Here is a 53,106-nt window from a genome sequence, read left to right as displayed (position 1 = left end):
CTGTTCCTTCACCCGGCTTTTCTGTTCCTTCACCCGGCTTTTCTGTTCCTTCACCCGGCTTTCCTGTTCCTTCACCCGGCTTTTCTGTTCCTTCACCTGGTTTTTCTGTTCCTTCACCTGGTTTTTCCGGACCTTTTTCTGTATCTTTTTTATTTGTAATTTGAAGCCTTACAACTTCAATTTTTTCATTAGAAATCGTAAATTTCATTTCCTTATAGGATAAAGTATATCCTTCTGGCGCTTGGATTTCTTTTAAAGTGTAATCTCCTGGTTCTAACTTCTTAGAAGTCGCTTTACCGCTCTTGTTTGTTGTTAATGTGTCGATTTTTGTTCCGTCTTTCCAAATTTCAAACACTGCGCCCGCTAATATTTTATTTGTATTATTGGCGTCTACCTTTGTAATTTCTAATTGACCTGTAATTTCTTCTTTCACTTTTTCATTCATAACTTCTTGTTTTACTACTTCGTTCGCTACAACTTTTACTTCTACTGTCACTTCTAGCGCCTTATAACCTTCCGGTGCTTTCGTTTCTTCTAACGTGTACTTTCCTGGCTCTAAGTTTTCGAATTTCACAACGCCGTCTTTATTCGTTGTTTTCGCTTCTCCAACTACTTGACCAGCTTCGTTCTTTAATTTAAATTCCGCACCTGCTAGAACTTTTCCACTCTCCGAATCCTTTTTGATTACTTGTAAGCTTCCTAGTTCTTTTGCGTTTTTTACTTGTACTTCTACTACTTTGTCTGCTTCCACAACGACTTCAATTTCTTCTTTTAACAACTTATATCCTTGTGGTGCTTTCGTTTCTTCTAACGTGTACTTTCCTGGCTCTAATTTCTGAGAAATTACTTTACCTGTTTTATCTGTTCGTAACGTATCTACTTTTTTACCATCTTTATACACTTCGAATTCTGCATCTGATAATACTTTCGTTTTATCTTCCGCATCTACTTTTACAATTTCGAATTGACCAAGACTCTTACTGTTCGTTACTTTTACATCAACAACTTTTTCACCGTCAACTGTTACATGAATTATTTGTTTTGTTAACTCATAACCTTCTGGTGCTTTTGTTTCTTCTAACGTATATTCACCTGGCACAAGTCCGTCTACTTTAACCGTTCCAGACTTATCTGTTGTAATTCCTTCTTTTACAACATTTCCTTTCGCATCGTTCAATGTAAATTCTGCGCCTGCTAAGCGTTTCGTTTGATCTTTATCATCCATTTTAATAATTTGTAGAGAACCTAAGATTTTTTCGTTTTCTGCCTCTACTTTTACTACTTCTTTCTCGTTTTGAATTGTTACTTTCCATTCTTTATTTGAAAGCTTGTAGCCCGCTGGTGCTTTCATTTCTTTCACTGTGTATTCACCTAGCGGTAATTTCGGTGACATCACTTTTCCACTCTCATCTGTTTTTAGTTCTGCTACCTTTTTACCATCTTTATACACTTCGAATTCTGCATCTGATAATACTTTCGTTTTATCTTCCGCATCTACTTTCACGATTTCGAATTGACCCGTTACTTTTTCGGGGATCTTTTTATTCACCACATCTACAGTCACTACTTTATTAGCCTCTACATCAACAGAAACTGAACTAGATGATAATTCATATCCTTTCGGTGCTTCTACTTCTTTTAATGTATAGCTTCCAACTGGAAGTTGTTTCGATAAGGCTTCACCTTTATCATCTGTAACAATTGTTTCCACAACTTTCCCATCTTTATCGATAACATCAAATTTTGCCCCTGGTAGAAGTTGACCAGATTCACTATCTTTTTTCAATAATTTAAATTGGCCATTCTCTACTTTTCTCGTATTCTTCATAACAAGTTCAATTACGTTTGTATTATCAATTGTTACTTTGACTGGTGTATCAACTTTTATATATCCTTCTGGTGCATTTATTTCTTTTACAAAATAGTCACCAAGTGGTAAATCTTTAACTTCCGCAATACCCTTTTCGTTTGTTGTAACAGTAGCCACAACGTTATTATCTTTGTCTATAACATCAAATTTTGCGTCTTTTAAAACAATATTTTCATCTTTTTCATCAACTTTTTTAATTTGTAAATGTCCTTTTTCAGCTGCTGGTTTATTCCACTTTGGCCAGTTAAATTTAAAGTTATGAACCTCAAAACCATCTCTTTGGTGTAATCCTCCAACATAGGCTTGTCCATTAATAGAACCACCTTTTGTTTCTACAACTGCATTAGGTGCAAACACACTACCTACTACACCATAACCTTTAGTTGTTATCTTTGTAGCATTAGGAAATACCCAAATTACCTTACTAGCTAACTCAGTAAAAGATGAATTAGGATCGTATGCTTGAGATGTATTAATTAAATCCGTCGCCATCCCAGTATTTCTTGTATCATACAAAATTGCACCGCCACCAAAACTCACTTCTTCTGCATCTGAATAAATAACAATAAAGTCTTTATTCTCTACATTCGGAAGAAAAACGTCTTTTACATCAAATGTTTTCTTTCCAGTTTGGCCTGAAGAGACATAAATATTAGGGTTATTTAAATCTTCACCGATGCCAAAGCTCATATTAGGTTTTGGCTTATCAGTCTGTAGTTTACTTGCATCCCCGATTACACCATCAACGTCTTTTCTAAATTCTTTAAACTTAGCATCAATCTCCGCTTGCTCTTTATAAGAGATACGGTCATATGATGTTTTCATTGCGCCATCTGGGTCACCGTCTTTTGTCATCGCCACTATTCCATCTTGAATAATTACTTGTCCTGCTCCCGCTTTCGTAAATTGACCGCCTAGTAATAATGATGGATATCCTTCATCTACCCAAGTTGCTCCAGCTAAGTTATTTGCTCCAGTTGCAGCCGCTACGACTGTATAACTTGATGCGTTCATATTTTTCTGAACAGCCATCGCACCTTCAATATCCGCACTCGTTGCACTATGATCTCCAAAAATGATGGCGTTGTAATAAGATACATCACCTAAACCTTTTAATTCTGTTGTAGCTGCCTCTGCTTTAAATGGTAAGTGGATTAAAAAATTCATACATATTAGTAATACAACTATTAAACTACTACTTAACTTTTTAATTTTTTGATTAAATGATTTCCTCAAGAAATTCATTCCCCCTTTTAAACTTCCTAAAACCACAAAAACAAGTACATATCATATGTACCAAACCTTACTCACATTAACTTAAAATAATCCATTTAAATAAAACAAAAAAACACTACAACTACTTAATAAGATTGCTACAATTCATTTTTGAAATAATACGTGAACTAAACTGTCATGCGGAAATACTTTTACGTATGGGAGCCCAATAAAATTAATCTGAAGAATATTTCATGTGGTGTAACTATTTTGGCAACATCATTCACTTTACATTAGTTTTCTAAAGGATTCAAGTGAATTGTATAGATTTCATACACAATTCATATTTTAAAACGTTTCCATTCCTTTTAATAAGCTCAACAAAAAAACGTAGCCAAAAAGCTACGTTTTTCTTTCATCGTTTCGGTGTATTTTTATGATTCTTCAAAAACGGAAGCGGGAATTGCTTACGGAAATGCTCTTTAATCATATACTCTACACCGTTTTCGCTATTTGAACGTGTAATCCAATCTGCTGCTTGCTTTAATTCTACAGGCGAGTTCCCCATCGCTACCCCAAGTCCCACGTTTTCAATAACCTCTAAATCTTCCATACTATCTCCAATCGCAACCATTTCATTTAGCGAAATATTTAAATGCTCTCCAAGCAATTGTAATCCACGTAACTTTGATACATTTTGCGGCAAAATTTCTATTCGTTTTGAATCACATTCAACATACTCTACATCTTGGAATGCTTTTCTTAATGTGTTCAGTCCTCTTTCTTTTTCACCTTTACTTTGGAAAAGAACATCAATTTTTGGCGCCGCTACGGGATGGTCCCGAAGCGCATCACCTAACGAATCTACAAATTGAACTGGATAAAATAACGGATCTGCGCTTGATAATACAGTGCGCGCAATTAAGTTTGGTGTATTTCTCTCACGATTTCCTATCGAAAACCGTTCATGAGAAATACGTACGTTACAATCAAAGTGCTCTAACACTTGCACAATGTTAAAAGTCTTCTCTTCAGACAATCTTCTTTGAACGTACGGCTTATCTAACGTTGCTGAAACGAAAGCACCACCATGTGTCACTAATATAGAATCTAATTTTAACGCCTTTGCTACTTTATGAGCGGATTGAAAATTACGACTCGTAAATAACGTAACGTATACATCTTTTCTTTTCACAAATTCAATTGTTTCTCTTAATCCTTTTGCAATTTTTCCATTGTTGTATAGTAGTGTCCCATCTATATTAAGAGCTAGTAAGCGATAAATCATGTCGCACTCCCCCTCTTCGCTGTTGTACTCTATCCATAATTTATGAAATAAACCCGATAAATAGAACGAGTTAGAATTACTACTGAAAATTTGGTTTACTATATACATATACACTTAGTAAAGGAGATAGTACAATGCAGGCACCTCCTTCCTTTTATGAAGGCGATACGTTAGAAGTCGCAAAAAAATTACTCGGGCAAAAACTTGTTCATATTGTAGACGGAATAAAGCGAAGCGGAATCATTGTAGAAGTAGAAGCATATAAAGGCCCAGATGATAAGGCCGCACATAGTTACGGAGGCAGACGGACAGATCGCACAGAAGTTATGTTTGGTGCACCAGGGCATGCTTACGTATATTTAATTTACGGTATGTATCATTGCTTTAACGTTATTACAGCGCCAGTGGGCACCCCGCAAGGTGTTCTCATTCGAGCTCTTGAGCCGGTAGATGGAATAGAAGAAATAAAACTAGCGCGCTACAATACGACAGAAATTACAAAAGCGCAGTACAAAAATTTAACGAACGGTCCTGGCAAACTATGCCGTGCACTTGGCATCACTTTAAAAGAACGCGGTGTATCGTTACAAAGTGATACGTTACATATTGAATTAGTTCCAAAAGAAGAACACATATCATCACAATATAAAATAACAGCAGGACCTCGTATTAATATCGACTATGCAGAAGAAGCTGTACATTATCCGTGGCGTTTTTATTATGAGGGGCATCCGTTTGTTTCAAAGAAATAAACGATATCGACTTACCGACAAATAAAAGAAGACTGTTCCAAAATGGAACAGTCTTCTCCTTTTACTCCGCACCTTCCGCAGTTGCAATATTATCCTCTAAATTTTCTCTTGATAATTCAGCCGCCATAAAATCTGCTGTTTCTGGAAGTGCTAAATGCATATGAGCTTTTTGACAAATTTGGATCGTGCAGTTTTCTACAACATAGTCGAAAACATGTCCGCCTCCGCTTCTTTCATCATCAATGTAATGTAAGTGGAATCCAGCTACTCCAATACCTTGTGCGTAATCTGGTGTCCAAAATCCAGCAAGCGTACCTTCTGTATTCTCAAACGAAAAGATTGGTTGCGATTTCGTCACTTCAACGAGTGGTGTATACGGTTTTTCTTGTCTTGGAACAGTTCTCGTTCTTACTTCACGGAACGTACCGTCCATTCGAATAGCGTAAAATAAGTTTTTACTTGGCATTAATTCATGTAATAACGCTTCAACTTCTTCACGATTCATCGGACGCTCTACCGTATAACTCATTTCTTTTTCAAAAAACGTTACAGTTGCAAATGGCGTTGTTTCTTCTGGCTCTACTTTTTCCGCTGAACCGTCTGAACGTAAATGATAAAATCCATTATCAAATGCAATCATTTCACCGTCTAATTGATCAAATGTGCCGATGCCGAAATCACCATGTTTTTTCAAATCTTCAAAGCTAATCACACCATCATATATACCATCTAATAGCGCAAGCATTGTAGATGTTTGATATACTTCATTACTCATTTTCGTTTTTTTTGCATCAATATCAATTAATTGCGCAACAGTCATCTCAAATCTGCCTCCATTAGTTTAATTGGTTTGGTAATAATTTTTCGCTTAATTTAATGTTGTCACGATAGTCAATTGGAATATCAATAATGACAGGACCATCTGCTGCTAATGCTTCTTTTAATACCCCTTCTAATTCATCAGGCGTGTTAACACGAAGACCTAACGCTCCGAAACTTTCCGCATATTTCACAAGATCAACATCACCAAACTCTGTAGCTGATGTTCTACCGTATTTCATCATTTGTTGGAATGCAACCATATCATATGTGCCGTCTCTCCAAACAAGATGGACGATTGGAGAATTTAAACGTACCGCCGTTTCTAACTCCATCGCTGAGAATAAGAAACCACCGTCACCTGATACGGAAACTACTTTTTTACCTGGTTCTACTAAAGTAGCTGCGATTGCCCAAGGAAGTGCAACACCTAACGTTTGCATACCGTTACTAAATAATAATCTACGTGGTTCATAAGAACGGAAACATCTCGCCATCCAAATAGAATGGGAACCGATGTCACATGTAACAGTTGTATCGTCACTAATTAAAGAACGAAGTGTACGAATCACTTGAAGTGGATGCGTAACACCTTCTGCAGGACGATTTGGAACTTCTGCTTGTTCTGATAATTTCGCACGTAATCGTTCTAATACCGCTTCTGATTTCGTACTTAATACTAGTTTCGGTAATTTCTCCGCGATGCTATTTACTGTTAAGGCAATATTCACCAATTAATTCACGCTCTGGTTGGTAATCATGGTCGATATCTGCTTGATGGTCGTCAAGATGAATAATCGTTCTGTCGCCAAGTTTATTCCAGAACTTTGGATCATACTCGATTGGATCATAACCGATAGAAATAACAAGGTCTGCTTCTTCTAGTAAAATATCACCTGGTTGGTTACGGAATAATCCAACGCGGCCGAAGAAATGATCTTCTAACTCACGTGAAATGGCACCAGCCGCTTGATATGTTTCAACGACAGGAAGTTCTGTATCCGCGATTAATTCACGAACGGCTTTCGTCACTTCATTTGTGCTCGCTCTCATACCGAGTAAAATAACTGGTAATTTCGCTGATTTTATTTTTTCTACTACATATGTAATATCATTTGTGGGAGCGATTCCAAGCTGTGGCTTAGAAAGCGCACCGATAGACTCTACAGTCGTTTCCGCAGTCATAACGTCTTGCGGAAGACTTACTAAAGTAGCTCCCGGATTTGTGGAAGTCGCACTTCGAAATGCATTACTAAGTGCTTCTGGCACATTATCAGGATGCTCTACTTCTACGCTATATTTTGTGATTGGTTCGAATAGTGCAGCATTATCCATAGATTGATGCGTGCGTTTTAATCGATCCGTACGCGGTACTGCACCAGCTAAAGCAACAACGGGATCACTCTCCGCATTCGCAGTAACAAGACCTGTCGCTAAATTTGATGTCCCTGGTCCTGAAGTTACAAGACATACGCCCGGTTTCCCTGTTAATCTACCAATAGCAGCTGCCATAAATGCTGCATTTTGTTCATGACGACAAACAATTAACTCTGGTCCTCTTTCTTGCAATACATCAAATACAGAGTCAATCTTTGCTCCTGGAATACCGAAAACATGTGTAACACCTTGTTTAATTAAACAATCAACAACAAGATCTGCTCCTTTTGTTTTTGTCTTCACGTCGTTTGCTTTTACACCTGTACTCAAACTAATCATTCCTTTGTTTCATAATTTGTGTAATAAAGATTTTAATTTCACCTAGTTAATTAATGTGGTGAAGTATCATTTATCATTATATTACAAATGCATTATTTTTCCAACAATATGAATTCGACATTATTTTGACAAAATTCAAAGAATACGCTTACAACCTTTTGTTTATCTTAAAATAACATTTTTATATCTCTTCTAAAAATGCGCAAAAATATTTCCATCCGTTTACATTATTAAAAATTTTATAGTACCTTGCAAAGAATAATAGCAAATGATATATTTGTAAATAATGGAATAACCATTATTTGGAATCCTTTTTATAATTTATATATACCCTTCAAAAGGTAGATATAGATTGTGCTGTTTAGAAAGAAGATAAGATTCTCAACTGTAATTCATCATTCTATAAAGGAAAGTGATTGTTATGAACAAAAATGAATTTTTGGAACAACTTAGTTCCTCTCTGCAGAATATGCCTAATTTAGAAAAGGAGGATATTATCTCGGAGTACGAAACTCATTTTATTAGTGGTAAACAAGATGGAATATCTGAAGAGGAAATTTCTAAAAAACTAGGAAACCCTAAAACTATCGCTAAAGAACTTAACGTTTCATATACAATAAGCAACGCTGACAATAGGCGCAGCCTAAAAAATATTATGACAGCACTGTTTTCTGTTATGAGCTTAAGTCTTTTAAACTTTATATTTATCATTATCGCCTTTTTCGTATTACTCTTTCTATTACCGCTTCTTCTAGCACTTATAATTGCTACACCGTTATTAATTATTTCACCTATATTATTAATAGGGTTAGGATTCTTTAAAGGGTTTCACCAAATCAGTTATTCCGATGTTTACAATGTATTCATAGCTTTTTGCATCGGCTTACTAATATCAGTCATATGTTATCAAATAATAAAACATCTATACGTAGCTTTAGTTAAGTATTTGAAATGGAATGTAGCTATTTTGCAACGACACTAATGCAAAAGGAGATTAAGATGAAAAATTATATTTTATACCCATTCATGTTACTTACAATGTTATTTCTATCAGCTTGTTCAAACAGTGTACAGCCTAAGGAAAAAAATGATGTACAATCTATCAAAGATGTTGCTATTAAAGTTCCAGAAAATATATTTAGTTCCTCAAAGAAAAATGAAACTATTAGTGAAGACGAAATGAAACAAAATATAAAAAATTATTTAAATTATAGCGGAGAGTTAGACGAAAATATCGTGGCATTCTCATCAGCCATGTCTGATGAGAATGCCACGAAATCTGACCAAGAGAAATTAAAACAACTAGTAGATTTAGCACAACAAAACGACGCGAACTTCCATAATTTTATTAGCAACAATACGATCCCCGATGATTACAAAAAGCCTTCAAAAGAAATATATGAATTTATTTCATCATCTACAGCACTTTCAGTAGAACTAGAGCAAGAGTTAGACAAACTCTCTCAAGATGGTAACTTATTCAAAACTGATTTCTCTTTTACAAAGCGCTTTGAGAAAGTTAATGGTAGGAAGCAAAAAGAAATTGAAGAGTTTTTGAAGGAAAAAAACATTAAAACTGAGTATTTCAGTAAGTGATAATACATTCCTCTTTAAAACATTCACCAACATATGGAAATTTTAAAGAGACTTTATTATGTGTAAGGATGCACTTCATCCGTTTCCCATAAAAAAAGGCCTCCTTAAAGGAGGCCCAAGCAAAAACAACAAACGCAAAATAACAACAAATAATGGACGATAAAATCACTATATTGACAAAGTATAGGATTTTTATCAATTGGAGTAACTCAACCCTAAATTACTCTTTTAACAATGCAATACTAATAACTTATTACAGCAATTTTTTACCGTGTCTTAAAATAATTGACTGTCTTTCAAATAATTCTATTTATATTGATTGTTATTAATTAGTATATACTTGAATACGACTATACACCCTAATAAAAGGCAATATATTAAGCTGTTAGTCCTCGCGAGTTTATTTTGCCTTTAATGTAACTATACTATATTCTTCCATTTATATCACCGAACATTCCTCTCGTATTCACGCATTTTTCTTGCGTGAATACCGCATTACATCGGCGTATCCGCTAACACCCACTCTAACTTTCCTTTATATTCTAGTCCGACTTTAATAAGCGGACTAGGCTCAACAAATAATCGGATACCATTCGATTCATCATTCCAAAATACTTCAGTCGGTTCGTTATTCGTTGAAATAGACGTAGCTACTTCTACAGCTGTTTCACCTAACATATATTGTTGACTGCCCTTTACATACCCTTCTCTTTCACACCCGTATATGATACACGCTTTCTAAAATCATGTAATATTTATAAAATATAGATTTGCATATATATTTCTTAAGGCACTTCATTTATGAAACGTACTTTTCGCACCCGTCAATTCACGACCTTGTGAATCTGTAAATTTGCCATTCTGACTAATATTCTCTTTCTTTCAAATACTTTATAAAAAAATACAAAACACTATTTCTTAACAGTGTTTTGTATCATGCTATCATCTTCTTAATAGTACTTAATCAACATATGTCGTTTACTATTCTTGTTCGTCACCTTTTTTCTTAGAGCGTCTTCCTAGTAAGAATACTAAAACTAGTAATGTTACAAGTAATAAAATTCCACCTATAATATAGTACAGAGTATAATCCTTTTTGGCCTCTACAGCTGTATCATTTAACTTCTGTGCTTCTTTTCCTTCAATCGTAAATTTCTTGGTCCACTCCCATTTCTGATCACCATCCGTTGCCTTCATTTCTAGACGGTATGTTCCTGGCTCTAAAGCTTTATTGTCCCAACTAATTGCATAATCAAAGTTAGAATTTGGTGCCATTCTTAAATTTTCTTTTTTCGTTTCATGTAGTATATCTTTACCTTTTTCAGTGTACACCTTTGCATCTACGCTTAAATTCTTTAACATTGCTGGTTTTATATTTTGTAAATTTGCTGTCACTACATTACGTGCATTCACTTGTCCTGGCTTTACTTCATTTAATTTCATATCTGGTTTTACTTGGGCGTCCGTTTCTCTTAAGACAACACCAATTGCGTATGCATATTTGTTTTCAATCTGTACATTATCAGATGTTCCTTTTTCTTTTTCTTTAAAATACAATCCACCTAAAATAACACCATCAAATGATTCAGCTGGCATTTCAATACTCACATCTAATGTAACTTTACCTTTCGCTGGAATTTTTGTTTCTTTTTGTACTTTAGCAATTTTAGAAAATGGGGTTTTAAGTGTAGAGTCTAATTGAGGATCAATCATGCTATAGTCAGTAATACCATTGCTATTTGTAATAGCTGTATTCGCATGAGTTTCTACTATAACCTCTTTATCCGTATCATTTTTCATTTGCACTTGAATTGTTTGCTTTTTACCTGGTTCCATCTTTAAATCGAAATATGTTTGATTCTTGTCAACTTGGTTTTCTGGAATTACTGCTGTTACCGCAAATTTCATTTCTGCTGCGTGCATTGTAACACTAGCAATATTTAAAATAAATACAATGGCTAATAAACTACTCAATATTTTTTTAATAGATTTCATACTATATTCCTCTCATATTCAATAATTTGATATACAAACGAAAGAGATAAAGATATTAAATCTATCCTTATCTCTTTCTATGCCCTATATGATTAATCTTTACAAAGTTATATTACATAGGTGCGTCTTTTAATTCCCAAGTTAGAGAAGTTGTGTACTCAGCTTGTTCTTTCTTTGTTTTACCTGGAACACTTAGCTCCACACTCTTCTCCGCATCTTCTACTGATTTACCAAATGTGTTTACCCATGTTCCCATACCTTGCTCTTCTTGCGCAGTTACAACATCAGATGCTTGACCTGGAGTTAACGTAATATCTTGTGCAGCTTTTGGTGCCTCACTTCCAGATGCTGAATGTAACGTTCCATTTTTCAACGTTAAAGCTGCTCCTGTTAAATCCCTGCCTTCTGCAGTTTTAAATTGGTCGTTTTGTGTTACTGATAACTTCCATCCTGCGTTTGTACCACGGTTATCCGTTACTTGTACGTAGTTTTGTACTTTCATTGTCTCAGTTGTATCTTTTTTTGTTACTGAATCTAAACTAGCGTGGTAAATTTCGTTGTTACCAGAAGCTTTATGTTTTTCAAATTGGAAGTTTGATACATAATCAATACTTAATGGACCTTGTGTTCCCGGCTCATGTGGGTCTTTTGGATCGTTTGGATCTTTTGTTTCTACTTCAACATTTGGATCTAGTGGACTAACTGGATTTACAATTTCAGTATTTTTCTCAAATTTGATAAATGCTTTTGAGTTTAGTGTTCCACCATCTTCAGCTGCAAACGTTGGTGCTCCTGCTGCTAATACTGTTGAAAATGATACCGCTCCTGCTAATGCTAATTTCGTTAATTTCATATAATTTATCCCCTTTTATCTCGTTTTTCGTTTCATGATTATTTGCGATGAATTATTGTGGTGTATCTTCTAAAGTCCAAGTTAATGATGTTTGGTATTTCGCATCTTTTATTTTTGCAGTTGAACCTGGTACAGATAATGTAACACTTTCTATTCCTTTTTTAGCATCTTCACCATACATAGTTACCCATGTTCCCATACCTTTTTCAGCTGCAGCAATTGCTACTTCTTGTGTATCTCCGTTTGGATTTAATGTTACTTCTTTTACTTCTGGAGCATATTTCTGATTTGTTGCAGACTTTGCAACTGGATTGCTTAACTTCAGTTCAGCACCATCTAATACTGCTTTATCTTTATCATCGGCTATAAACTGACCATTTTGTTTTACTGTCAATTTCCATCCTTTGTTTGTTCCACGGTTATCTGTTACTTGTACGTAGTTTGGTACTTCTGTTGATTCTGTTGCACCTTTTACTTTCAATGTATCAAGTTTTGCGTTATATACTTGATCATTACCTGACATAACTTGCTTGCCAAAATGGAAATTTGATACATAATCAATACTTAATGGACCTTGTGTTCCTGGCTCGTGTGGATCCTCTTTATCATTAGGATCTTTCGATTCTACTGTTTCATCTGGATTAAGTGGGTTAACTGGGTTCGTAATTTCTTCACTTTCTGTAAATGAAACATCTGTAACTGATTTCATTGTTGCAGCTTCTTCTGCAAATGCTGGTGCTCCTGCTGCTAATACCGTTGAAAATGATACTGCTCCTGCTAATGCTAATTTCGTTAATTTCATAATTGGCCTCCATTTATATAGTTCTATTTATTTAAATAAAAACTTGCGTTTCTATTTTTCCTATTTTTACTTCTGGCTAGTGTTAGTAACATAACAAAAGCCGCTATAATACTACTTAAACCTAAATATTGAAACAGATAAAAAGATTGTCCACCTGTTTTCGGTAGCTCCTTCTTATTTATCTGGTCATCAGATGTATCGATTACTAAATTAGATCCATCCGGTATCAATGAATCGATAATTGTAGTGGGAACGTAACTATTTGAAAAAGTAATTCCTGCTTTTGAATTCACCTTGTCTGCTAATATCTTTTCATGAAATGAGAATATTGGTATTAAAGCAAGCATAAACAACATCAAGAATAAACATTTTTTTAGCATTACATTCTCTCCTTTCTAAAATTTATATCTATATTTCTCTTAGATATATCATCTTAATTAGGAGCATCCGTTAGTGTCCATGTTAATTCACCTTGATATTTTGTATTCATTTTCACATTCGGCCCTGGTACTACTTGAAGTCTAATTCCCTCATTTTGTTCCCAGTTCACTTCAATACTCTTATCATCTGTCGGTGTATGTGAAATTACTTCTACGCCCTCTTTACTTAACGTAAGATCAGTTCCATCCTTTGTTGTATAGATCATCGCACCTTCTAATTTATCGTTAGTACGAGACGTAAGTGGTTTTGTTTCCTTTACATCCACACGCCATTTCTGTCTCTTCATCCTTTCATCTGCTACCGTCAATTTCCCATTCATAGAAGTAGGATTATATATCGTTGGTTTGGATGGAATAAGCAAATTTTCAAAAGAGATCGTTTGTGGAACATTCACTAATTTCAACGTTCCCACCACTACTTTTATAGGTACTTGTATTCTTTCCTCTACTCCTTGTGCAGTGCGAATTACAACTGTAACAGAATACTCTCCTATAACATTTGTTTTTGGAATGTTCTCCAAACGAACTACAGATATTGGTTTATCAATATTATCATCCGTATCTACAGATAATCCTGTTACAAAGTTCGAAATATCCATCTTTGATAAATCTGTGTTAATCCTTACAGTTTGTGGAACCGCTTTTCCTGTAGGGGTACCTTTGTACTGTATTTTCGCAATACCTTGATTACCTTCTTGTCCCTTTTTATCTCCATCAATATAGTTTTTGGCAGAAACAGGGACCTCTAGATAGCCCTTTTTATAATACTTCTTAAAGTCAGCCTCTTCTTTCAAGGAGCCTCGAATTTGCATATCATAAAATTTACCACCGAACTCTGACTTATTTACAATATTAGCTTTGGCAGTAGCTGTAACCTTATTATTTTCACGTGTAATATCAAAATAACTACTTATATCCTTTTCATCTTCATCTAAAATCTTTACATTTTTTACATTGAAATCTGGATTTATTTTACTCTCAAGTACAAATGAAGTTGGATTAGAAGATGCAATGGCTTGCGGAGGCATATCTTGATATACATGATAATATAGTTCTCTATCAGCTCCCTCCGTCACTTCACCTATTACTTCAGGATGCGGTATACCAATCTTGGACATAGCTTCATATTCATACCTTACCCGTGATGTTGAGTCTCCTAATCGATGGATACGCATTGGTAATTCTGTTATCCCCGTATAAGTGAATGTCATATTTGTATCTTTTCCAGCTGCACCACCAGCAGTTCCCACAAAATTAGCAGTGCCATCACCATTATCTTTATATGTTATTGTCGTATTGTCATACGTGTATAAAGAATTGAAATGCTTTTTATCTACATTTAAGTCTATAGCCTTATGACTATTCAATTTATTAATGTTCCACATACCAGATACAGGCACTAACTCTCCCGTTTCATGGTCATAAAATTCATAAGAAATATCAGCCGAAGATCCAACTCGCCCCCAATACCTCATTTGCAAGAAATCCTTTTTACCACTTACTTTACGCGGAGTGGCTACATTAACTTTGGTGACTCCATCGAACTTTATAATATTGACACGTATATCTAGCCATCTGCCCATATAAATTCCAGCTTTCTCTATATGAACATACGATTCCTTATCGGGATTTACGTTTGTAAAGTCATAAGACTGGTATGTTGAGTTAGTATCTGTTGTACTCCCAACAATTTTATACTTTACTTGTGTACTCCATCTCCATTGAAGGGCATATTCTCCTGGAATCATAGATCCCGTACCATCCTTTGAACTAATTACATTAACATTTGGATACTGAATTATACTCTGATGAGTTTCATCTGCATGTTCTACCAAGGCAGTAGCAGTCTGATTTTCTTCCTCTACCTTTACTATTTCTGTGTTCGTATCTTTGGCAGCATTTAGTTCTTCTCCATTACTAGTTACGTTATTACCTTCTTTAGATCTCCCATTTGATGTAGCCTCTGATTTTTCTTCCTCTTGGGCATTTTCATCTATCTGACCAGACATTCCCTCAGTTGGCTGAACATCTACTTTTCCATCACTAGTAGTCTTTTCAACTACTCTCGTCTCTTCATTCAATTCCTCTGTTTTCTCTATCAAAAGATTATCTGGTTCCTGAATAGCTTCCTGAACATTTTCTGAAACATTCAGATTAACTGCTTTCGTTTTTACCTCAGTGTCCCCATATTGAACCTTTGCCACAAATGCAAAGTCCCCTGGCTTATTTCCCTTAATTGATAAAAACACCTTACCTAAACCACTACTTTGCGATTTTCTTTGGATTTGAATTGTTGAATGCTCTACCACATGGATTGTTTCAATTGCTTCATTAGTTTCATTCAGCTTTTTTGTAGCTTCTTCATTGAAATTTACGCCTTCAGGTAATTGCAACTCAACCTTATCATCTTGATTTCCTGAGTTTTCGATTTCTAAAACGATGTCCTCATCTACCTTTACCTTACTTTTATTTGCTTGCATAATAAAAGTTGATATCTCATCACCTGTAACAGCATAAGTGGTGGTCGAAAAAACACCCAAAGTACTAACCTGAGTAAATAGAATTCCACTAGCTAAACATATTTCCCCAAATTTCTTTGTTCTTCCTCTCAATTTACTCCCCCTTTCTTTCTTATTAAAAGATACCTAAATTTTATGGGATTATTGTTGTACAATTCCCTAACTTGATTATCTTTCTCTCCGTGTCACTTCATTATCGCTTCTGTTATCTACACTAATATTAAAGGACACCCAATCCCATTCTTATATTAACTATTTTTTCCAAATCCCGAAACGAAAAAACAAAGTAATGCCACGCAAAAACACTTGCGCTTACAACGCAAGTAAATCTCCTTGCTAACAAAAAAAGGTTCCTTCCCAAACGAAATTGGAAAAGAACCTCTTATCAAATATTTTATTTCCGAGCTTATGTCACTAAGTACCATTTAAGGTTATAAATCAAGAGAAGGAATAAGCCACAGCTCCTTCGCTTTCTGAACAGCTTCCATCCGAGAAGAAACTTTTAATTTATGAAATATATCTGTCAATTTATACTCAATAGAACGCTGACTTAAATTCAAAATTCCAGCAAGCTCTTTATTTGTTTTCCCTTTACTCACTTCTATTAGAATTTGTTTTTCATCTTCATTTAATGAAACTCTATTCGAAACCTCTCCATGTTCGGTAGCTATATTCGAAATCGCTTCTTTTATTCTTAACTGCTTAACAAATTGCTGGGATAGAACTACTTCTTTTTTTACTGCATGACGAATCGAAGTAATTACTTGCTCCTCTGACGATGTTTTACTTAAAACCCCTAAAACTCCACTCTCTATAAGTAGGTTATAGTGCGAAAGCACATCAAAACCTGTAAAAATAAGGATTGATGCCTCTGAATGTATCCTTAATATTTTTTTAGATAACTCTAAACCGTTTATATTTGGCATTTGTAGATCAATTAAGTAAACATCATATTTTTGACCCTTAATTATTTTTTCTACTTCCATACTATCATGTACTACATCTACATTCATATCATCGTATTTTTCAATTAACGCCTTCGTCCCTAATCCTACTGCAACATGATCATCTACTACAAGTACTGAAACCATCTTCTCACCCCTTCAATATCATTATACACAACATCATCCCATCATCTGATGACTCGCTGGAAATTAATTATCTTTAAATTTAATAATTATTTGCAAACCGAGATTAGGTTTTGATTCAACAGACATCTCTCCATTCAGGCTTTGTATCCTAGTGACAATCCCAGACAAGCCTAACGTGTTGTAAGAACGGTTTACTTCATCTAACTTAACGCCTACCCCATTATCTACATAAGTTAAATACAGGTGATCGTTTTTGTGAAATAATCTTATCGTTACATTTGTCGCTTTTGAATGTTTCATTGCGTTGTTTAATAGTTCTTGTATAATTCGATAAATCGCTTGTTCATGTTCAATACTAGGAACAACAATTCTTTCAGGAATATCATAGTAGAAGAAAAAGGTCGCTTTTAAATTAATTTGCTTAAATAAATTCAGTAGTGCTTGTTTTAAACCTAACTCATATAAGAATGGTGGCCTCAAATTATTACAAGTTTCACGAATTGTATAAATATGATCTAATAGTTCTTCATATATTTCATTAAGTATATCTTTCATTTCCTCATCTTTAACACGTTCATTATAACTTTCAAATTTTCTAGTTAAACGTATTTGATCTTGCAAAACTCCATCATGTATATCACTTGCAAGATTTGTTCGTTCTTTTTCTGATAGTTTGAACATAAGTCTCGCCAACCATATCGGTGGTTGCTCTAAATTTTTTATCTCTTGTAATTGATTTAATAAGTCTTCAATTTGATTAGAACACTCTAATAATAAATCTGCATAATTACATAATGTTTCAATCCAAACTACTTCATCTACACTTAAAATTTCTTTCCCATTAGAATTACACAATAAAATAAGCATTTTTTCTGCTGAAGCAGATAAAACAAATCCAAAGTGTTTTTCTAACTGTATGTTTGAACCAACCTTGTAGGTATCCAGTTGATGATTAAATAACGTTTCTATCGTCCGGTGCGGAACATATTCACTATCCAAAACACGGACAGACTTCTCAATTTTATTTATTTCTACACAGCATGTCTCTTCGAGTTTTAAAATATCCGCTATCTCTCTTCGCATACTATAAATTAAATTTGATAGTTTATATTCATTTTTCGCTTGGTGTAAAAATCGATGCAAGCTGAATTGATAATTTTTTTGATGATGGTATAAACTTTTTCTCAGCTTAAAATCTATATAATCCTTAATATATAAAAAACAAATACAAATAATAATAGCAATAATTCTAAATTTTATCCAATCTAATAAACTTTCCTCACTATCTTCAAAAACTACCATAGTTAATACTGCCAAAAATATGTTAATCCCTACAGATAAAATAATATAATGTGGTAATCGCTGAACGATAAACCTAAAATTAAACAACTTCCCTGCAATTACTAAATAAAACAAGCACACTGGGATAAATAAAAAGAAAATCCCCGTCGTTTCACTACTTATAAATTCTTCCCCATAATATAAATTTGGAATTAAATATAAACAAACAAATGGGGTTGCTGACACAAAAAAACAAATAATAATAATCTTTAAATATTTAATGTAACTACTATTTTTACTTTTAAAATAAAATCTTACTAATAGGTATACTGTACAACAAAATAATATCAAACTTAAAATGATTGTAAACAAATTAGCCCATTCATTATGTTTTATATACACAAAAATACTCACTATAATAAGGAATACAGATATTGCATCTAAAACTTTTGATTGCTTTGGTATTAAAAATTTTATTTGATTATTCAAGAAATACAACATCATGAATCGAATAAAGAAAGTAAATGAACATACTAATGAAATTGAGGCCACAATAAAAGATAATATATCCTCTCTTTCAACAGCCATAATACTAATAAAATTCACTCCAAGAGAAATTAAAAAATATACTAGATTAATGGTACTACGATTCATTTCAGGAACAAAAATTAAAAGATATAATGCCATCAAGGAGCATACTATATAAAATCCAACTGGAATGAGCAAATGATAAAATAATTGCTTGCTATAAGGTGTATATTTTATCTCATACTCTTTTATTTCCCCGTTCCTATTTAAAGTAATTTTTTTAGCTTGTTCAATTGAATGATACGGTTCAACTGTAAAATGTTTAGATGGTGAATCGTCATCAATTTTCACAATAATATCTCCTATTTGGAAATCTCTTTTTCCCGCCCAACTATATTTTGATAATTCATATATAACATATTGATTAGATTCATATTTTACAGATATACCTATCTCAGGATATTCTTTTATTAAATAAGAGAAATAACCACTAACTATAAGTGAAAATAACAGAATCAACAACTGCCACTTAGATTTCCACATTCTTGCTATCATTGCATAAATCCTTTTGCAAACGCAACCATATACATTGCCCCCCCTAGGTATTCTTAAGAGAAATTTTTTTATCTTCATTCCTAAATAAAGATAGAATTATTTACCTTATATTTTTAACATTAAAAATAAATCCGCATTTTTTAAAAGGTAAATTAAATATATTGCTCTACCTAGGTATTCTTAGAATAATTTTTCGATTTTCATTCCTCAATAAAGATAAAATTATTCACCTTATATTTTTAACATTAAAAATAAATCCGCATTTTTTAAAGGTAAATTAAATATGTATTACCCTCCCTAGATATTCTTGAAAGGAAAGCTTTTTGATTTTCATTCCTCAATAAAGATAGGATTATTTATCTTACACTTAAAACATTAAAAATAGCTCTATATTTTTCAAAAGTAAATTAAGCATACTTCTAAAAAATTAGAACCCCCATAAAAATATATACTCACCATCATGAGATTAGGAAAAAATTATAACACAAAGTTAAATAAATTATAAGCTACTTTCTTGTTCTGTTCATTATATTAATATAATATAACTTTAGTACTATCTGGGTGACGTGTTAAATAAAATTCATTATTCTTTTTATAAATCTCAATACCTTTTGTAAGTATCTTTACATTATTTATAAAAATAGTTGAATCATTTACCCAAATATTTTCAACCAATTGCGATCCTTGATAAAAAAAGTCATTTTCTATCATCATATGAAGTACATGTTTCGCTAATATTTCCGTTTTAAAACTATTTAAATCTATAAGGGTCTCCATCTATACTAACCTCTTCCATTTCTCTCTATTAATTAGCTCATTATTAAATACATTATATGTAAAAATTACATCCTTTTCACCGAAATACTAATGCGCTATCCCGAAATAGATAAGCGATTGCCGAAAGAGAATTCCCTTAATATACTTCTTATGCATATAACTCCCTGACTAATTTATTCTTTTATTAATCACGGAATACAGTTCACGACAATATAAATGCGCGTAAACGAAAAATCAATATCCTGACTGTTATATATAGTGTATTTTATATGTATATAAATTTAAATTAAAAGTTCCCTAAAGTGAAACTTTAATCAGTGGGGGCCTTACTGCCCAGCAAATAGCGGGATAAAAACAACAAAAGACGCTCCCCTAGGAGCGTCTTCCACTATTACGCTTGTTGTTGCGCGCTATATAATTCTTCAAGTGGCTTCATGATAATTTTGTTAACGTCACCGATTACAACGTTTAGGCGTTGCTCAGTTTCCATTAATTTTGTAATTTTAGCATCTTGTTGAATGCGAGCTACAACTTCTTGTGCTTGTTGGTTGTCTTCTTCAGTGATTTCTTGGCCTTGCATCATTTTTTGTTGTAGGCTAAGTTGCATTGTACGGAACTCATCGAATAAATTCTTTGAAGCTGTGTCAGCTTGAACTGCTGCGTAGCTCTCTTTTAAAGTTTTGAAGTCATCGTTTTCAGCGATTGCTTTTTGTAATTCATATGCAACATCATGAATGTTCTTTGTCATTTTATTTTTCCTCCTTTAGAGGCTAGCGCTTTTCATACGCACTGCCTTTTCAGTGCATTTACATACGCACCTCTTCTTACCATATCAAACTATGCAAGAGATGTGAAGAAATTTCACTTTTATTTCTATGTACTCACCTTATTATCTAAGAAACAATAGTAACAATCCTTGTACGAGCCCGATCATTCCGCCTAATAACGCTCCTAAATACGTAATCATTTTTAATTCGTTTTTCGTAATAGACAGAACTAAGTCTTCTAATCTTTCTGTTGAGAATGTAGACACTTCTTGCTGGACAATTTCCGCAAGGTGTAGATTATTTAGTATACTCTCTACGTTTTCTTTTCCCCACTTTAAGCCTTTCGTTACTGCACTTGGAACCACTTTTTCAATAATTGTTTCTCGAACTGGTTCACATACTTGCTGAACCGATTGATTTAAAAACTTACTCACTGTTTCCTCTACTTTAACTGCTGACAGCACGGAGCTTACAATCATTTCTTTCTCTACAAATGCTTCTAATTCTTTTACATCTCTTCCTTTTAACTTTTCCCACTCTTTTTGCAGTACATCAGTTAAAAGCTGCTTTGTAGCATCTTGCCCTAAAAACTTAATAACTTCTGGCTGCACACGATCCACAACACTTACATTTCCTAAAAACATCCCAACTAAGTTAAGTAGCGTTCCACGAGAAGCAAAGAAATCATCAATCATTTTTGAAAGACGGGCTTTCCCTTCTTCACTTTCAAAAAAGCTAATTCCTCGCTCTAAAATAAACGCCGAGGCATTCGGAATCGCATTCTCTATCTTTTCATGTACAGAATGAGGTAAAGCCTGTTCCCATGTATATGTATAATACTCTGCTAAAAATGCATGAATTTTTTCTGTAATCACATGTTCGATTTTTCGAGTCGCTTCTTCTTCTACATGTGCTACATTCCATTTTTCTAACATATATCGCAGTGATTGTTCATTCGTAATTACTTTATCCACTTCCACTTGCGCCCAGTGAATTAAACCTTTTTGAAACTCTTCATTTGTTAGCTTTTTTCCGATTCCTTCTGGTGTTAACAAATGTTCTACAACCATTTTTCCTAATTGAACAGCAAGTTCATCACGCCACTTCGGAATTAACCCTGGTGTAAATGGAACTTGAAACTTTCCGATATAAATAGGACGATGAGGACGAAATAACATTTTTATCGCTAAATGATTCGTATATCCTCCAATAATTGCTCCGAGTCCTGTCGTCGTTAACATATTTAACCATATATTCATTACAATCAACCTTTCACTTCTCCAAAACTATAGCATATCATCATACGGACAAAAGTATAATGGTATAAAAACGTATTTGCAATATATAGCTTCGCCTATTATGCAAATAGTAGTAAAGGAGTGATTTCGTTGGTTCTCGGCCTTTTAACTTCTAAACTTCATTATGAGCAAACGTATTACACCGAAATCGCTAAACGCGCTCGGCTTTATCATAATGTCGTTGCCCAGTTTACGCCATTTTGTATTGATCCTAAAACAGACCTTGTTTCTGGTCTTATTTACGATACAGATACAGGAAAATGGAAAAAGCAAACATTCCCTATTCCTTCTTATATATATGATCGTTATTCTTTTCAAGAGGAAACAGACTTTGAAAAAGCAAAATCAATTATTCACTCTTTGCACAATCGTCCTTCCACTACCTTTTTAAATAACACACTTATTAATTCAAGTGAACTACATGATTTATTTCTCACTAATAAAAAACTGTCTCCTTATATACCAAAATTTGAAATTGCGACGATACAAAACATTTTCAAACTGTTGTTAAAAACTAAAGATATTATTATACGCCCCACTAATATACATTCTAAAGATAACTTATATCGAGTCGCTTACAAAAATAAAACGTTTCAGATCGATACAGTAAATGAAAAATACCATACTTCTATTCCAATCAAACGCACAGACGAATTTATATCTTGGTGTAAATCTAACATACGTTCATCACGTTACATAGCGCACACTATGCTACAACCACCAAATCAATTAACATATCCACTGCACATTCGAACCATTTTGCAAAAAAACAAAGAACAAACTTGGAATGTTATCGGTCAATTTATACAAAAAAGCTCATTTCCTAATCAGCTTTTACCCTCAACAACGGACGATGATTCATTACATTCATTTTCAAAAATTAAATACGTACTATCTAGTACAGGTGTGCAACTATTGCACGACGCTTTACACGACATTATAAATGAAGTATTCCAAACACTAGATCAGTCTTATTCTTCGTTATTTGAACTAGAACTTTCCACAATTATGGATCAAAAAGGTGCAATCTGGCTTATGTATGTCAACACGATCCCTCCTTACGAACAATACATTCGTCATAGTGATTCATTAGCTGAAAAGATATTTCACGGACCACTTAAATTCAGTCGCTTTACACCATAATGAAAGGAGGTAAACCTATTTTGAAAGAACATATATATACATTAAATATTTCAGATGAACATCCAAATAGCATTACTTTACCTTACGTTTTTTCTATTACACCACCTATTACACCCCTCTCCTTCGGCATACGTCATATAGCAAGTGAAGAAGTAAAAATTCATTATTCCTTTACTCGCGAAATTATTATCGGAAAGCATATTGCCGAAAAACTTTTACTGCCTCAATCAACTACTATTCATGCATTCACACAAAACCAAACAATTATTTTCGGACCATTAATCGGCATTTTTACAACTGGCTTTAACGATGATTCTTCTACCCCTTTAGGAAATCGTTCAATTGCTCTCAGTGAGTTGTTAACACCACCATTCTCATTACGACCGTTCGTATTCGTCTTTGGCGTTCAACATATACACTGGGAAGAAGAAACAATTGAAGGATATTTCTTTCGAGAGAAACAATGGATAAAGAAAAAGGTTCCTTTACCAAACGTCATTTACGATCGACTACCGAATCGACAAGCGGAAAATTATAAACCGATTGTCAGGGCAAAAAGAAAATTAGAACAAGACTACTCCATTCCATGGTTTAACCCAGGGTTTTTCAATAAATGGGAAGTTCATCAACTTCTTATGAAAGACGAATCAATTAAACCCTTATTACCAAATACAGAAGCATTTCAGCATTTTGAACAAGTAGAACGGTTTCTTGGCACATATAAATCAGTGTACATGAAACCAATACACGGGAGCTTTGGTAGAAATATTCATCAAATATTTTATTCTCAAACAGAAAATTGCTACTACTGTCGTTATCGCGAAAATGAAGAAAACAAACTGAGAAAGTATCAATCATTAGAAACTCTTCTAAACCATGTACTAAAAGGGCATGATTTAAAAAAGTTTATCGTACAGCAAGGTATCTCGTTACTTCGCTTCGATGGGCAACCTGTTGATTTCCGCATTCATACAAATAAAAATCATTTCGGTAATTGGATAGTTAGTGCAATCGTCGCCAAAATCGCCGGCAAAGGCAGTTTAACAACGCACGTAAATAGTGGCGGTAATACAAAATTGCTACAAGAGCTTTTTCCAGATTCAACGAAACAAGTTCAAATTGAAAATAAATTAAAACATACTGCCTTACAAATAAGTTACGCGCTCGATGAACAAGTAACCGGAAATATTGGAGAAATCGGTTTTGATATCGGTTTAGACACAAAGGAAAATCCGTGGTTATTTGAAGCCAACTCTAAACCTGGGCGAACTGTATTCCAAGATGAAAAATTAAAAGAACAAAGTGAACTGACGCGCCAGTTATTTTACGAATATGCCATCTACTTAACTGAACATTCTTTACGTGATACAAAAGAAAAAATGTCTCAAATAAAATCAGGGGCTTCATCAAACACCGAACATATCCCTTCTCCTATGATTCACTCACAAATACAAAAACAAAAACTTCCACCTAGATAATAAGGTGGAAGTTTTCTATTTACACAAGTTTTACTACAACCTCAGTTTCCACGTTACATACTCCGCAATAAAAAATATGATTGCAATATTCATTTGAATTATTATGCGTTAAACCATCTACTGCACTTAATAATTCTTGATCCATATAGGCACTATAATCGTCTATGTAATCTACAGACTTCCCATAATCTTGGAGTATACTTTGGCAATTTTGACAAGAATATGTTTGTGATTCTAATGCGTTGCAAAGCGGGCAAATTCCCATCATGATTCCTCCATACGTTATCGTTTAAAGCCTCTCTTTTTTAGAGTGAAGAGAGCAACCTATCCAAACATAGGAGCGCCCACTCCATCCCTACTTAAAAATAGAACTATAAAGTTGCTACCGATTTCATTTTTATTTCAATAAATCCTATATAAGAAGCTAATAATTAGCCTACAAGTAGCAGGCTACAATGAGAAAATTATATTTAATATCCTCCTTAGTTTGGCCTGTTTTCTTAAAAATACAACGATTACTCTTATTTCATAATTTACGAAATCAATAAGTTTTTTTACAAAATTTACAAATTATTATTTTGTATATCTTTCTAGGCAACATCCATACTATGAGTACAAACTTAATTACCGATGGATTAGCGCCAATCGGGGCGATAATCTGGTTCAACTCCAGCTAGTCCAACCAAAAAAACTTTTATAACTCTAAGGAGGATATATTCCTATGGCAAACCAAAATTCTTCAAATCAATTAGTAGTACCAGGTGCAACAGCTGCAATCGATCAAATGAAGTACGAAATCGCTCAAGAATTTGGTGTACAATTAGGAGCAGATTCTACGGCTCGCGCTAACGGTTCAGTTGGTGGAGAAATCACAAAACGTCTAGTTGCAATGGCTGAGCAAAGCCTTGGCGGATTCCACAAATAAATATATATGGCAAAAAGGTCTCAAGGCATATGCCTTGAGACCTTCCTTAATTTATTGCAACATTTGTAAAAACTTCTTCGTACGTTCTTCTTTTGGATTTGTAAATACTTCTTCTGGTGTACCTTGTTCGACAACGACACCACCATCCATGAAAATAACACGGTTCGCAATTTGATGTGCAAAACGCATTTCGTGCGTTACAATAACCATCGTCATGCCTTCTTTAGCAAGTTCTTTCATTACTTTCAGAACTTCTTGAACGAGTTCAGGATCAAGCGCTGACGTCGGCTCATCAAATAGTAACACTTCCGGCTCCATCGCAAGCGCGCGCGCAATTCCAACGCGCTGTTGCTGTCCGCCTGATAATTGGAACGGATATAAATCCACTTTATCTGCTAAACCAACTTTTTCAAGGAAATAGCTTGCTTTTTTCTTCGCTTCTTCTTTCCCCATCTTTTTCACTGTAACGAGCCCTTCCATTACATTTTGAAGTGCTGTTAAATGCGGGAATAAATTATGGTGCTGGAATACCATACCTGTTTGCGTACGAAGATTAACAATATCTTTCTTCGTTACTTTTTGAGAGAAGTTAAGCTCTTTATTACCGATACGAATATTACCAGCGTTTGGTGTTTCTAATACATTGAGACAACGTAAGAATGTCGTTTTACCAGATCCAGACGGCCCAATAATAACAACAACCTCGCCCTTCTCAACTGTTAAATCTATATGCTTTAGTACGGTATTATCTCCGAAACTTTTTTGTAAGTGCTGAATTGAAATCATAAAAACAAAAACTCCTTTTGTAAAAGGATTATTTTAATGTGTAGCGTTCTGAACGCTTTTCTAACATCTGTTGTACGATTGATAATAAGAAACAAATAACCCAATAAATAAGACCTGCTTCAAAATAAACAATTAAAAACTCGTAGTTCATCGCCGCAATTTCCTGCGCTTTTCGGAACATTTCTGTTACTAAAATTAACGATGCTAACGAAGTATCTTTCACTAAGCTAATAAATGTATTCAAAAGCGGCGGGATTGATACGCGCGTTGCTTGTGGTAAAATAACACGTTTTAATGCTTGTGGATATGTCATCCCAATTGTATAAGCTGCTTCCCACTGCCCTTTCGGAATGGAAAGGATAGAAGCACGAATAATTTCAGATGCATATGCACCGACATTTAATGAAAATCCAACAACTGCTGCTGTATATGGCTCAACTTCAATATTAAGAGTTGGAAGTCCATAGAAAATAATAAATAATTGTACAAGAAGTGGCGTTCCGCGAATGATAGATACATAGATACGAGCAATCCATTGTAAAATACGACTACCAGAAATACGTGCGAGCGCTGTTAACGTTGCCAGTATAATCCCGATAATAAATGTAATAAGCGTTAATGGAATTGTTGTAAAAACAGCTTCCTTCAGCATAGGCATGAAGGAAGTCTGCATAATATCTATCCAAGTAGACAATCGATCTGAAACCAATGCACTACTTAGATACATTTTCACCGAACCATTTTTTCGTTATTTTGTCATACGTACCGTCTTTTTTCATATCTTCTAACGCTTTATCTACTTCTTGTACAAGCCTAGTGCTACCTTTACGGAATAAGAATCCACTTTCTGAAGCTTCTTTTTCAGTATCTACAATTTTAATTTTTGCATCTTTTTTCGTTTCTAAATAATTTAATACTGATAACTTATCATTAATTGTAAAATCAACGCGTCCTGAAGCTAATAATTCTGCCGCTTGGCTAAATCCTTCTACACCAATAATTTCCGCACCGTTTTTCTTAGCAATATCTGCATAGTTACTCGTTAAAGATTGTGCTCCTTTTAAACCTTTTACATCAGCAAATGTAGCAGGCTTATCTTTATCTTTTGCAATAACTAATGCCGCTGAAGATGAAACGTATGGCTTAGAGAAATCGTATTTCTTTTGACGATCTTCACGAATACCAACTTCGTTTGCAACCATATCGAAACGTTTTGCGTCTAGGCCAGCAAGTAAGCTATCCCATTGTGTTTCTTTAAATACAGGTTTTACACCTAAACGTTTTGCAACTTCTTCCGATAGTTCAACGTCAAATCCAGTTAATTTATTGCTTGAATCGTGGAACGTAAATGGTGGATATGTACCTTCTGTACCAATTACAAGTTCACCGCTTTGTTTAATCTTTTGTAACGCGTCTTGACTAGCTGTATCTTTTTTCTCTTCTTTACCGCAGCCGGCTACAATCCCGATCGCTAATGTAGTTACTGCAAGCACTGAAAATAATTTCTTCATGACTGTAATCCTCCAAGTATTCTGATAGGAATTTAAAAACTATATTGATTGTATGCAATCTTGAACAATTTTTCAATGAAAATGTTCTTATTTAGTTTATCCTTTTTCTTCATAATCAAACAAAAGGGAAAAATAACGCTACATACAAAAAATAAGTAACATTTTTTAATATAGCATTTATGGAGAAAAAGGTAAAACAATACTTCTTATTTAACTGTCGTAATTCGCTAAAGAGTCGACATGTTCATCAATAAAAAAGAACTTGTGAAAATCACAAGTTCTCCTCCATGCATATTAAGCACTCTGATTGCCTTCCATTTGCGTTTTATACATATCGTAATAACGCCCGCGCTTTTTCATGAGTTCATCATGAGAGCCTTTTTCTAAAATGGTTCCTCTATCGAGCACAATAATTTGATCTGCGCTTTTAATCGTTGAAAGGCGGTGAGCGATAATAAATGTCGTTCTTCCTTTTTTTACAACTTCTAGTGCTTGTTGAATCATCGCCTCTGTTTCTGTATCAATACTAGACGTTGCTTCATCTAAAATTAAAATAGCCGGATCAAAAGCGAGCGCCCTAGCAAACGAAATAAGCTGACGTTCTCCAGTGGAAAGCGTACTTCCCTTTTCTGTAATTTCTTCATTTATATTGTTCGCAAATCTTTCAGCACCAACATCACGTAACGCCTTTACAATGCGCTCTTTTGAAATTTTTTCGTTCTCTAAGCTTACATTGGAAGCGACCGTCCCACTAAAAAGAAACGGGTCTTGCAGTACGATTCCCATATGTTCACGGGTTGCTTGTTTCGGCATCTCTTTTACATCGTGACCATCAATCGTAAGCTTTCCTTTTTCAAACTCATAAAATTGAAAGAGTACATTCATGATAGAACTTTTTCCTGATCCAGTATGACCGACAAGTGCCACTGTCTCGCCTTGTTTCGCTTCAAAAGAAATATTTTTTAACACTTCATCTTTTCCATTATAAGAAAATGATACATTATCAAATTTTACATTTCCTTTTAAACGAGGCATACGTTCTTCTTCTACCGCTTCCCCTTTTTCCTCTAACAATTCAAAGACACGTTCTGATGCAACGCGCGCTTGCTCTAAGTTTGCAAGCTGGTTCACCATATTCGTAATTGGCGAGAATAATCGTGTTAAATAATCGACGAATGCATACAGTACCCCAAGTGAAATAATACCTGTAGCACTTAATGACGCACCGCCGAAATACCAAATTACTCCTGTGAAAGCGATATTTCTTAATACGGCTACTAAGTTATGCGAAGTTGCTGCATTTAAATTCAAAATTTTATTTTGATACTTAAAATAATCGCCATTTAATTCTTCAAATTCTTTTTTCGTTTCACGCTCTTGACGGAACGCTTGAATAATTGGCATCCCTTGAATGGATTCATTCACTGTTCCGTTAATATCAGATAAACGAGAGCGCATTTTATGATTGTATACAGACGCGTATTTTCTATAAAGAATCGCCCAAACAATTAAAATTGGGATAATTAATAAACATAATGAAGCGAGCTTCACATCTAATAAAAATAACGCAGCGAATATCCCAATAATATAGATGATACTAGAAACGAATGTTGCCAGCACCGTTACATATAAATCACGAATGGCCTCTGTATCATTCGTCACACGCGAAACAATTTTCCCCGCCGGTAAATGATCAAAGTAACGAATTGGCAACGTTTGAATATGAGAAAACACATCTTCCCTCATAATTTGAATAATTTTGTTCGCTGCCTTTTGCAAGAAGAACTGCTTTCCGTATGCAAATAATGACACGACTACTAATAAAGCGAAATAGCCACCACCAAGTAATAATAGACGGTTTATTTCTGGCTTATAAAATGCAAACACTTCTTCCTTTGTTAATGCTTTCGCTTTATACACTTGCACCGCCTTACCATTTTGAACGGTAATCATATCCCCTTTTACAGTACGTGACCCTTCCGCATTTACTTTATTCGGTACAAAATAATATTGAAAACCGACTTGCATCACGCGTACTTCTTTTCCTTTTTTCTCACCTTCCTGGAAGCGATCGCTTCGCTTATAAAAGGTGCCATTATACGAAACAGCCTCTTCACTCTGTTCTGTTTCATACCAAGGTTTCTCTATCCCGACGATATGATCGTCAATCATCGTTTTAGCGACGAAAGGACCAGCAAGCTCTGCGATGACGAAAATAAATAACATTAACATCGCAGCAAAAATCGTCCCTTTCACTTTCATCGCGTATTGAAACAATCGTTTTGAAACGCTCATATTTTCACCCCACTATCCGCACTTTCACTTTCACCTTGTTGTCTTTCAAACTGCTCAGCAGACCAGCCTCCCTTTTGGATAAGCTGAGCATGCGTACCTTCTTCTATAACTGCACCTTCATCCATAACGAGAATCCAATCCGCATGTTGCACTGCAGATAAACGATGCGTCGTAATAATCGTCGTCTTTCCGCTTCTTTCCGTTCTTATATTTTCAATGATCGCTGCTTCCGTACGAGCATCTACAGCTGATAAAGAATCATCCAAAATTAATATTTCCGGATTTTGAATAACAGCTCGCGCAATTGAAATCCTTTGTTTTTGCCCTCCTGATAAAGAAACACCCTTCTCTCCAACGAGCGTTTCTAACCCTTCTGGCAAAAACTCTAAATCCTTTTTAAACGCAGCAATTTCAATTGCTTTCTCTAGTTCTTCTTCAGTCGCTTCCCTATTTCCGAATAAAATATTTTCTCGCGCTGTTTTTGAGAATAAAATATGCTCCTGCGGTACATAACCAATCCAGCCGAGTACATTTTCATTCGTCATTTTATCTAATGTCACATCAGAAACTGCAATATCCCCATCTCCAAGTGGATATTGACGAAGAAGCTGACGGACAAGCGTCGTTTTTCCACTTCCTGTTTTCCCGACAACCCCAAGCGTTTCCCCTTGTTTTAATGTAAATGAAACCTTCTTTAAATTTGTTTCAGTTGATGAAGGATATGAAAAGGTAACGTCATCAAACTGAATATAATCCGGCTCTTGCACAAGCTTTGGATGTTTCGGATTCTTTACATCTGGCTCATACGCTAACGTTTCATTCACACGGTCAAGCGAAGCATTTCCTCTTTGCATAACATTAATTAATTCACCAATTGCAAACATCGGCCAAATCATCATCCCTAAATACACGTTAAAAGAAACGAGTTCACCAAGCGTCACCTTTGACTGGAACACAAGGTATGCACCGTACACTAAGCCGATTAAATAACTAAGACCGACAAGCATTTTCACAGTTGGTTGGAATAATGCATCAATCTTTGCTACCTTCATATTTTTTTCGTAGACGTCATCTCCTAAATGATGAAATCTTTCCTCGTCTGCATTCTCTTGTACGTATGCACGAATAACGCGTACGCCAGCGATTGATTCAAGCACTTTATCGTTCATATCACCAAACGCATCTTGCGCAACTGTAAATCTTTCATGCAATTTCTTTCCATATATATTCATCGCATACGCCATAATTGGAAGCGGAATAAGCGCTGCAAATGTGAGCTCCCAACTAATTGTAAATCCCATCATAAAGACAATCGTAAGCATATATAAACTAGAATCCACAAGCGTTAATATACCAAAACCAGCTGTCATAGCGATTGCTTTTAAATCATTCGTTGCCCTCGCCATTAAGTCGCCAGTACGATTTTTTTGATAAAAAGTCGGCGTCATCTTAAGTAAATGCCCCATAAATTTAGAGCGCATCGTTTTCTCAAGTACAAATGCACCTCCAAACAATTGATGTTGCCATACAAAAGTAAGACCATACCCAACGATTGTAACCCCTATTAAAATAAGAATAGACTGTATAATAGCTTCGTTTGATAACGTTCCTGTTTTTATATTATCAATCGTAACCCCTAACACTTTCGGGGGAATAACTTCAACTATATTCACAATTAAAAGAGCTCCAATGGCGATACTATATCTCTTCCAATGCTCTTTAAAAAACCATTTTAACTTTAGTAATACTGATAACAATGTAACCTCTCCCTTCTCGTTCTCGTTTACCTCTCATTTCTTTATCCACTATCCAGACCCATCACATTTACATTTCGTAACCCATACAATCTCATCACATTTTTCCACCTTCCAAAGTTTTATATAGTAGCATGGAAAATAAACAAAAAAAAGCATACCGCCGCTTGACGATATGCACAAAAATGCATAAAAAGCGTACGTTACGATATACGCAACGTACGCTTTTTATAAGACAAAGATGCCCTATATATCCGTACGGGTTGCGTAATGATATGAATGTTTTCTGCCATTTAACAGAGCTAAGCCCATTACATTTACGATTACAATCATTACGCACACCCCCTTCATTTATTTTCCATTTATAATCTTACAACTTTATTGAGTATTCTGTCAATTGTTTTTTCACACTTCAAATAAAAATATATGATACACCATTTTGAAATAAGAGAATGTTCTGTAAGAAAGGGCATACAAAATAAAAAAGGAATAAGAAATCGTTTTCACAAACATTTCATTTGAAAAATGTTATCAACCCCCCTACAATCACCTTATACTCACTCTTACAAGTTGCTATTTTAGGAGGACTAATCATGACAACTAGCAATACGTACAAATTTTATTTAAACGGAGAATGGAGAGAAAGCTCTTCAGAAGAAACAATCGAAATTCCATCTCCATACTTACACGAAGTAATTGGACAAGTACAAGCAATTACTCGCGGAGAAGTAGATGAAGCAATTGCATCTGCAAAAGAAGCTCAAAAATCATGGGCTGAAGCTTCCCTACAAGATCGCGCAAAATACTTATATAAATGGGCTGATGAGCTCGTAAATATGCAGGATGAAATTGCCGATATCATTATGAAAGAAGTCGGTAAAGGATATAAAGATGCGAAGAAAGAAGTTGTTCGTACAGCTGACTTCATTCGTTACACGATCGAAGAAGCTTTACATATGCACGGAGAAAGCATGATGGGCGATAGCTTCCCGGGCGGTACAAAATCGAAACTTGCGATTATCCAACGCGCACCACTTGGTGTTGTATTAGCAATCGCACCATTTAACTACCCAGTAAACTTATCTGCTGCAAAACTTGCACCAGCATTAATTATGGGTAACGCTGTTATTTTCAAACCAGCAACTCAAGGTGCAATTAGTGGTATTAAAATGGTTGAAGCACTTCATAAAGCTGGCCTTCCAAAAGGACTTGTAAACGTAGCGACAGGACGCGGTTCTGTAATTGGTGACTACTTAGTAGAACACGAAGGCATCAATATGGTATCGTTCACAGGTGGTACAAACACAGGTAAACATTTAGCGAAAAAAGCTTCAATGATTCCACTTGTATTAGAACTTGGTGGTAAAGACCCTGGTATCGTTCGTGAAGATGCTGATTTACAAGATGCTGCAAACCATATCATAAGCGGTGCATTCTCTTACTCTGGTCAACGTTGTACAGCTATTAAACGTGTACTTGTACACGAAAACGTAGCGGACGAGCTTGTTAGCTTATTAAAAGCGCAAGTAGCTGAACTATCAGTTGGATCTCCAGAACAAGATAGCACAATCGTTCCATTAATTGACGACAAGTCTGCTGACTTCGTTCAAGGTTTAGTTGACGACGCTGTAGAAAAAGGTGCTACAATCGTTATCGGTAACAAACGTGAGCGTAACTTAATTTACCCAACATTAATCGATCACGTAACAGAAGAGATGAAAGTTGCTTGGGAAGAGCCATTCGGCCCAATCCTTCCAATCATTCGTGTTTCTTCAGATGAACAAGCAATTGAAATTGCTAACAAATCAGAGTTCGGTCTGCAAGCAAGTGTCTTCACTAAAGACATTAACAAAGCATTTGCAATTGCTAACAAAATCGAAACTGGTTCTGTACAAATTAACGGACGCACAGAGCGCGGCCCTGATCACTTCCCATTCATCGGTGTAAAAGGTTCAGGTATGGGTGCACAAGGTATTCGTAAGAGCCTTGAGTCTATGACACGTGAAAAAGTAACTGTATTAAACTTAGTTTAATCTTATAAAAAGAAGCTGATCTATTTATAGATCAGCTTCTTTTCTATATAAATACTTCCAAAAAACGGAGTATTTCGTTCTACTTCCGATTTGGTTTTCCAAATCGAACTAAAACATGCCATAATAATTTTAATTCCTGAAGCACCTCTTCATACGTTCCGCGATCACTCCAGGATAGTGGATTCCTTTTCAAATCCACTACAGCTGAGCCAATTATATGTGCATCGATACAATTATTTCGTGCAATGCGTTTTGCCAAAGATGGCATTTTTGAACCTCTAAAATCCATCGGAACTTCATCCACCGTAAGTACAAAACCGATGTGCCAATACAAATCTATAGCATACTTCAGGCAAATTTCTTCTAAAACTTTCCCTACATCCGTACCCTTAAATGAAGGATCTGCAACAAGCGCCTCCACGTCTTCTTTAAGAGAAATCTCTCCATGAATTTGCGCTTCAATATAATGATTAAGATTACGGGCTGGCTCTTTGCTTACTAAATCTATAAACGGCCTTTTCAGGTTAGCTAGTAAATGATTAATTAATATTGTTGGCGTCAAATTCCCTTCACCAATTGCAAAATCTCTTACGAATGTCTCTTCCAAAAGAGCAGCTAAAATCATATCAAACTCCTCATAAGTCCCCTTTTCTTTCGGATCTTGATGCGAATCTAAATATGTATATGTAGAGCGCGAAGAAACTTTTGGAGATAAGAGAAAATAACATGAACCAAAACGCGGAGCCGGCCCATCTGGATGTAACATTAAATTTAGCGCTCCGTATTTTGGCCGTTGATCATTCGTTACGCCTTCTAATTGATATGCCCCTCCAAATATTCTCTTTTCCCAAAGGTCACGTTCACCACCAGGATAAGCAGATACGCTTCCATTAGATAGCAATGTTTCAAACTGACTTTTATATACTCCTTGCTCAAACAGTGCTTCAGCAACACTTTTCATATTCGAATCTAGTCTGTCTGGATGAAAGTGTAAAGCAATCCTTGCATGAGATTTTAAATTAGCGACAGCTTCTTCAAATATTTCATCTGTAATATTAGACATTTTAAGTATATGATTAATCGTTGCTTTAGCCCCACGTTTTTCGTTCTCTGCATATTTTGAAATATACTCTAAAGCAAATAATTGAGATCTTAATAATTCCATAATCCAATCTCCCCTTTAATTGAACTGCCCTTAAACACTTCAATTAAAAGCTTATTCTTTCCTTCTTATGAAACGAACCTCATTTATTAAAAAAAGTAATTTACTAAATCTTAATTATGTATACACGCATTTTTCATAGGCAAATGTACACATTCTACAGAAATTTGATACCCTAGCCATCGCTCAGCGATATGTTCAAATGATAAAACAGATCCCGTTGTAAAAAAGCGATGCTTCGGATTCAGATTGTCAGACAAAATTCCTTTATGCTGTAAAATGGTACTTAACTCTATCGCTGTTTCTTCTGCCGAACTAATAATCGTTACAGCCTCTCCTAACTCACTTTTAATCACAAACTCTTCTCTATAATCTGATTATTACTATATCCATTGACGTATAAAAATTCATTTGTTACTCTTAAAAACGTTAATTTAATATTTAAATCCTCATTCGTATCTCGGTGAGGTAGAGGTTGCAATCATTAAGAGTATCATTTCAGGAGATGTAGTGGCATTGATGAAGGAATGAGAAAGGAATGTTTGCCGAAGTAAGTCGTGTCCACCATGCACGCTTGCTGGGTCTGCATTTAATAAGTGCAGAACTGTCACAAACGTTTCGTTTGTGGAGAGCTATCGAGAGGTATGTCGTGGGTTTCTTATAAGATAGAAAGCATGTAGCGGCAAATTACGTGCTTTTTTTGTTTTGTTTGGGACTTCTCTTCCTGACTTAGGAAGACATACATATCTCCTCGCTTGACTTGGTTATACTAACTTTGGAGGTATTTTCTATGCAACAAAAAAAATGGGGCTTTTGGGTACTAACAGCTTTCGTTGTCGGTAACATGGTTGGCGCTGGTATTTTCATGGTGCCAAGTACGTTGGCACAAACAGCAAGCCCACTCGGTGTCACTTTAGCTTGGTTAACTACAGGGTTTGGTGTTTTAATGCTAGCTCTTGTTTTCGGTAATTTAGCAATTCGTCGTCCTGATTTAACGACAGGACCACAAAGTCATGCATATGCTTTATTCTCAACACCAAAAAAGAAAAAAATGGCTGGATTCAGTATGGTATGGGGATATTGGGTTGCAAACTGGGCAAGTAACGTTGCCATCATTACATCATTTGCGGGATATTTATCACTCTTCTTCCCAATTATGAAAGATACGCGACTACTATTTTCAATCGGCTCGTTTAACGTAGAAGTCGGAAAACTAATTACATTTACGATTTGTTCCATCTTACTTTGGGGAACTCATATTATATTAACGAACGGTGTAAGCGGAGCTGGAAAACTAAACTTCTTAACAACAACAACGAAAGTAACTGGATTCCTTTTATTCATCGTCGTTACGTTATTTGCATTCGAAGCTTCTAAGTTTGGACAATGGTACACACCGATGATTGATAAATCAGGTGCATCACACGGTCTTCTTTCACAAGTAAATTTAGCTGCTCTTACAACGCTTTGGGCGTTTATCGGAATTGAATCAGCCGTTCTTTTATCAAACCGTGCTGTTTCTCCAAAAACGGTAAAACGTGCAACAGTTGCGGGATTACTTATTACAGTTGCGATTTACTTAGGAATCACAATTTTAACAATGGGTGTACTTCACGTTGATAAATTACAAGCTTCTGAACGTCCATTAGCAGATGCACTAAATGCTGCAATGGGTCATGGCGGCGGGAAACTGATGGCATTACTTGCTCTTACTTCCCTGTTCGGTTCCATCTTAGGTTGGATCTTATTAAGCTCAGAAGTACCGTATCAAGCAGCAAAAGAAGGTTTCTTCCCTTCCTTCTTCACGAAAACAAATAAAAAAGGAAGTCCAATTTACTCATTACGATTAACAAACATTATGTCGCAAGTGTTCTTATTCTCAACATTATCAGGAACAATTGCGGAAGCTTATACATTCGTTATTACCGTATCAACACTAGCCTACCTCATTCCATATCTCGTTTCGCCAATCTTCCAGTTAAAACTAGTCGCAACTGGTGAAACATATAAAAATGAAATGCGGGCAAGAATTACAGATGGTATAGTCGCAGTGATTGCACTTTGCTACGCACTATGGGTTATTAAAACGGGCGCATCCGATATAAAAACGTTCCTTCTCGGAATTGGTTTATTCGTAATCGGCTTTGCCTTCTATCCATTAATGAATCGTGATCAGAAAAAAAATAACGAAAAGAAAAACGGGCAAGTTGCATAACGCAATTTGCTCGTTTTTTCTTTTATAAAACATATATAATAGAACAAAGAGGTGAAAAACATGTCAATTGAATCACTATGGAGCAGTCGCTTCCAACAACATATGCAAAATATCATTACATACTTTGCACGTATGATTAACGGTTTACTATATAGCTTTATCTTTATTTCATGCGTTGGTGCATATTATTATGCTCAGTTTCTAAAAGCATCTCCTTCTAAAGGAATATCTTTAATAATTATAACGATTGTACTTACGTTCATTATAACGAGATGCCCTATCCGTACATTTATTCAGAAACCTGACGCTGTCTATTTACTAGCACTAGAAGAGAAATTAACATCTTATTTCAAAAAATCTCTTCTATATAATTACATCATTCAGCTTTTTCCATTATTATTTACGTTCCTTATTCTCGTACCACTTGCACTGCAATCATTGCAATTAACGGTTCCTTTCTTATGTACAATCTTTATCGTTTTAATGGTTACGAAAGCTTGGAACATGTACATACATTGGATGTGGCGCGATAGTCATGAAAAAAATATATGGCTGATCATCCGTATTACTTGTAACGCCCTAATCATTTACATGCTGTTTTATTCCGCAAATGTTCTCATATTGGGCGGACTACTCTTACTACTTGCTTTCCTACTTCTATACACGAAAAAACAGCCTACAAAACGAATACCGTGGGATTACATAATCGAGCAAGAAGAAAAAATGAACGTTCGTTTTTATCAATTTGCTAGCATTTTTACCGATGTTCCGCAACTGAATAAACAAGTAAATAAAAGAAAATGGCTTACAAATTGGATTGAACCTTTATTACATAAAAAACAAGCAACTTTCTTCTATTTACATACACTCGCATTTTTACGTGGGAATGATTATTTCGGTATATATATTCGCTTAGGATTAATTGGTGCCTTCGCATTATATTTTATACCAAATATATACGTAAAAGGCGCTATCGCTTACATCGTTCTATATATGATTTCTATGCAGCTCCGTTCACTGTGGAAATATTTTTCGGGAAATATTATTGCAACATTATATCCGATTGGTACTGCAGAAAGAATGAAGCAATTTCTTAGCTTAATCTTTATATTTCTAAGCATTCAACTCATTGTATTTTCGATTGTTATACTCATTGCTACAGGTCAATTTTTACATAGCCTTATCATTATGATTGTCGGGTTACTCTGGATCAAATTTATTATTGTATCAAAAACGAAGCAACGCGTTTCTTCGTTTTAACGAAAAGAAATATCTTAAACGCCAAGGTGAAAATAAATTATCCTTGGCGTTTTTATTTTGCTTCCTCAAACAAGAATCACTGAAACAACCGATATTTTATGATTTTTACATACAAAAACGATAATACATGTTTACGACCTAATAAAAAGGGTATCTATTAATTAACAGAGTAAAGGAGGGGCCTATATTGTGAATAAAAAAACGGAACAATTGAAGCATCACGTTACTGACAATCAATGCAAACATGCTTTAACAACAAATCAAGGGGTAAAAATAGCTGAAGATGAATTTTCTTTAAAGATGGGCTTAAGAGGCCCAACCTTAATGGAGGATTTCCACTTTCGCGAGAAAATGACCCATTTTGATCACGAACGAATTCCCGAAAGGATTGTTCATGCACGCGGGGTTGGCGCTCATGGTTATTTTCAGCTTTATGAATCTTTAGAAACATATACGAAAGCAGATTTTCTTACTAATCCTTCAAAGAAAACACCTGTATTTGTACGGTTCTCAACCGTTCAAGGTTCTAAAGGATCCAACGACACAGTAAGAGATGTACGCGGATTCGCCACAAAATTTTATACAGATGAAGGAAACTATGATTTAGTGGGTAATAATATGCCAGTATTCTTTATCCAAGATGCTATTAAATTTCCTGATTTTGTCCATGCAGTTAAACCAGAACCACATAATGATATTCCTCAAGGAGCTAGCGCTCATGATACCTTTTGGGACTTTGTTGCGCATAATCCTGAGTCCACTCATATGGTCATGTGGCAAATGAGCGACCGAGCTATTCCGCGTAGTTTACGAATGATGGAAGGTTTTGGAGTTCACACATTTCGACTCATTAACGCAGAAGGAAAAGCCCATTTCGTAAAGTTTCACTGGAAACCTACCCTCGGGGTTCATTCATTAGTATGGGATGAAGCTCAAAAGATTGCCGGGAAAAATCCTGATTTTCATCGTCAAGATTTATACGAAGCAATTGAAAAAGGGGATTATCCTGAATGGGAGCTTGGATTACAGCTAATTCCAGAAGAAGATGAACATAAATTTGATTTTGATATTTTAGATCCAACGAAATTATGGCCAGAAGAAGAAGTTCCTGTAAAATTAGTTGGTAAAATGACACTCAATAAAAATGTTGATAACTTCTTTGCTGAAACAGAGCAGGTAGCTTTTCACCCTGGTCATGTCGTACCAGGTATTGATTTTTCAAATGACCCTCTTCTGCAAGGAAGATTATTCTCCTATACAGATACACAATTATCTCGTTTAGGGGGCCCTAATTTCCATCAAATTCCTATTAATCAGCCTGTATGTCCTTTTCATAATAATCAACGTGATGGTATGCATCAAATGCAGATTCATCGCGGTCAAACAAGCTATCATCCTAATGGATTAAATAACAATCAACCTGCAACCGTCCAAGCCGAACAAGGAGGATATGAACATTATCAAGAAAAGATTGATGGGCATAAAATTAGAGGTCGCAGTAAAAGCTTTCTTAACTTTTATTCTCAGGCTAAACTTTTCTACAATAGTATGAGCCCTATTGAAAAGCAGCACATAAAAGAAGCTTTTTGCTTTGAAGTTGGGAAGTGTAAATCAGACATGGTGAAGGCAAATGTAATTGCTCTTCTAAACCACGTCGATCGTCAATTAGCACAAAAAGTCGCTAACATTATTGGAGCTCCTTTACCTAAGGAAAATCACGAAGTAAATTCAGATGCAAAATCACCTGCACTAAGTATGTCCAATACTATTTTTAAATCTGATTCCAAAAATGTTGCAATTCTATTAAATGGTGACCCAAGCGTCTCACTTCTGTCCGAATGGATTCAAGCTTTTGTACAACACCGAATTAACTATAGCATCATAGATAATAAAATTTATCAGTTCAATGATTCCATTAAAGTAACTGATACTTATACAACAACAGACTCCTCCCTTTTTGATGCAGTATTAGTGTTTAGTAGTGAGTCTGTCATTCAACCCCCTGTTTTAGAATTTGCAGAAACTACTTTTAAACATTTTAAACCGATAGCTCATGTCCTTAGTAATCCTCATGCTTTGGACCATAGTAAGATTAAACTGGATGGAGCAGGAGTTTACAACTTAACAAATACTTCAATTGAATCATTTATAGAAGGCATTGCCCAAGGAAGATTCTGGAGCCGATAATATAATATAATATAATATAAGGAGCGGATTAGAATGAGTAAAAAAATTGCTATTTTAATAACGGATTATTTCGAGGATACAGAATACACAGAGCCAGTAGAAGCTTTTAAACAAAAGGGATATGAATTAACAACTATTGAAACGGAAAAAGGTAAAACGGTACACGGTAAGCAAGGAAAAAGTGAAGTCGTGATTGATAAAAGTATTGATGATGTTTCTCCAGAGAACTTTGATGCCCTCTTCATACCGGGTGGATTTTCTCCAGATATACTTCGTGCCGATGAACGTTTTGTTCGCTTTAGTAAAGCATTTATGGATGCGGAAAAACCTGTTTTCGCTATTTGTCACGGACCTCAGCTACTCATCACTGCACAAACACTTGAAGGACGCGATGTAACTGGATATAAATCTATTGAAGTCGATTTAAAAAATGCCGGCGGGAACTTTCATGACAAAGAGGTTGTCGTATGTCAAAATCAGCTAGTAACAAGTAGACAGCCAGAGGACATCCCAGCGTTTATTGAAGAATCGTTGCGTATATTGGGATAGTTATTATAGGTTAGCCAAAATAGCTGTTTAGCTACTTTGGTTAACCTTTTGATTTGTATAAAAAACAAAAAGAATCTCATTTTCAATAATCTTTTGAGACCCCCTCTTTTCTTGCCCCCAAATTTCTAATCACTTTTCATAGGCATTTCTCATATAGTGAAAATGACTATACGATTCCTATCCATAAGTTAAATAATGATTTTACACATATATAAATAAAAAAAGATGGGAGCCTTATTTATGAATAACAATCCACCTTCAACGCCCCCAAATCCAACGGAAACGAATAATAATGAAGTGAGCTTACAAACGTTACGCATCATTGGGCTTATTGTACTGATTAGTGGCTACATATTAGTAGCACTTTCTGAAGTAGGCACATTAAAAAATCTTTTACTACAGCCTAGTACTACTCCAAATTTAGCTGAAGTTGATCCGTTCTAAAAATTATATAAAAAGCGAGTCCCAGTATAACTGGTTCGCTTTTATATAGTTTCATCCAATTTGAGAAACATTTCTCTCATCCTCATACTGCTCTTTCCCTATCGCCTTCATAAATAATAAAATACTGCTCATACCAACGATAAAGTACAGAGCACTCATACCCCAAGATGCAATAAATGAACCTAGCATAACACCTAATGCCCCGTTCATTTTTGCCACTTGAAAGACCATTCCGTTAATCGCCATATAAGAACCTCTTGCCTCATTTGGCACCATATCTGCCATAATAGATTGACGCACTGGCACATACATCATCTCGCCTACTGTTTGGAAAAGCCCTGCAATTAATAAAATCCATAAGCTATTGCTCGTTCCGAGTATTGTAAATCCAATCGTGTAAATAAATAAGCCTACATATAAGATTTTCAAATCGTTGAAGCTTTTCAGCATTTTAATAAGAAGTGCTGAACATAACACAACTAAAATTGTATTCTCTGCAGAAATCCAGCTCAGCATGCGAATACCTGTTAAATCAAACGTAAAACCATTCCCGAATAAAAAGTGCACCGTTTCAAATTCCTTCTGCAAACGTACCCCTAAATAATTATTAATTTGAAACTCTAACGATAATGTACATATACTCGCTGCACAAAAAATTAAAAATGCTTTATCTTTCATCACGACTTTATAACTATCTGCCATATCTTTTAATACATTTTTCTTCTCCATCGTTTTTCGTGCTACATACACTTCTTCCATATACACAGCCATCACATATAAAGTCATAATGGCAACAAGCGTTAATACGATAAACAATTGTAGTCTATAGTTTTCAAATAGTAATCCTCCAAATATCGCTCCAATCGCAATCGATAAATTAATAGCCCAGTAATTAATGCTGTACATCACTTTTCGATTTTCAGGTGTACTCACATCAATTAACATCGCTTCTGTCGCAGGATTCATAAGTCCCGATCCTAAACTATTCACTAACATAAACACAAATGTTAACCACGGTGAGTCAACGTAATCCGAATTCGCAACTCCCATACAAGCAATGGAAATGACTTGTATACTTTGACCGATAATCATAACCTTTTTACGCCCAAGCCGGTCTCCAACATATCCACCGTATAAACCAATTACTAATGAAGCTATGACATTAATAAGTAGTAACGCACCAGCAATCGCACTACCTAACTTTATGGAAAAATAAATCGCCATAAATGGAAAAATCATCGTAGACACAGTACGTGTTAAAAACGATGTTATAATTCTAATTTTTATATTTCGATGCATACTCCAAAATCCCATTGTTTCCCCTCCTTATGCTTACTTATTTTACTTTGAAAAAAAGGAAGAAAAAGGTTAGAATATTCTAAAGAGTTTCCCCTTTTATGATAGAAGGAAGTGTATATATGAAAATTATGGACTATTACATTAGACTAAGACTACATGCACAAGATCAACAACATATGCGAAATAGCTTACAAGAATTAGCGGATGTTTTATATTGCAGTACGAAAAACGTAAAGATTTTATTAAAGAAAATGAGCGAGGAGCAATTAATTAGCTGGACTCCAGGGCGAGGCCGCGGACATAAAACGGAAATTCTATTTATACATAATTTCGTAGAAGCGATTGAGTCCTATACAGATGAACTGTTAGCACAAGAAAAATTAAAAGATATCTTTCTTCTTTTAAAAGAACCCCTACCCCTTGCACTTCAAAAAAAGATAGAAAATAAACTACATCATCATTTTGGATACGAACCTTCAAATGATATGTACGACGTATTAAAGATTCCTATATCGAGAAAGATATTCCCATTAGATCCGGCTTTTGTGGCTGTAACTACAGAGAGTCATCTTACGAGTCAAATTTTTGATACGTTAGTCGTCTATAACGATGTTACTGAAAAAATGGAGCCTCACATTGCGCATACATGGGAATTAAGTGAAGATGGACTTACGTGGACCTTTTATTTACGAAAAAATATATATTTTCACAATGAATCAATTTTAACTTCTAAAGATGTACAGTTTTCATTTGAAAGACTAAAGCAAGTTCAATCCCCTTTCGAATGGTTAACAGAAGAAATTGTTCAAATTGAAACACCATCACCACTGCAAATTCGATTCCATTTAGCAAAACCAAATTTATTTTTCTTACACTATGTAAGTTCAATGCAGCTCGCAATTTTACCGCGTGATACGAGTATTCAAAATCATCATTATATAGGTACTGGACCTTTCAAACTTGCTCATTACTCTGAAGATAATATCGTACTCGAAGCGTTCACCCATTATTTTAAAGAGCGTGCGTTATTAGATCGTATTGAATTTTGGGGTATTCCTGACCATGTGCAAATAGATGCTGATTATGAACTACCAAACGAAGAGGAAAATGAAAGGCATGATATACAAATAGAAGAAATAGGTTGTATTTATGCTAGCTTCAACTTTACAAAACCTGGTCCTCATCACGACATTTACTTTCGAAAAGCTTGGAGAGAACTATATGATGTTGAAATGATACTTCGTAACATAGAGGGTAGACGGACAATTGCTGCATCAAGCTTTTTCCCTGATAGAAGCCGCCTTGCAACAAGAAGATCCTACTCTTTAGAAAAGGCAAAAGAGTATTTGAAAAAGAGTACATATAATGGAGAAACGATACATATTTACTTCTTCGCATTTAAAGATAGTGCAAATGATGCATATTTCTTAAAAGAACGATGTGAAAGTTTAGGTATACAAGTAGAGCTTCACCCATTTCCCGTTTCAGATTATATGAATCGCTCTATTGATAAACATGCTGATATTATTTTCATGGGAGAAGTCTTTGCTGCCAATCATGAAATTGCATTCTTAAATGTATTTAAAAATAAAAGTTGCTTCGTAAATCGGTTCATGGACCCGCACTACGAAAAACAAATTAACTGTTTACTAGATATATTTTTACTAGAAGAAAATAAAGAAAAGCGCTATGAACTCATGTATGAGATTGAAGAGTTTTTACAAGCAGAATATATCATTTTATTTAACTATAACGTTTTAAAAAGAAAAACATACCCTTCTTCTTTAAAAAACGTAACAATTGATTCATTCGGTTGGGCAAATTTTGCGAAGTTATGGATACAGCCATCCATGTCTTAAAATATGAGTCATTATAAAAGGAGAAGGTACTACATCCTTAGTAGTACCTTCTTCACATACTATTATTTAATTACTCCATCTAAGTGATCTTTCAAGTTCAATAAATACTTCTCTATATCCGGATTCTTCACCACATCATAACAAGCAAAACTCTTTAACGGACTCATACCGAGAAACTTCTGCACGCGATGTAAATGACTAAGCGCTGATTCTAAACTTTCTCCTTCAAAGAACTTCGTCTTATCTCCAAATGCTTTTTCAGGTGCATTCCAAGTTGTAGAGAACATATACTCTTTCTCTTTTAATAAACCACCTGTTCCATATTCATCAGCACCTTTAAAGAACAAACCGTATTCATATACTTCATCCATATACGTTTTAAATAAGCCTGGTACACTAAACCAGTAAATTGGCGTTTGATAAATCACAACATCGGCCCATAAAAACTTCTCTTGTTCTTCTTTAATACTATAACCATCTTGAATCGTTGTTGTTTTCACATGATGCTTCTCACTTAATACCGTTACCATATAATCTACTAACGTTTTATTTAATCGTCCTTCCTTTGTACCGTATTTTTCATGTCCATTTATAATAAATATATTTTTCATCGTTTTTCTCTCCCCTATATGATCTACTCTTCAGCTATTAAGCCGAGTTGCTGCTGTAGTGTAAGATTATCTTCTAAATGCCAATCGTCTGTTATCTTTCCGTCTTTCACATGTAAAATATCAATTGCAAAAAAATTAATTTTCTTACCATTATGCGTTCCTGTAAAAGAAAGACGGGCCGTTACTTTATCACCAACAACTAATAAGTCTTCAATCTCGCAATGTATATCAGGCACAACTTTACGAAAATTTTGCGCTGCAAACTTTAATCCTTCAATGCCTTGTGGTCGCCCTTTCGGCAATGTATTATCGAAGAAATCTTTAGTAACAGTCTGCGGAATAAGTTCCTCCTTACCTGTATCCCAAAATGCATAAAAACGCTGCGCCGCATGAACCATTTCTGTCGCTTCTTTTTTACTTAGTGAGGGATCAATTGTCATTGCTTTTGGCTTTGGCAGTTCTTTTAATAACTGAACTTCAGTTTTTTGTTCCACACCACATGCTACAAGCACAATACAAATAACAAACAAACTAAGAAATCCAAGTAACTTTTTTAACCCCATGGAAATCACCACCTCCTTATATAAATCCTTTTTGTTTCGTATTGCTATTGTATATGCACTAACTTCCTTTATGGAAGTAGTGATATTTTTTCATATAGTTACCAAAAGTATAGTTTTGTGATACTATAAAGCAAATTCATCTAAAAAAATTTTATGGAGGCTAGTTCCATGAGCAATATAGATTCAGTTGAATTAACGAAAGGTTTACCGGGCATACCTTGTCCTATCGCTAAAACGCTTGATGTAATTAGTACAAAATGGACGTTTTTAATCATTCGTGATCTTCTTATCGAAGGAACATTACGCTTTAGTGATTTACAAAAATCAATGGATGGTATTAGTCCAAAAACATTATCGCTTCGACTAAAAGAATTAGAGTCTCAAGGCATTATAACGAGAAAAGTATATCCAGAAGTTCCGCCTCGTGTAGAGTACACATTAACGGATAAAGGAAAGCAATTAGAGGGGATTTTTATTGAATTAAAACGGTTTGGATTAAGTCTATAAAATGAAACTTTAATTGGGATTTTACAGGATAAAACAAAAACCCCTTACCGTCGTAAGGGGTTTTATTACTTCGCAAAACTCTCAGCCAACTGTTTCTCTCTCCACATAAATGTAATGCCGAGACCAACTATTAAAACAACTCCTGAAAATGCATATGGATAATGAATATTCATATCAAATAATATTCCGCCCATCGCTGGCCCTGCGATATTTCCTAAACTCGTATAAGTCGAGTTCATACCAGCAACGAATCCCTGCTCTTTTCCAGCTGCTTTTGATAAAAACGTTGTTAAAGCTGGACGAAGTAAATCAAATGCTAAGAAAATGAAGCAAGTAACGAGAAGTACAATCCAATAATTAAAGACTACAGTTGAGACGAATGCTAATACTGCACCTACAATTAAACATATTTGGATTAATACTTTCTCACCGAACATGTCTACCAATTTGCCAAACATAAATACTTGTACAACTACCCCAAAGATTGAACTAATTGTAATAATTGCTGCAATATCTTTCGGCGAGAAACCAAATTTATGATCAGAGAATAAGCTAAACACCGTTTCATACGCTGATAATCCAAATGCGAGTACAAATACGATAATAAATGCAATTGCATACATTGGATGTAATGATTTCTTTAAATCCCCAATAAAACTTGATTCTTTCGTATTAGAAGAAATCTCTGCAAGTTCTTCTTTTGTTAACGGTTCTTTTAAAATAAAGATTGAAATCACACATGCTATAAAGGCAATTGCTGCTGCAACGAAAAACGGCACACGTATACCGTATTCTGCAATAAATCCGCCGATTCCAGGACCTATAATGAATCCAGTACTAATAGCCGCAGATAAGTATCCCATCGCCTTTGGACGTTCCTGAATAGATGTAATATCCGCAACATATGCCGTAACACCAGGCATAATAAAAGCAGCACTAATTCCGCCTAACACCCTTGCTACATAAAGCATCCATACATCTTTTCCTAATCCAAAAAGAAGTTCTGAAACACCAAAAATAAATAATCCAATGATGATCATTTTCTTCCTACCGTAAAGGTCAACCCATCGGCCTGTAATAGGTGAAGTAATGAGCTGAGCCATTGCAAACACTGCAACGAGATATCCCATCGTCTTCCCTGTTAAATGCATGTCATTCATAAAGGACGGCATAACCGGAATGATTAATCCCGTCCCTAAAAAAGCGATAAATATATTACTCAAAAGAATGACCAATACCATCTTTTGTTCTTTTATCGGTTTCTTCACTTTTAACACCTCTTCCCGTAAGCTCCTCCCCAAAAATAATGCCCAAGAAGCTTTTTCTTTATCCTGCTATTTGTGGGCTAGTAATGAGTGAAGATGCCTCCACTCATTAGAATTTCACTCTATCCTTCCACACATACATAAATATCAGATGAATGACTATCATTCAGTTTTCCTCAAAAATGAACCTACCTTTTCAGACAGGTTCATCTCACTATTTCTTTATATGTAGTGCATGTGTTAAAAAATCTAGTACTTCTGCCTTTTGCAAATCCACTTGCTCATCATCTTTATGATCATATAAATACACTTGTTCCGCTGCTGATTCAACTAGAGCGATAAATAACTTCGCTGTTCGCTCTGCGTGAACCGAATCACGAATTTCACCGGCTTCTTTTGCCTCATTTAAAAATTCACTTAGCCACATATAAAGAGGCTCATACACAGCTTCCCATTCTTTTATATGTTCTGTAGATGCAAGACCAGCATACATTAAAGCTTGTATTTCACGATATTCAGCTATAAAGTGAAACACCGCATCTATTACTTGCGTCACTTTACTTGAGAAAGGCGCATCGTTTTGCACTTTTTCTTTCACTGCAAGTATCATCTTTTCAACCATCACTTCTGCTATTGCAGGCATAACAGATAACTTAGAAGGAAAATATAAATAGAAAGTTCCTTGCGCAATGCCAGCTAATTTCACGATATCAGAAATCTTCGTTTTTTCGACGCCCTTTTCCTGAAACACTTCAATAGCTGCATAGACAATTTTCTCTTTTTTATTCATCATCTAAACCCTTTCACACGCATATTGAATGACTGTCACTCATTTTATAAGATAATCGATTGTACTGTCAATGATAGTGAACTCTAAGAGGAAATCATTTTTTTATAATAAAATCTCCTAATAAACAATTAGGAGATAAAAATACAATATATCTTTAAGAAAGTGCCTTTAATCCTGTCACTCCACATACAATAAGAAACACACTAATGATACGCGCTTTACTTTTCGACTCACCAAACAAGAACATGTTTAACAAAACTGCACCTGCTGTTCCGATACCAATCCAAACCGCATACGCGACACTTACTTGTAAAAATAAGAAGGAAGTATACAAAAATGCGAAGGATGTAGCAAACCCACCTATATAAATCGCACCATTGGCTAATGTCTTATCTTTACTATACATTTTAAGTCCTATCACACCGACTATTTCACTAATTGCAGCACAAAATACGAAAAACCAACCCATTTTTAAGCAACTCCTTCCACAGTTTCTTCTTTATTGTCAGCTAACTTTAAACCGATAACGCCGGCTACTACCATAAGAATGAAGAATAGTTTGCCTGCACTGAAACTTCCACCGAAAAGAAATACATCCATTAAGAAAGTACCTACCGTACCAGCTCCAGCGAAAATAGCATATACAGTTCCTGTTGCAAGATGTTCACACGCTTTAGAAAGGAAGTGAAAATCAACAGCGATAACTCCTAAAATAATAATCCAATGCCACCAAGTATTAGCCGTATTAAAACCAAACACCCAAAAAATTTCAAAGATACATGTTAATATGACATATAACCAAGCTCTATTTTTCATACCTCTCACCTCTCATGACTGACTATCAGTCATTTTTTTGTTTTAAAAAAATATACTCTTTCATCAATACTATATAAAAACAAATATCATCCTCATTTACCATTTATATTTGTTCCGTTTCCAAGTAAACTGCATCCTGTCATACAAAATGACTGAATGTCATTCATATATATTGTACATGAACATTTTAAAAACTGTCAATGCCGAAAGTTTATTTAAAATTTCTTTCATCTGATTTGTATATTTCCTAATAATCTGTCAATAATGCTAGTAACATAATATTTTCTCCACTCCCCCTTGGAGAGATCCCTTGAATGGAGCAGTTAGCTTTTGCTAGCTGCTCTTTTTTATTTGCCAACACACTATGAGATCAAATCCATGTTTATCCTATAACTAAGGAGCGAATTTTGTTTTCTATTTATTTTCCAAAGAGGCCTTGTATGCAATAATTTTATTCTCAAGCATCTTCTCTGTAACCTCTAAGTTTTCTCTTTGAATCTGAATAGATTTCCTATGATCTTCTAGGAGCTGTAAACGAGCTTCTGTTGTATGCGCCCCTTCTGTATATAATCTAGCGTATTCTCTTATTTTCGCTATTGGCATTTGCGTTTGTTTTAATTTCATTACAAACTGCAACCACTTTATATGTGACTCTTCGTAAAGTCGATTTCCATTTGTATCACGATTTGCAATTAATATATTTTCCTTTTCATAATAACGTAGTGTATGTGTGCTCACGCCTAATAATTTTGCTACCTCACTAATTGTGTACATACTAAAACTCCCTCCACATGCTTACCCTCATATATTTTATGACCGTATCAAATTTATAAAAAACATTTGACTTAGAGTATACTCTAACAAATACAATCTAACCATAAATGAATTTGAATTTAGGGGGATTTTATATGAAATATACGGTTATTACTGGTGCAAGTTCCGGAATTGGTTATGAAGCAGCTTTAGCATTTGCATCTCGCGGGAAAAATTTAGTACTTGTAGCTCGAAGACAAGAAGAATTAGATGGATTAAAATTGAAAATTAACGAAATGCATCCAGAGTTGGATGTTGTCATTCGACGAACTGATTTATCTGTTACTGAAGATGTTTATAAACTTTATGAAAGCCTACAAGCTTTTCAAATTGAAACGTGGATTAATAACGCAGGTTTTGGTAATTTCGCCTCAATTGCCGAACAAAATTTAAATAAAATCGAGACGATGTTGCATGTCAATATAGAAGCACTAACAATACTCTCTTCTCTTTTCGTTCGAGATTATTCAATGGTTGATGGAACACAGCTTATTAACGTTTCATCGGGCGGCGGATACACGATTGTTGCTGATGCTGTTACGTATTGCGCTACGAAATTCTATGTAAGTGCATTTACAGAAGGGCTGTCTCACGAACTGAAAGAACAAGGCGCAAAACTGCAAACAAAAGTTTTAGCTCCTGCTGCAACTGAAACAGAATTTGCGAAACGTTCATTTGATATTGATGAATTCCAATACGATAATGTTGTACCAAAATTCCACACTGCAAAACAAATGGCACAATTTATGCTCGATCTTTATGATAATGATAAAGTTGTAGGAATTGTCGACGGTTTAACGTATAACTATGAACTTAAAGATCCACTTTATAATTTTGCCGTGAGACAAAAGAATTCAAATTCTTAATAACCTGTCCATTTCTTATGGAAATATATATTCCCACTATATATGTAAATAATAGTGGGAACTTTTTCCCTATAAATTTTTCATCCAACATACCGCACCATCGCCACTTCATCACAATAATCCACCTTTGGACAATGTCTACAATCAATCCATACTTTCTCTGGCAACGCTTCTTTATTTATAAAATCAAATCCACACTTTTGAAAAAATACTGTTTCATATGTTAAGGAAATTACTCTTCTTACATTTATTTTCGTAGCTTCCTCCATTACATGATTTACGAGCATACGCCCTATCCCTTTCCCTGCATATGTATGCGAAACTACTAACGATCGTATTTCTGCAAGATCTTCTCCTAATACATGCAATCCAGCAACTCCAACAATTCTCTCGTCTTCTTTCATAACATATAAACATTGCAAATATTGATAAAGAGACAAAAGAGAACGTGGTAAAACAACTCCCTCTTTTGCATAAACCTCAATAAGACTATAAATTTCTTTCACATCACTCGTCACCGCATTACAGATTTTCATATTACATCCCCTTGCCCTCGATATTAATATTTATAACTTTAAATGAATTTTAATTCATAATTTTATATAATCATACAGCTCTCTTTTCTCCTCGTCAATCACTTTATACAACCAAAAAACCAAGCAATCTAATCGATGCTCGGTTCCTCATCTCGTATCGGCAATACTGTTGAATATTTAATTTCACGAAGTGCCAAACTCGTCTGTATACGTGTAATACCAAGCTTATTCAGCTTTCTAATAAACTGCTCTAGTTCTTTACGATCACGATTTGCAACCTTTAATAAATAATCGTACTCTCCTGTTAAACAGTGACATTCTAACACTTCCGGCATTGATTCTAATTCTTTCTCCAACACTTCCAACTTGTCAAATTGATGAATATTCGTACTCATAAAAATAAAGCATAATAAATCAAACCCAAGCTTTTCTTGATTTAAAATCGCAACTTGCTTATCGATGAAACCTTCCCCATCTAACCTTTTTATTCTTGCATGCATCGCAGCCGGTGATAAATTAACGCGACGTGCCAGCTCTGCATTACTTACTTGTGAATCCTTCTGCAATATATCTAAAATTTGTACATCCAAATCATCCAACACTTTAATAACAGACGACTCCATTACAATTCCTCCTTTTTTCTTACCGATGATTATTCGAAAAAACAACTTATAATTTATATAAAACTGAATATTTTTCTGTAAATATCATTTTAAACTAAATATTTTATCGAGTTTTCACCATTATACAAAAGAATATATTACATAATAAAGAAAAATGCTAAAATTATTTACAATTAGTATTGATTACAAAAAAGGGGATTTTATCATGCCTTATTTTTACGTCTTTTTACTATTACTAACGAGCTTATTATGGGGAGGAAATTTCGTCGTTGGAAAATCACTCGTCGATCATGCATCACCGATGACACTGACAAGTTTAAGGTGGCTGATTGCGATTGTTTGTTTATTACCAATGGTATGGTTTAAAGAAAAGAAAATCCTTCCACCACGTACCGCAATACTTCCGTTAATATTGATGGGAATTTCAGGAGTCGCTCTTTTTAACATCTTTCAATTTTTAGCATTAGAAAAAACATCCGCTACGAATGTAGGGTCGGGTAAGTCGGAGTCCTCGCGGACTCTTTCTCCCCTCAGAACCGGACTTGTCCGTTTCCAAACATCCGGCTCAAGCCTTCTTTTTATCCCAAACAGCTAGTCGTTCTTCATCCATCATACGCCATTCTATTACCTGGATTCTTTCTCGAGGCGTTAATG

Annotated in this window: 46 protein-coding genes, 3 pseudogenes and 1 riboswitch; of the genes and pseudogenes, 16 read left to right on the top strand and 33 right to left on the bottom strand. The window is 35.0% G+C overall.

Features of this window, described 5'->3' with window-relative positions; translation table 11 throughout:
• On the bottom strand, window positions 1-3,115 hold a 3,115-nt coding region (locus MR169_RS19195; RefSeq protein ID WP_242319852.1), incomplete at its 3' end, for a SpaA isopeptide-forming pilin-related protein.
• A gap of 385 nt (window positions 3,116-3,500) precedes the next feature.
• The gene (locus tag MR169_RS19190) at window positions 3,501-4,373 is read right to left on the bottom strand and encodes a Cof-type HAD-IIB family hydrolase (RefSeq protein ID WP_000640420.1); all 873 of its coding nucleotides are present in this window, start codon (window positions 4,371-4,373) and stop codon (window positions 3,501-3,503) included.
• Between the two features lie 134 nt (window positions 4,374-4,507).
• Between MR169_RS19190 and MR169_RS19185 the strand changes: the two genes are divergently transcribed.
• Window positions 4,508-5,125, top strand: coding sequence for a DNA-3-methyladenine glycosylase (locus MR169_RS19185; RefSeq protein WP_242319851.1), 618 nt, complete (start codon window positions 4,508-4,510; stop codon window positions 5,123-5,125).
• A 61-nt stretch (window positions 5,126-5,186) separates the two neighbouring features.
• Here the strand turns inward: MR169_RS19185 and alsD are convergent, their stop codons facing one another.
• Window positions 5,187-5,945 carry an alpha-acetolactate decarboxylase gene (gene alsD / locus MR169_RS19180; protein ID WP_000215008.1) on the bottom strand — a complete coding sequence of 253 codons (759 nt, stop codon included), beginning with the start codon at window positions 5,943-5,945 and terminating at the stop codon, window positions 5,187-5,189.
• A 16-nt stretch (window positions 5,946-5,961) separates the two neighbouring features.
• Window positions 5,962-7,651: pseudogene (gene alsS / locus MR169_RS19175) on the bottom strand (acetolactate synthase AlsS).
• A gap of 430 nt (window positions 7,652-8,081) precedes the next feature.
• Here alsS and MR169_RS19170 point away from each other — a divergent pair.
• Both MR169_RS19170 and MR169_RS19165 read left to right on the top strand, forming a co-directional pair.
• Window positions 8,082-8,642, top strand: coding sequence for an HAAS signaling domain-containing protein (locus tag MR169_RS19170; RefSeq protein WP_242319850.1), 561 nt, complete (start codon window positions 8,082-8,084; stop codon window positions 8,640-8,642).
• 17 nt (window positions 8,643-8,659) lie between these two features.
• Window positions 8,660-9,256 carry an NDxxF motif lipoprotein gene (locus MR169_RS19165; protein ID WP_016117261.1) on the top strand — a complete coding sequence of 199 codons (597 nt, stop codon included), beginning with the start codon at window positions 8,660-8,662 and terminating at the stop codon, window positions 9,254-9,256.
• 495 nt (window positions 9,257-9,751) lie between these two features.
• Here the strand turns inward: MR169_RS19165 and MR169_RS19160 are convergent, their stop codons facing one another.
• The 11 genes from MR169_RS19160 to MR169_RS19110 form a co-directional block, all read right to left on the bottom strand.
• Window positions 9,752-9,934: a hypothetical protein gene (locus MR169_RS19160; protein ID WP_061664765.1), complete on the bottom strand. Its 183-nt coding sequence runs from the start codon at window positions 9,932-9,934 to the stop codon at window positions 9,752-9,754.
• 303 nt (window positions 9,935-10,237) lie between these two features.
• Window positions 10,238-11,251 (bottom strand): WxLIP family cell surface protein, encoded by a 1,014-nt coding sequence (locus MR169_RS19155; RefSeq protein WP_242319849.1) that lies wholly within the window; start codon window positions 11,249-11,251, stop codon window positions 10,238-10,240.
• A gap of 112 nt (window positions 11,252-11,363) precedes the next feature.
• Window positions 11,364-12,104, bottom strand: a complete 741-nt coding sequence (locus MR169_RS19150) for a WxL domain-containing protein (RefSeq protein ID WP_016117258.1) — start codon at window positions 12,102-12,104, stop codon at window positions 11,364-11,366.
• Between the two features lie 52 nt (window positions 12,105-12,156).
• Window positions 12,157-12,906: a WxL domain-containing protein gene (locus tag MR169_RS19145; RefSeq protein ID WP_016117257.1), complete on the bottom strand. Its 750-nt coding sequence runs from the start codon at window positions 12,904-12,906 to the stop codon at window positions 12,157-12,159.
• Between the two features lie 23 nt (window positions 12,907-12,929).
• Window positions 12,930-13,286 carry an LPXTG cell wall anchor domain-containing protein gene (locus MR169_RS19140; protein ID WP_016117256.1) on the bottom strand — a complete coding sequence of 119 codons (357 nt, stop codon included), beginning with the start codon at window positions 13,284-13,286 and terminating at the stop codon, window positions 12,930-12,932.
• 53 nt (window positions 13,287-13,339) lie between these two features.
• On the bottom strand, window positions 13,340-15,958 hold the full coding sequence (locus MR169_RS19135; protein ID WP_242319848.1) for a WxL domain-containing protein: 2,619 nt from the start codon (window positions 15,956-15,958) through the stop codon (window positions 13,340-13,342).
• 338 nt (window positions 15,959-16,296) lie between these two features.
• Window positions 16,297-16,956 (bottom strand): response regulator transcription factor, encoded by a 660-nt coding sequence (locus MR169_RS19130; RefSeq protein WP_242319847.1) that lies wholly within the window; start codon window positions 16,954-16,956, stop codon window positions 16,297-16,299.
• A 63-nt stretch (window positions 16,957-17,019) separates the two neighbouring features.
• On the bottom strand, window positions 17,020-19,320 hold the full coding sequence (locus tag MR169_RS19125) for an ATP-binding protein (RefSeq protein ID WP_242319846.1): 2,301 nt from the start codon (window positions 19,318-19,320) through the stop codon (window positions 17,020-17,022).
• A gap of 531 nt (window positions 19,321-19,851) precedes the next feature.
• Window positions 19,852-20,097 carry a hypothetical protein gene (locus MR169_RS19120; RefSeq protein ID WP_061664773.1) on the bottom strand — a complete coding sequence of 82 codons (246 nt, stop codon included), beginning with the start codon at window positions 20,095-20,097 and terminating at the stop codon, window positions 19,852-19,854.
• 391 nt (window positions 20,098-20,488) lie between these two features.
• Window positions 20,489-20,845 carry a YlbF/YmcA family competence regulator gene (locus MR169_RS19115; protein ID WP_000164610.1) on the bottom strand — a complete coding sequence of 119 codons (357 nt, stop codon included), beginning with the start codon at window positions 20,843-20,845 and terminating at the stop codon, window positions 20,489-20,491.
• A gap of 141 nt (window positions 20,846-20,986) precedes the next feature.
• Complete coding sequence (locus MR169_RS19110) at window positions 20,987-22,123, bottom strand: DUF445 domain-containing protein (RefSeq protein ID WP_242319845.1); 1,137 nt, start codon at window positions 22,121-22,123, stop codon at window positions 20,987-20,989.
• A gap of 129 nt (window positions 22,124-22,252) precedes the next feature.
• On the opposite strand from MR169_RS19110, the gene MR169_RS19105 reads away from it, so the two are divergent.
• Together MR169_RS19105 and MR169_RS19100 are read left to right on the top strand one after the other, a co-directional pair.
• Entirely contained in the window at window positions 22,253-23,305 is a 1,053-nt protein-coding gene (locus tag MR169_RS19105; protein WP_000242811.1) for a YheC/YheD family endospore coat-associated protein, read from the top strand.
• A gap of 20 nt (window positions 23,306-23,325) precedes the next feature.
• The gene (locus MR169_RS19100) at window positions 23,326-24,783 is read left to right on the top strand and encodes a YheC/YheD family endospore coat-associated protein (protein WP_242319844.1); all 1,458 of its coding nucleotides are present in this window, start codon (window positions 23,326-23,328) and stop codon (window positions 24,781-24,783) included.
• 19 nt (window positions 24,784-24,802) lie between these two features.
• Here MR169_RS19100 and MR169_RS19095 read toward each other — a convergent pair whose 3' ends face one another.
• Entirely contained in the window at window positions 24,803-25,048 is a 246-nt protein-coding gene (locus tag MR169_RS19095) for a hypothetical protein (protein ID WP_000510474.1), read from the bottom strand.
• Window positions 25,049-25,504: 456 nt separating this feature from the next.
• Between MR169_RS19095 and sasP the strand changes: the two genes are divergently transcribed.
• The gene (sasP, locus tag MR169_RS19090; RefSeq protein WP_000013338.1) at window positions 25,505-25,708 is read left to right on the top strand and encodes a small acid-soluble spore protein, SasP family; all 204 of its coding nucleotides are present in this window, start codon (window positions 25,505-25,507) and stop codon (window positions 25,706-25,708) included.
• Between the two features lie 51 nt (window positions 25,709-25,759).
• Here the strand turns inward: sasP and MR169_RS19085 are convergent, their stop codons facing one another.
• The 5 genes from MR169_RS19085 to MR169_RS19065 all read right to left on the bottom strand — a co-directional run bounded on the left by MR169_RS19085 (window position 25,760) and on the right by MR169_RS19065 (window position 32,057).
• Window positions 25,760-26,494: an amino acid ABC transporter ATP-binding protein gene (locus tag MR169_RS19085; protein ID WP_000623611.1), complete on the bottom strand. Its 735-nt coding sequence runs from the start codon at window positions 26,492-26,494 to the stop codon at window positions 25,760-25,762.
• Window positions 26,495-26,522: 28 nt separating this feature from the next.
• Window positions 26,523-27,221 (bottom strand): amino acid ABC transporter permease, encoded by a 699-nt coding sequence (locus MR169_RS19080; RefSeq protein ID WP_242319843.1) that lies wholly within the window; start codon window positions 27,219-27,221, stop codon window positions 26,523-26,525.
• A complete protein-coding gene (locus MR169_RS19075; RefSeq protein ID WP_242319842.1) occupies window positions 27,208-28,005 on the bottom strand; it encodes an amino acid ABC transporter substrate-binding protein in 798 nt (265 codons plus the stop codon). Before MR169_RS19075 ends, MR169_RS19080 begins: the two co-directional genes overlap by 14 nt.
• Window positions 28,006-28,299: 294 nt before the next feature.
• A complete protein-coding gene (locus MR169_RS19070; RefSeq protein ID WP_000116657.1) occupies window positions 28,300-30,300 on the bottom strand; it encodes an ABC transporter ATP-binding protein in 2,001 nt (666 codons plus the stop codon).
• Complete coding sequence (locus MR169_RS19065; RefSeq protein ID WP_242319841.1) at window positions 30,297-32,057, bottom strand: ABC transporter ATP-binding protein; 1,761 nt, start codon at window positions 32,055-32,057, stop codon at window positions 30,297-30,299. The genes MR169_RS19070 and MR169_RS19065 overlap by 4 nt, the downstream gene beginning before the upstream one ends.
• 590 nt (window positions 32,058-32,647) lie before the next feature.
• On the opposite strand from MR169_RS19065, the gene gapN reads away from it, so the two are divergent.
• Window positions 32,648-34,087, top strand: a complete 1,440-nt coding sequence (gapN, locus tag MR169_RS19060) for an NADP-dependent glyceraldehyde-3-phosphate dehydrogenase (RefSeq protein ID WP_242319840.1) — start codon at window positions 32,648-32,650, stop codon at window positions 34,085-34,087.
• 79 nt (window positions 34,088-34,166) lie between these two features.
• On the opposite strand, the gene MR169_RS19055 is transcribed toward gapN, so the two are convergent.
• Entirely contained in the window at window positions 34,167-35,252 is a 1,086-nt protein-coding gene (locus tag MR169_RS19055) for a DUF3626 domain-containing protein (RefSeq protein WP_000422023.1), read from the bottom strand.
• 110 nt (window positions 35,253-35,362) lie between these two features.
• Window positions 35,363-35,611: pseudogene (locus tag MR169_RS19050) on the bottom strand (glutamate racemase); the annotation flags it as partial.
• Window positions 35,612-35,710: 99 nt separating this feature from the next.
• A riboswitch (Lysine riboswitch) is annotated at window positions 35,711-35,892 on the top strand.
• Between the two features lie 147 nt (window positions 35,893-36,039).
• On the opposite strand from MR169_RS19050, the gene MR169_RS19045 reads away from it, so the two are divergent.
• From MR169_RS19045 to MR169_RS19025, 5 genes are all read left to right on the top strand, one after another.
• The gene (locus MR169_RS19045) at window positions 36,040-37,464 is read left to right on the top strand and encodes an amino acid permease (protein ID WP_242319839.1); all 1,425 of its coding nucleotides are present in this window, start codon (window positions 36,040-36,042) and stop codon (window positions 37,462-37,464) included.
• A 60-nt stretch (window positions 37,465-37,524) separates the two neighbouring features.
• A complete protein-coding gene (locus MR169_RS19040) occupies window positions 37,525-38,724 on the top strand; it encodes an ABC transporter permease (protein WP_000021400.1) in 1,200 nt (399 codons plus the stop codon).
• 189 nt (window positions 38,725-38,913) lie between these two features.
• Window positions 38,914-40,911, top strand: coding sequence for a catalase (locus MR169_RS19035; protein WP_001036538.1), 1,998 nt, complete (start codon window positions 38,914-38,916; stop codon window positions 40,909-40,911).
• A gap of 33 nt (window positions 40,912-40,944) precedes the next feature.
• A complete protein-coding gene (locus MR169_RS19030; protein ID WP_000037541.1) occupies window positions 40,945-41,460 on the top strand; it encodes a type 1 glutamine amidotransferase domain-containing protein in 516 nt (171 codons plus the stop codon).
• A 240-nt stretch (window positions 41,461-41,700) separates the two neighbouring features.
• Window positions 41,701-41,904: a hypothetical protein gene (locus MR169_RS19025; protein ID WP_001063862.1), complete on the top strand. Its 204-nt coding sequence runs from the start codon at window positions 41,701-41,703 to the stop codon at window positions 41,902-41,904.
• Window positions 41,905-41,955: 51 nt separating this feature from the next.
• On the opposite strand, the gene MR169_RS19020 is transcribed toward MR169_RS19025, so the two are convergent.
• The gene (locus MR169_RS19020) at window positions 41,956-43,218 is read right to left on the bottom strand and encodes an MDR family MFS transporter (protein WP_000508215.1); all 1,263 of its coding nucleotides are present in this window, start codon (window positions 43,216-43,218) and stop codon (window positions 41,956-41,958) included.
• An 83-nt stretch (window positions 43,219-43,301) separates the two neighbouring features.
• Between MR169_RS19020 and MR169_RS19015 the strand changes: the two genes are divergently transcribed.
• On the top strand, window positions 43,302-45,062 hold the full coding sequence (locus MR169_RS19015; RefSeq protein ID WP_242319838.1) for an SgrR family transcriptional regulator: 1,761 nt from the start codon (window positions 43,302-43,304) through the stop codon (window positions 45,060-45,062).
• Between the two features lie 62 nt (window positions 45,063-45,124).
• Here MR169_RS19015 and MR169_RS19010 read toward each other — a convergent pair whose 3' ends face one another.
• Window positions 45,125-45,673, bottom strand: a complete 549-nt coding sequence (locus tag MR169_RS19010) for an NAD(P)H-dependent oxidoreductase (RefSeq protein WP_000789187.1) — start codon at window positions 45,671-45,673, stop codon at window positions 45,125-45,127.
• 23 nt (window positions 45,674-45,696) lie between these two features.
• Window positions 45,697-46,236, bottom strand: a complete 540-nt coding sequence (locus MR169_RS19005; protein ID WP_000523323.1) for an ester cyclase — start codon at window positions 46,234-46,236, stop codon at window positions 45,697-45,699.
• A 168-nt stretch (window positions 46,237-46,404) separates the two neighbouring features.
• Here MR169_RS19005 and MR169_RS19000 point away from each other — a divergent pair, with 168 nt between their 5' ends.
• Entirely contained in the window at window positions 46,405-46,743 is a 339-nt protein-coding gene (locus MR169_RS19000; protein ID WP_000065120.1) for a winged helix-turn-helix transcriptional regulator, read from the top strand.
• Window positions 46,744-46,808: 65 nt separating this feature from the next.
• On the opposite strand, the gene MR169_RS18995 is transcribed toward MR169_RS19000, so the two are convergent.
• The 5 genes from MR169_RS18995 to MR169_RS18975 all read right to left on the bottom strand — a co-directional run bounded on the left by MR169_RS18995 (window position 46,809) and on the right by MR169_RS18975 (window position 50,388).
• On the bottom strand, window positions 46,809-48,011 hold the full coding sequence (locus MR169_RS18995; RefSeq protein WP_242319837.1) for an MFS transporter: 1,203 nt from the start codon (window positions 48,009-48,011) through the stop codon (window positions 46,809-46,811).
• 211 nt (window positions 48,012-48,222) lie between these two features.
• Complete coding sequence (locus MR169_RS18990) at window positions 48,223-48,801, bottom strand: TetR/AcrR family transcriptional regulator (RefSeq protein WP_001999151.1); 579 nt, start codon at window positions 48,799-48,801, stop codon at window positions 48,223-48,225.
• Between the two features lie 151 nt (window positions 48,802-48,952).
• Window positions 48,953-49,267 carry a DMT family transporter gene (locus MR169_RS18985; RefSeq protein WP_000539671.1) on the bottom strand — a complete coding sequence of 105 codons (315 nt, stop codon included), beginning with the start codon at window positions 49,265-49,267 and terminating at the stop codon, window positions 48,953-48,955.
• A gap of 2 nt (window positions 49,268-49,269) precedes the next feature.
• The gene (locus MR169_RS18980) at window positions 49,270-49,614 is read right to left on the bottom strand and encodes a DMT family transporter (protein ID WP_000796019.1); all 345 of its coding nucleotides are present in this window, start codon (window positions 49,612-49,614) and stop codon (window positions 49,270-49,272) included.
• Between the two features lie 414 nt (window positions 49,615-50,028).
• Window positions 50,029-50,388, bottom strand: a complete 360-nt coding sequence (locus tag MR169_RS18975) for a MerR family transcriptional regulator (RefSeq protein ID WP_000288064.1) — start codon at window positions 50,386-50,388, stop codon at window positions 50,029-50,031.
• Between the two features lie 134 nt (window positions 50,389-50,522).
• On the opposite strand from MR169_RS18975, the gene MR169_RS18970 reads away from it, so the two are divergent.
• A complete protein-coding gene (locus tag MR169_RS18970; protein WP_000878074.1) occupies window positions 50,523-51,293 on the top strand; it encodes an SDR family NAD(P)-dependent oxidoreductase in 771 nt (256 codons plus the stop codon).
• A gap of 80 nt (window positions 51,294-51,373) precedes the next feature.
• Here the strand turns inward: MR169_RS18970 and MR169_RS18965 are convergent, their stop codons facing one another.
• Entirely contained in the window at window positions 51,374-51,829 is a 456-nt protein-coding gene (locus MR169_RS18965; protein WP_000686663.1) for an N-acetyltransferase, read from the bottom strand.
• Between the two features lie 128 nt (window positions 51,830-51,957).
• Complete coding sequence (locus MR169_RS18960) at window positions 51,958-52,452, bottom strand: Lrp/AsnC family transcriptional regulator (RefSeq protein WP_000446088.1); 495 nt, start codon at window positions 52,450-52,452, stop codon at window positions 51,958-51,960.
• Between the two features lie 205 nt (window positions 52,453-52,657).
• On the opposite strand from MR169_RS18960, the pseudogene MR169_RS18955 reads away from it, so the two are divergent.
• A pseudogene (locus MR169_RS18955) lies at window positions 52,658-52,945 on the top strand (EamA family transporter); the annotation flags it as partial.
• Window positions 52,946-53,106: the final 161 nt, after the last annotated feature.

The organism is Bacillus cereus group sp. BfR-BA-01349 (assembly GCF_022663795.1).
In the GTDB taxonomy this organism is placed as follows: domain Bacteria; phylum Bacillota; class Bacilli; order Bacillales; family Bacillaceae_G; genus Bacillus_A; species Bacillus_A cereus.
The sequence above is the reverse complement of the archived record's forward strand: the minus strand, read 5'-3'. Positions and strand labels throughout refer to the sequence as shown.

Excerpts from the sequence above, each read along its gene's own strand:
- MR169_RS19190 (WP_000640420.1), bottom strand. The coding sequence starts at position 4,373 with ATGATTTATCGCTTACTAGCTCTTAATATAGATGGGACACTACTATAC.
- MR169_RS19185 (WP_242319851.1), top strand. The coding sequence starts at position 4,508 with ATGCAGGCACCTCCTTCCTTTTATGAAGGCGATACGTTAGAAGTCGCA.
- alsD (WP_000215008.1), bottom strand. The coding sequence starts at position 5,945 with ATGACTGTTGCGCAATTAATTGATATTGATGCAAAAAAAACGAAAATG.
- MR169_RS19170 (WP_242319850.1), top strand. The coding sequence starts at position 8,082 with ATGAACAAAAATGAATTTTTGGAACAACTTAGTTCCTCTCTGCAGAAT.
- MR169_RS19165 (WP_016117261.1), top strand. The coding sequence starts at position 8,660 with ATGAAAAATTATATTTTATACCCATTCATGTTACTTACAATGTTATTT.
- MR169_RS19160 (WP_061664765.1), bottom strand. The coding sequence starts at position 9,934 with ATGTTAGGTGAAACAGCTGTAGAAGTAGCTACGTCTATTTCAACGAAT.
- MR169_RS19155 (WP_242319849.1), bottom strand. The coding sequence starts at position 11,251 with ATGAAATCTATTAAAAAAATATTGAGTAGTTTATTAGCCATTGTATTT.
- MR169_RS19150 (WP_016117258.1), bottom strand. The coding sequence starts at position 12,104 with ATGAAATTAACGAAATTAGCATTAGCAGGAGCGGTATCATTTTCAACA.
- MR169_RS19145 (WP_016117257.1), bottom strand. The coding sequence starts at position 12,906 with ATGAAATTAACGAAATTAGCATTAGCAGGAGCAGTATCATTTTCAACG.
- MR169_RS19140 (WP_016117256.1), bottom strand. The coding sequence starts at position 13,286 with ATGCTAAAAAAATGTTTATTCTTGATGTTGTTTATGCTTGCTTTAATA.
- MR169_RS19130 (WP_242319847.1), bottom strand. The coding sequence starts at position 16,956 with ATGGTTTCAGTACTTGTAGTAGATGATCATGTTGCAGTAGGATTAGGG.
- MR169_RS19125 (WP_242319846.1), bottom strand. The coding sequence starts at position 19,320 with ATGATAGCAAGAATGTGGAAATCTAAGTGGCAGTTGTTGATTCTGTTA.
- MR169_RS19120 (WP_061664773.1), bottom strand. The coding sequence starts at position 20,097 with ATGGAGACCCTTATAGATTTAAATAGTTTTAAAACGGAAATATTAGCG.
- MR169_RS19115 (WP_000164610.1), bottom strand. The coding sequence starts at position 20,845 with ATGACAAAGAACATTCATGATGTTGCATATGAATTACAAAAAGCAATC.
- MR169_RS19110 (WP_242319845.1), bottom strand. The coding sequence starts at position 22,123 with ATGAATATATGGTTAAATATGTTAACGACGACAGGACTCGGAGCAATT.
- MR169_RS19095 (WP_000510474.1), bottom strand. The coding sequence starts at position 25,048 with ATGGGAATTTGCCCGCTTTGCAACGCATTAGAATCACAAACATATTCT.
- sasP (WP_000013338.1), top strand. The coding sequence starts at position 25,505 with ATGGCAAACCAAAATTCTTCAAATCAATTAGTAGTACCAGGTGCAACA.
- MR169_RS19085 (WP_000623611.1), bottom strand. The coding sequence starts at position 26,494 with ATGATTTCAATTCAGCACTTACAAAAAAGTTTCGGAGATAATACCGTA.
- MR169_RS19080 (WP_242319843.1), bottom strand. The coding sequence starts at position 27,221 with ATGTATCTAAGTAGTGCATTGGTTTCAGATCGATTGTCTACTTGGATA.
- MR169_RS19075 (WP_242319842.1), bottom strand. The coding sequence starts at position 28,005 with ATGAAGAAATTATTTTCAGTGCTTGCAGTAACTACATTAGCGATCGGG.
- MR169_RS19070 (WP_000116657.1), bottom strand. The coding sequence starts at position 30,300 with ATGAGCGTTTCAAAACGATTGTTTCAATACGCGATGAAAGTGAAAGGG.
- gapN (WP_242319840.1), top strand. The coding sequence starts at position 32,648 with ATGACAACTAGCAATACGTACAAATTTTATTTAAACGGAGAATGGAGA.
- MR169_RS19055 (WP_000422023.1), bottom strand. The coding sequence starts at position 35,252 with ATGGAATTATTAAGATCTCAATTATTTGCTTTAGAGTATATTTCAAAA.
- MR169_RS19045 (WP_242319839.1), top strand. The coding sequence starts at position 36,040 with ATGCAACAAAAAAAATGGGGCTTTTGGGTACTAACAGCTTTCGTTGTC.
- MR169_RS19040 (WP_000021400.1), top strand. The coding sequence starts at position 37,525 with ATGTCAATTGAATCACTATGGAGCAGTCGCTTCCAACAACATATGCAA.
- MR169_RS19030 (WP_000037541.1), top strand. The coding sequence starts at position 40,945 with ATGAGTAAAAAAATTGCTATTTTAATAACGGATTATTTCGAGGATACA.
- MR169_RS19025 (WP_001063862.1), top strand. The coding sequence starts at position 41,701 with ATGAATAACAATCCACCTTCAACGCCCCCAAATCCAACGGAAACGAAT.
- MR169_RS19020 (WP_000508215.1), bottom strand. The coding sequence starts at position 43,218 with ATGGGATTTTGGAGTATGCATCGAAATATAAAAATTAGAATTATAACA.
- MR169_RS19015 (WP_242319838.1), top strand. The coding sequence starts at position 43,302 with ATGATAGAAGGAAGTGTATATATGAAAATTATGGACTATTACATTAGA.
- MR169_RS19010 (WP_000789187.1), bottom strand. The coding sequence starts at position 45,673 with ATGAAAAATATATTTATTATAAATGGACATGAAAAATACGGTACAAAG.
- MR169_RS19005 (WP_000523323.1), bottom strand. The coding sequence starts at position 46,236 with ATGGGGTTAAAAAAGTTACTTGGATTTCTTAGTTTGTTTGTTATTTGT.
- MR169_RS19000 (WP_000065120.1), top strand. The coding sequence starts at position 46,405 with ATGAGCAATATAGATTCAGTTGAATTAACGAAAGGTTTACCGGGCATA.
- MR169_RS18990 (WP_001999151.1), bottom strand. The coding sequence starts at position 48,801 with ATGATGAATAAAAAAGAGAAAATTGTCTATGCAGCTATTGAAGTGTTT.
- MR169_RS18985 (WP_000539671.1), bottom strand. The coding sequence starts at position 49,267 with ATGGGTTGGTTTTTCGTATTTTGTGCTGCAATTAGTGAAATAGTCGGT.
- MR169_RS18980 (WP_000796019.1), bottom strand. The coding sequence starts at position 49,614 with ATGAAAAATAGAGCTTGGTTATATGTCATATTAACATGTATCTTTGAA.
- MR169_RS18975 (WP_000288064.1), bottom strand. The coding sequence starts at position 50,388 with ATGTACACAATTAGTGAGGTAGCAAAATTATTAGGCGTGAGCACACAT.
- MR169_RS18970 (WP_000878074.1), top strand. The coding sequence starts at position 50,523 with ATGAAATATACGGTTATTACTGGTGCAAGTTCCGGAATTGGTTATGAA.
- MR169_RS18965 (WP_000686663.1), bottom strand. The coding sequence starts at position 51,829 with ATGAAAATCTGTAATGCGGTGACGAGTGATGTGAAAGAAATTTATAGT.
- MR169_RS18960 (WP_000446088.1), bottom strand. The coding sequence starts at position 52,452 with ATGGAGTCGTCTGTTATTAAAGTGTTGGATGATTTGGATGTACAAATT.